This window comes from Paraburkholderia sp. BR10937 (genome assembly GCF_040965695.1).
Lineage (GTDB): Bacteria > Pseudomonadota > Gammaproteobacteria > Burkholderiales > Burkholderiaceae > Paraburkholderia.
On sequence record NZ_JBFRCL010000014.1, the window covers coordinates 1 to 57,671 of the forward strand.

At 61.0% G+C, this 57,671-nt stretch carries 51 protein-coding genes and 2 pseudogenes; 31 read left to right on the plus strand and 22 right to left on the minus strand.

Annotated features, from left to right (window positions below):
- Positions 1–176: 176 nt before the first annotated feature.
- Positions 177–1,277, minus strand: a complete 1,101-nt coding sequence (locus tag AB4Y44_RS13645) for a polyamine ABC transporter substrate-binding protein (protein WP_368699877.1) — start codon at positions 1,275–1,277, stop codon at positions 177–179.
- A gap of 46 nt (positions 1,278–1,323) precedes the next feature.
- On the minus strand, positions 1,324–2,442 hold the full coding sequence (speB, locus tag AB4Y44_RS13650) for an agmatinase (protein WP_368699878.1): 1,119 nt from the start codon (positions 2,440–2,442) through the stop codon (positions 1,324–1,326).
- 6 nt (positions 2,443–2,448) lie between these two features.
- Here speB and AB4Y44_RS13655 point away from each other — a divergent pair, with 6 nt between their 5' ends.
- Positions 2,449–3,360, plus strand: coding sequence for a LysR substrate-binding domain-containing protein (locus tag AB4Y44_RS13655; RefSeq protein ID WP_368699879.1), 912 nt, complete (start codon positions 2,449–2,451; stop codon positions 3,358–3,360).
- Positions 3,361–3,401: 41 nt separating this feature from the next.
- A complete protein-coding gene (locus AB4Y44_RS13660) occupies positions 3,402–4,055 on the plus strand; it encodes a hypothetical protein (protein WP_368699880.1) in 654 nt (217 codons plus the stop codon).
- Positions 4,056–4,072: 17 nt separating this feature from the next.
- Here the strand turns inward: AB4Y44_RS13660 and AB4Y44_RS13665 are convergent, their stop codons facing one another.
- The 9 genes and pseudogenes from AB4Y44_RS13665 to AB4Y44_RS13705 all read right to left on the minus strand — a co-directional run.
- Complete coding sequence (locus AB4Y44_RS13665; RefSeq protein WP_342923737.1) at positions 4,073–4,468, minus strand: mechanosensitive ion channel domain-containing protein; 396 nt, start codon at positions 4,466–4,468, stop codon at positions 4,073–4,075.
- Positions 4,469–4,562: 94 nt separating this feature from the next.
- Positions 4,563–6,023 (minus strand): xylulokinase, encoded by a 1,461-nt coding sequence (gene xylB, locus AB4Y44_RS13670; RefSeq protein ID WP_368699881.1) that lies wholly within the window; start codon positions 6,021–6,023, stop codon positions 4,563–4,565.
- Positions 6,024–6,070: 47 nt separating this feature from the next.
- A complete protein-coding gene (locus tag AB4Y44_RS13675; RefSeq protein WP_342923739.1) occupies positions 6,071–6,964 on the minus strand; it encodes an AraC family transcriptional regulator in 894 nt (297 codons plus the stop codon).
- 54 nt (positions 6,965–7,018) lie between these two features.
- Entirely contained in the window at positions 7,019–8,191 is a 1,173-nt protein-coding gene (locus AB4Y44_RS13680) for an ABC transporter ATP-binding protein (protein WP_368699882.1), read from the minus strand.
- A 3-nt stretch (positions 8,192–8,194) separates the two neighbouring features.
- Complete coding sequence (locus tag AB4Y44_RS13685) at positions 8,195–9,229, minus strand: NAD(P)-dependent alcohol dehydrogenase (protein ID WP_342923741.1); 1,035 nt, start codon at positions 9,227–9,229, stop codon at positions 8,195–8,197.
- A 10-nt stretch (positions 9,230–9,239) separates the two neighbouring features.
- Entirely contained in the window at positions 9,240–10,052 is an 813-nt protein-coding gene (locus AB4Y44_RS13690; protein ID WP_342923742.1) for a carbohydrate ABC transporter permease, read from the minus strand.
- A complete protein-coding gene (locus AB4Y44_RS13695; protein WP_368699883.1) occupies positions 10,040–10,918 on the minus strand; it encodes a carbohydrate ABC transporter permease in 879 nt (292 codons plus the stop codon). Before AB4Y44_RS13695 ends, AB4Y44_RS13690 begins: the two co-directional genes overlap by 13 nt.
- A 94-nt stretch (positions 10,919–11,012) precedes the next feature.
- A complete protein-coding gene (locus AB4Y44_RS13700) occupies positions 11,013–12,284 on the minus strand; it encodes a sugar ABC transporter substrate-binding protein (RefSeq protein WP_342923744.1) in 1,272 nt (423 codons plus the stop codon).
- A gap of 420 nt (positions 12,285–12,704) precedes the next feature.
- Positions 12,705–13,085: pseudogene (locus tag AB4Y44_RS13705) on the minus strand (PLP-dependent aminotransferase family protein); the annotation flags it as partial.
- Between the two features lie 474 nt (positions 13,086–13,559).
- Between AB4Y44_RS13705 and AB4Y44_RS13710 the strand changes: the two are divergent.
- The 6 genes from AB4Y44_RS13710 to AB4Y44_RS13735 all read left to right on the plus strand — a co-directional run bounded on the left by AB4Y44_RS13710 (position 13,560) and on the right by AB4Y44_RS13735 (position 20,964).
- Positions 13,560–14,528, plus strand: coding sequence for an ABC transporter substrate-binding protein (locus AB4Y44_RS13710; RefSeq protein WP_342923745.1), 969 nt, complete (start codon positions 13,560–13,562; stop codon positions 14,526–14,528).
- Positions 14,529–14,639: 111 nt separating this feature from the next.
- Positions 14,640–16,154, plus strand: a complete 1,515-nt coding sequence (locus tag AB4Y44_RS13715) for a sugar ABC transporter ATP-binding protein (RefSeq protein ID WP_368699884.1) — start codon at positions 14,640–14,642, stop codon at positions 16,152–16,154.
- Positions 16,151–17,191 carry an ABC transporter permease gene (locus AB4Y44_RS13720; protein WP_368699885.1) on the plus strand — a complete coding sequence of 347 codons (1,041 nt, stop codon included), beginning with the start codon at positions 16,151–16,153 and terminating at the stop codon, positions 17,189–17,191. Before AB4Y44_RS13715 ends, AB4Y44_RS13720 begins: the two co-directional genes overlap by 4 nt.
- On the plus strand, positions 17,188–18,267 hold the full coding sequence (gene yjfF, locus AB4Y44_RS13725) for a galactofuranose ABC transporter, permease protein YjfF (RefSeq protein WP_342923748.1): 1,080 nt from the start codon (positions 17,188–17,190) through the stop codon (positions 18,265–18,267). The genes AB4Y44_RS13720 and yjfF overlap by 4 nt, the downstream gene beginning before the upstream one ends.
- 45 nt (positions 18,268–18,312) lie before the next feature.
- Positions 18,313–19,314: a hypothetical protein gene (locus AB4Y44_RS13730; protein WP_368699886.1), complete on the plus strand. Its 1,002-nt coding sequence runs from the start codon at positions 18,313–18,315 to the stop codon at positions 19,312–19,314.
- Positions 19,315–19,407: 93 nt separating this feature from the next.
- Positions 19,408–20,964 (plus strand): methyl-accepting chemotaxis protein, encoded by a 1,557-nt coding sequence (locus AB4Y44_RS13735; protein ID WP_368699887.1) that lies wholly within the window; start codon positions 19,408–19,410, stop codon positions 20,962–20,964.
- A 100-nt stretch (positions 20,965–21,064) separates the two neighbouring features.
- Here the strand turns inward: AB4Y44_RS13735 and AB4Y44_RS13740 are convergent, their stop codons facing one another.
- The 5 genes from AB4Y44_RS13740 to AB4Y44_RS13760 form a co-directional block, all read right to left on the minus strand.
- Entirely contained in the window at positions 21,065–21,469 is a 405-nt protein-coding gene (locus tag AB4Y44_RS13740; protein WP_368699888.1) for a RidA family protein, read from the minus strand.
- Positions 21,459–22,595: a DSD1 family PLP-dependent enzyme gene (locus AB4Y44_RS13745; RefSeq protein WP_368699889.1), complete on the minus strand. Its 1,137-nt coding sequence runs from the start codon at positions 22,593–22,595 to the stop codon at positions 21,459–21,461. The genes AB4Y44_RS13740 and AB4Y44_RS13745 overlap by 11 nt, the downstream gene beginning before the upstream one ends.
- Before the next feature lie 4 nt (positions 22,596–22,599).
- Positions 22,600–23,277 (minus strand): HAD-IA family hydrolase, encoded by a 678-nt coding sequence (locus AB4Y44_RS13750; RefSeq protein WP_368699890.1) that lies wholly within the window; start codon positions 23,275–23,277, stop codon positions 22,600–22,602.
- Positions 23,278–23,413: 136 nt separating this feature from the next.
- Entirely contained in the window at positions 23,414–24,301 is an 888-nt protein-coding gene (locus tag AB4Y44_RS13755) for a LysR family transcriptional regulator (protein ID WP_368699891.1), read from the minus strand.
- A gap of 85 nt (positions 24,302–24,386) precedes the next feature.
- Positions 24,387–25,064: a TetR/AcrR family transcriptional regulator gene (locus AB4Y44_RS13760; protein WP_368699892.1), complete on the minus strand. Its 678-nt coding sequence runs from the start codon at positions 25,062–25,064 to the stop codon at positions 24,387–24,389.
- A gap of 198 nt (positions 25,065–25,262) precedes the next feature.
- Here AB4Y44_RS13760 and AB4Y44_RS13765 point away from each other — a divergent pair, with 198 nt between their 5' ends.
- The 11 genes from AB4Y44_RS13765 (at position 25,263) to AB4Y44_RS13815 (ending at position 38,246) form a co-directional block, all read left to right on the plus strand.
- Positions 25,263–25,673, plus strand: a complete 411-nt coding sequence (locus tag AB4Y44_RS13765) for a Zn-ribbon domain-containing OB-fold protein (RefSeq protein ID WP_368692236.1) — start codon at positions 25,263–25,265, stop codon at positions 25,671–25,673.
- The gene (locus AB4Y44_RS13770) at positions 25,670–26,842 is read left to right on the plus strand and encodes a thiolase family protein (RefSeq protein WP_342923757.1); all 1,173 of its coding nucleotides are present in this window, start codon (positions 25,670–25,672) and stop codon (positions 26,840–26,842) included. The genes AB4Y44_RS13765 and AB4Y44_RS13770 overlap by 4 nt, the downstream gene beginning before the upstream one ends.
- 3 nt (positions 26,843–26,845) lie before the next feature.
- Entirely contained in the window at positions 26,846–27,712 is an 867-nt protein-coding gene (locus AB4Y44_RS13775; protein WP_342923758.1) for an FAD binding domain-containing protein, read from the plus strand.
- Between the two features lie 7 nt (positions 27,713–27,719).
- Entirely contained in the window at positions 27,720–30,665 is a 2,946-nt protein-coding gene (locus AB4Y44_RS13780) for a molybdopterin cofactor-binding domain-containing protein (RefSeq protein ID WP_368699893.1), read from the plus strand.
- A complete protein-coding gene (locus AB4Y44_RS13785) occupies positions 30,655–31,917 on the plus strand; it encodes a CaiB/BaiF CoA transferase family protein (protein WP_368699894.1) in 1,263 nt (420 codons plus the stop codon). The genes AB4Y44_RS13780 and AB4Y44_RS13785 overlap by 11 nt, the downstream gene beginning before the upstream one ends.
- Positions 31,918–31,931: 14 nt before the next feature.
- Positions 31,932–33,497: an alpha/beta fold hydrolase gene (locus tag AB4Y44_RS13790; protein ID WP_368699895.1), complete on the plus strand. Its 1,566-nt coding sequence runs from the start codon at positions 31,932–31,934 to the stop codon at positions 33,495–33,497.
- The gene (locus AB4Y44_RS13795) at positions 33,485–34,138 is read left to right on the plus strand and encodes an SRPBCC family protein (RefSeq protein WP_368699896.1); all 654 of its coding nucleotides are present in this window, start codon (positions 33,485–33,487) and stop codon (positions 34,136–34,138) included. Before AB4Y44_RS13790 ends, AB4Y44_RS13795 begins: the two co-directional genes overlap by 13 nt.
- Before the next feature lie 149 nt (positions 34,139–34,287).
- On the plus strand, positions 34,288–35,574 hold the full coding sequence (locus AB4Y44_RS13800) for an MFS transporter (RefSeq protein ID WP_342923763.1): 1,287 nt from the start codon (positions 34,288–34,290) through the stop codon (positions 35,572–35,574).
- Positions 35,575–35,638: 64 nt separating this feature from the next.
- On the plus strand, positions 35,639–36,784 hold the full coding sequence (locus AB4Y44_RS13805) for a porin (RefSeq protein ID WP_342923764.1): 1,146 nt from the start codon (positions 35,639–35,641) through the stop codon (positions 36,782–36,784).
- A 26-nt stretch (positions 36,785–36,810) separates the two neighbouring features.
- Positions 36,811–37,194: a BON domain-containing protein gene (locus tag AB4Y44_RS13810; protein WP_368699897.1), complete on the plus strand. Its 384-nt coding sequence runs from the start codon at positions 36,811–36,813 to the stop codon at positions 37,192–37,194.
- Between the two features lie 47 nt (positions 37,195–37,241).
- Complete coding sequence (locus AB4Y44_RS13815) at positions 37,242–38,246, plus strand: XdhC family protein (RefSeq protein ID WP_368699898.1); 1,005 nt, start codon at positions 37,242–37,244, stop codon at positions 38,244–38,246.
- 166 nt (positions 38,247–38,412) lie between these two features.
- Here the strand turns inward: AB4Y44_RS13815 and AB4Y44_RS13820 are convergent, their stop codons facing one another.
- On the minus strand, positions 38,413–39,048 hold the full coding sequence (locus AB4Y44_RS13820) for a TetR/AcrR family transcriptional regulator (protein WP_342923767.1): 636 nt from the start codon (positions 39,046–39,048) through the stop codon (positions 38,413–38,415).
- 93 nt (positions 39,049–39,141) lie between these two features.
- Between AB4Y44_RS13820 and AB4Y44_RS13825 the strand changes: the two genes are divergently transcribed.
- The 6 genes and pseudogenes from AB4Y44_RS13825 to AB4Y44_RS13850 all read left to right on the plus strand — a co-directional run bounded on the left by AB4Y44_RS13825 (position 39,142) and on the right by AB4Y44_RS13850 (position 44,576).
- Positions 39,142–39,915, plus strand: coding sequence for an SDR family oxidoreductase (locus tag AB4Y44_RS13825; protein ID WP_368699899.1), 774 nt, complete (start codon positions 39,142–39,144; stop codon positions 39,913–39,915).
- A 644-nt stretch (positions 39,916–40,559) separates the two neighbouring features.
- Complete coding sequence (locus tag AB4Y44_RS13830; protein ID WP_342923769.1) at positions 40,560–41,051, plus strand: hypothetical protein; 492 nt, start codon at positions 40,560–40,562, stop codon at positions 41,049–41,051.
- Between the two features lie 11 nt (positions 41,052–41,062).
- Positions 41,063–41,338 (plus strand): hypothetical protein, encoded by a 276-nt coding sequence (locus AB4Y44_RS13835; RefSeq protein ID WP_342923770.1) that lies wholly within the window; start codon positions 41,063–41,065, stop codon positions 41,336–41,338.
- A 94-nt stretch (positions 41,339–41,432) separates the two neighbouring features.
- The gene (locus tag AB4Y44_RS13840) at positions 41,433–41,924 is read left to right on the plus strand and encodes a plasmid pRiA4b ORF-3 family protein (protein ID WP_342923771.1); all 492 of its coding nucleotides are present in this window, start codon (positions 41,433–41,435) and stop codon (positions 41,922–41,924) included.
- Positions 41,925–42,273: 349 nt separating this feature from the next.
- Positions 42,274–43,393: pseudogene (locus AB4Y44_RS13845) on the plus strand (2-isopropylmalate synthase).
- Positions 43,394–43,481: 88 nt separating this feature from the next.
- Positions 43,482–44,576, plus strand: coding sequence for a branched-chain amino acid aminotransferase (locus AB4Y44_RS13850; RefSeq protein WP_368699900.1), 1,095 nt, complete (start codon positions 43,482–43,484; stop codon positions 44,574–44,576).
- Positions 44,577–44,873: 297 nt separating this feature from the next.
- On the opposite strand, the gene AB4Y44_RS13855 is transcribed toward AB4Y44_RS13850, so the two are convergent.
- On the minus strand, positions 44,874–45,977 hold the full coding sequence (locus AB4Y44_RS13855; protein ID WP_368699901.1) for an IS5 family transposase: 1,104 nt from the start codon (positions 45,975–45,977) through the stop codon (positions 44,874–44,876).
- 212 nt (positions 45,978–46,189) lie between these two features.
- Between AB4Y44_RS13855 and AB4Y44_RS13860 the strand changes: the two genes are divergently transcribed.
- On the plus strand, positions 46,190–46,507 hold the full coding sequence (locus tag AB4Y44_RS13860; RefSeq protein ID WP_368699902.1) for a hypothetical protein: 318 nt from the start codon (positions 46,190–46,192) through the stop codon (positions 46,505–46,507).
- 179 nt (positions 46,508–46,686) lie between these two features.
- Here the strand turns inward: AB4Y44_RS13860 and AB4Y44_RS13865 are convergent, their stop codons facing one another.
- The 4 genes from AB4Y44_RS13865 to AB4Y44_RS13880 form a co-directional block, all read right to left on the minus strand.
- Positions 46,687–47,124 carry a glycine zipper domain-containing protein gene (locus AB4Y44_RS13865; protein WP_342923775.1) on the minus strand — a complete coding sequence of 146 codons (438 nt, stop codon included), beginning with the start codon at positions 47,122–47,124 and terminating at the stop codon, positions 46,687–46,689.
- 231 nt (positions 47,125–47,355) lie between these two features.
- A complete protein-coding gene (locus AB4Y44_RS13870; RefSeq protein WP_368699903.1) occupies positions 47,356–50,691 on the minus strand; it encodes an ATP-binding protein in 3,336 nt (1,111 codons plus the stop codon).
- Positions 50,688–51,350 (minus strand): response regulator, encoded by a 663-nt coding sequence (locus AB4Y44_RS13875; protein ID WP_368699904.1) that lies wholly within the window; start codon positions 51,348–51,350, stop codon positions 50,688–50,690. The genes AB4Y44_RS13870 and AB4Y44_RS13875 overlap by 4 nt, the downstream gene beginning before the upstream one ends.
- A 151-nt stretch (positions 51,351–51,501) precedes the next feature.
- The gene (locus AB4Y44_RS13880) at positions 51,502–52,338 is read right to left on the minus strand and encodes an EAL domain-containing protein (protein ID WP_368699905.1); all 837 of its coding nucleotides are present in this window, start codon (positions 52,336–52,338) and stop codon (positions 51,502–51,504) included.
- A 231-nt stretch (positions 52,339–52,569) separates the two neighbouring features.
- On the opposite strand from AB4Y44_RS13880, the gene AB4Y44_RS13885 reads away from it, so the two are divergent.
- The 5 genes from AB4Y44_RS13885 to AB4Y44_RS13905 all read left to right on the plus strand — a co-directional run bounded on the left by AB4Y44_RS13885 (position 52,570) and on the right by AB4Y44_RS13905 (position 57,086).
- The gene (locus tag AB4Y44_RS13885; protein ID WP_368699906.1) at positions 52,570–53,151 is read left to right on the plus strand and encodes a hypothetical protein; all 582 of its coding nucleotides are present in this window, start codon (positions 52,570–52,572) and stop codon (positions 53,149–53,151) included.
- Positions 53,152–53,187: 36 nt separating this feature from the next.
- A complete protein-coding gene (locus AB4Y44_RS13890; RefSeq protein WP_342923780.1) occupies positions 53,188–53,643 on the plus strand; it encodes a DUF3302 domain-containing protein in 456 nt (151 codons plus the stop codon).
- On the plus strand, positions 53,644–54,822 hold the full coding sequence (locus AB4Y44_RS13895) for a biotin/lipoyl-binding protein (protein WP_342923781.1): 1,179 nt from the start codon (positions 53,644–53,646) through the stop codon (positions 54,820–54,822).
- Between the two features lie 4 nt (positions 54,823–54,826).
- Positions 54,827–56,317: a TolC family protein gene (locus tag AB4Y44_RS13900; RefSeq protein ID WP_368699907.1), complete on the plus strand. Its 1,491-nt coding sequence runs from the start codon at positions 54,827–54,829 to the stop codon at positions 56,315–56,317.
- Positions 56,318–56,426: 109 nt separating this feature from the next.
- Positions 56,427–57,086, plus strand: coding sequence for a hypothetical protein (locus tag AB4Y44_RS13905; RefSeq protein ID WP_368699908.1), 660 nt, complete (start codon positions 56,427–56,429; stop codon positions 57,084–57,086).
- Positions 57,087–57,671: the final 585 nt, after the last annotated feature.

Consider the following 57,671-nt stretch of genomic DNA (forward strand, 5'->3'; position numbering starts at 1 on the left):
GATCACCAGCCACCCACCAGACCCGGTGACAACACCCCCCGGATCATGACTGCGACTGGGGGCGAGAATCATGCCGGGCCTGGCTGGCCAAAGCCTCGATTATCGAGGCGGGAAGATAGTAACGGGGCTGATGCGCTGTTATGGCGGCGTGCTGCCGCCGTGTGGCAGACGCGACCTTAGCGGCCGTCCTTCAACTGCGACCAAAGACGCGTTTCCAGACGCTTGATTGCAGCGGGCAGCGGCTGTTGCATGAACAGCGTTGCAAGGACCTCGGGCTTCGGGTAAACCATCGGGTCGTCGAGCAACTCGGATTTGACGAACTTCGAAGCAGCGCTGTCGGCGTTGGGGTAGAAAATCGTGTTGGTAATCGCTGCGTGAACTTCAGGCCGCTCGATGTAGTTGATCCACTTGAGCGCGGCCTCCGGATGAGGCGCGTCTTTCGGGATCGCCATCATCTGGAACGAGACCGGCGCACCGCTCTTCGGTATGAAGTACGCCAGCTGGATGTCTTTGTGTGCCTCGCGCACGCGGCTCGCAGCCATCTTGACGTCGCCCGACCAACTCACCCCGAAACAGATGTCCCCGCCGGCGAGGTCGTTGATCCATGAATAGAGGGCGAATTGCGTCACATAGGGGCGGATGCTCTTCAGCAATTCATAGGCCGCCTGATAGTCAGCCGGATTGTGACTGTTCGGATCCTTGCCGAGATAGTGCAGGGCGATGGAAAACATGTCGGTCGGCGAGTCGAGCAGCGAGACGCCGCAGCTCTTTATCTTGCTCAGGTATTCCGGCTTGAACAGGATGTCCCAGTTGTCGAGCGCTACGGTGGGCCCGAGTACCTTGCGAACCTGGTTGACGTTGTACGCGAGACCGGTCGTGCCCCATGCCCACGGCACGCCATATTGATGCCCCGGGTCAGCCGCGTCGGTCAGTTTCAGCAGTTGTGGATCCAGGTTGGCAAGGTTCGGCAGCCTGGATTTGTCCAGCTTCAAGTAGATCCCCGCGGCCGCTTGCGCGCCGAGGTAGCTCGAAGAGGGCACGACGATGTCGTAGCCAGACGAACCGGTAAGCAGCTTCGCCTGCAACGTATCGTCGCTATCGAACACGTCGTAGCGGACGTGGATGCCGGTCTCTTTTTCGAAGTTTGGTACGGTATCCTTAGCGATAAAATCGTCCCAGTTATAAACGTTGAGTGTGTTCTCATCTGCGAGCGCTGCCGTCGCGAATGCACAGTAGGTGAGCAAAGCGAGCGCTATCCGTAATTTCGTTGCTGTCATTGATGTCTCCGATAGGGTCGATCGTTGTTATAGTGCATTGGCGCGTTCAGGGGCGGTGTTGCTTGCGCATGAGAAACAGAATGTCGGCAGCGAGATGCGCGGCCGCGAGCGCGGTGATATCGCTCTGATCGTAGGACGGCGCCACTTCCACGACGTCGGCGCCGACAAGGTGGATCCCGTCCAGCTCGCGCACGATCTCCAGTGCCTGCGCCGAGGAGAGTCCGCCCGCGACGGGCGTGCCGGTGCCCGGGGCGAAGGCAGGATCGAGACAGTCGATATCGAAGGTCAGATACACCGGGGCATCGCCTGCTGCTTCGAAAATCTGGTCGACCACAGCTGCAGTGCCGTAACGATGCACCCAGGGGGCATCGAGTACGCGCACACCCATGAAGTCGCTGTTCCAGGTCCGGATGCCGACTTGAACCGACCGCGCCGGATCGATCAGGCCTTCGCGGATCGCCTTGTAGAACATCGTGCCGTGATTGAGCGAATCCGCGTGTTCATCGGGCCATGTGTCGCAATGCGCGTCGAAATGAATCAGTCCGAGGGGGCGGCCGTAACGTTCGACATGTGCGATCAGCAGGGGGTACGTGATGTAGTGGTCGCCGCCCAGCGTCAGCATCTTGGCCCCTGAGGCGAGGATAGTGCGGGCGTGGGCCGCAATGGCTTCGCGGATCGTCCACGTCCGGTGCGCATCGAACCAGCAGTCGCCGTAGTCGATCACGTTCAGTGCGTCGAGCGGCGCAAGGCCCCAAGGATAAATACCCAACTCCGCCAGTTGGACCGAGGCCGCACGCACGGCAGCGGGGCCGAGGCGCGCGCCGGGACGGTAGGTGGTTGCGAGGTCGAACGGCACACCGGAAATGGCAACGTCGACGCCGGTGAGATCACGGCTATAGGGGCGACGCAAGAATGACAGCGGTCCGGCGTAGGTCGGCGAAGCGGGGTCTTGCTGCTGCGCTGAACTATTGGCTGCTTGCGCGGAGTCGATGGCGAATGGGTCTTTTTGAAAGGCGGAGGTCATGATCTCGGTATGTAAGGTACCAGTAAATCGATTCATACGACTTGTCGTCTGTTTCAGGCCGAATGCCATAAGCGCTATGATTCGCCGGACACAATTGATATAAAAGCGAAGGATTTTTCTGGAACTATCGATTTCGTTCATACCTCAATGCGCAGACTCCCACCTCTCCAGGCATTGCTGGCCTTCGATTCGGCTGCCCGACTGGGTTCGTTCACACGTGCGGCTCAGGAGTTGTCGCTGACCCAGTCGGCGATTAGCCATCAAATCCTTCAACTCGAGGAATGGACTGGGCAATCACTCTTTTTGCGTGTGGGACGGGGCGTCGTGTTGACCGCGGCCGGCAAGCTGTTTGCGCAGACAGTGGCCGACGCGCTCGCGCTGCTGAGCGACGGCCGCGAGAGGATCGAGCCTTATGGCAACCCCGATTCGGTGCTGCTCTATTGCCCGCCGGAATTTGCCTCGGGCTGGCTGATTCCGCGCATGGGAAAACTGACGGCCGCGATGCCGAACGTCGAGATCTGGCTGGTGACCGATATGGAGGTAACCGAGATCGACCGGGTCGACATCGATCTCGTGGTGTCGGCCAAGCCGATCAAGTCGCCAGATGTCGAATGCCTGTTGCTGATGGAACAAGAAAAGGTGGCAATCTGCGGACCCGGGACTGCGAACCGGCTGTATCACGCGCCGTTTCCCGAGGTGCTGGCGCGTGCACCGCTGCTCGTGCACGAACAGTCACAGGAATGGGCACCCTGGTTGCCCGAACTGCGGCGCGGCGGTCTGCAAACCCGGCGCGTAATGACGAGTGCCGATCCGCATCTGCTCGTGGCGGCTGCGGAACGGGAGGCCGGGATTGCCATGGTCTCGCAGCTGTTCGCGAGCGAAGCGCTGGCGCAGCAGCGCGTTTGCCGATTGCCACAGGTGCCGGCGCTCGCAATGCCGCCTCTGTGGCTCATGAAATCGAAGTTGCCCGCGCGCTCAACGGCGGTCGAGCCCGCCTTCCGATGGATTGCATCGGCTTGCGGCGCCTGCGTCGATGATGGTGCCACGCCGATGCAGTGATTTTCCACCGCGTCGAGCATCGCGGCGCGCGAAATCAAGAGATGGATAGCCCGGAGCACGCGGTGCGGGGCGCAGATATCGTCGCGACCTGCACGAACAGCCTGACGCCGGTGTTGCGCGCCGAGTGGCTTGCGCCCGGCATGCACCTGGTCGCGTTGACCCCGCGTGAATTCGACGCCGAAGTTGCGCGCCGCTTCGACGTGACCGTGGCGCAAGGGCAGGAGCGTCTGCCGCTCGAAGAGGGCGAACGCTTCAGTCAGCGCATTTCCGGAAGCCCGAACGCGTTCGTGGCGGGCAGCGAGGCCGAGCGCCGCCGCTTGCCCGTCTCGCGCGGCGAGCGCGTGGATACGAGTCGCTGGCCAATCTATACCGACGTGATCACGGGCCGCGCGCCGGGACGCACGAGCGCGGAGCAGATCACGTTCTACTACACGGTGGGCAACTGGGGCGTGCAATTCGCCGCCGTTGGCGGTCACGTTTACCGCGAGGCAGTCAGGCGGGGGCAGGCGTCGCGCTGTCGCGTGAATGGTTTCTACAGACGATTCGCAATTAGGGTCGTTCGCGATGAAGGTCGCCGCCCTGGTATCCGTGTCGCCGGGGCCGACGGGTGGTATTCGTTCGACGCCCGGAATCTCGAAGTCCGGTTGGTCGCAGCCCGTCTGGTTGAGGTGACACGATACCTTGCTGGAGAATAGCGACGGCCAGCGCGATATCAGGCCTCCCCGGCACTACAACGCTCTTCGGTCCTGCCAGCAACGCAGGCCGAATAGCGGCACGAGTGCGTAAGCATGGTCGAGTAGAGACGATACAGGCCGAGATTCGTGCGGCGTTGTGATTCCCCCTGGACATACGACGCAAGTGGCCGGTCGATATCGTTGCTCAACCGGGCGAGCAGGGGCTCGTCGGGAAGGCGAACCGTATCGGCATCGAAATGGATTGCATGCCTGACGCGCCTACCGCCCGATTCAGTCATGCCACGCCAGTTCCTCATGCTATTGGTTAGCAATACGTAGCTTGGCAGCATGATGATCGAATTGTCGAAGTTCCGCACCTTGATCGTATTCAGCGCGATGTCGATCACGGTGCCGTCGGCGACGAAGCCGGGCACTTCGATCCATCGCGGGCGCATGCTCGGGGCGAGCTGGAAACACGATTGCCGGTGTTGATGCGACAGGGTATCTGCGCGTTGGCACTGGAGCCGTTCAGACGCGAAACCCGGATTTCAACGCCTGATAGAGCCGCCTGTACCGTTCGAAGCGGTCTCCCAGCACGCTCCGAAGTGCTGCCTCAGGCTCGTATCGTTCAAGGACAGCGGGCGCTTTGACCACTGCAGCGAGTTCTTCCCGTGTGCACGAGAGACGAGCGAGGTGACTTGCTCCAAGCGCCGCTCCGAGTTCGCTCCCTTCGTTTCGATTGAGTTCGAAGCCGAGCGCGCAAGCGCAGAGTTTGCCCCAGAACGCGCTGCGCGACCCGCCGCCAACGAATGCGGCTGCGGTGAGCGTCGTTCCCGCTCCCCGCAGCGCCGCATATCCATCTGCCATCGCGAACGCGACGCCTTCCATCACGCTGTATGCGAGATGCGGGGCGCCATGCGCCGAAGTCATCCCGTAGAAGCCCCCTTTTGCCGCGGCATCGTTGTGCGGCGTCCGCTCTCCGTTCAAATAGGGAAGGAAAATCGGCGCGGCGGCGCTTTGTCCCGAGGGGGCCAGCTCGATCAGTTCGGCGACGCTGCTCTTCAGCAGGCCGGACAGCCAGTGCAGGCTCGCCGCTGCGCTGAGGATGACACTCATCTGATGCCACTGTCGCGGCACGCAATGACAGAACGCATGGACCGCCTGGGCGGGGTTCGGTGCATAGCTCGCGGTCGCGGCGAAGAGCACGCCCGACGTTCTCAGCGACAGGAACGCATCGCCCGGCCGGGCAACGCCGATGCCAACTGCGCTCGCGGCGTTGTCACCGGCGCCGCCGCAAACCGTCACGCTGCCATCGAGACCCCACTCGCGCTGAAGGTCTCCCCGCAACTGGGCCGCAGGCTCGCTGCCCTCAACCAGCCGGGGCATGTGCTCCCTCGACAAGCCGGTCGCGTCGAGCATGCGGTCGGACCAGTCGCGTTTTGCGACATCGAGCCATAGCGTCCCCGAGGCGTCGGACATGTCGGATGTAAACTCGCCAGTCAGACGCCATGCGATGTAATCCTTCGGAAGCAGCACTTTTTGCACTGCACGAAAAACGGCTGGCTCGTACTTCGAAAGCCAGAGCAGCTTGGGCGCCGTGAAGCCCGGCATGGCCTGATTCCCGGTGATATCGCGCGAATCGGGCACGAGCGCCTCGAGTTCGACGCACTCCGCGTAGGCGCGCGTGTCATTCCACAGAATCGCCGGACGCAGGACGTTGCCACTGCGATCGAGTAGCGTCGCGCCGTGCATCTGGCCGGAGAGGCCAATTCCGCGCAGCGCACTGAACGCGCGAGGCTGCTCACTGCGTAGGGCCGCTACGGCGTCGAGCGTAGCGTTCCACCAGTCCTGGGGACTTTGCTCCGACCACAGGGGGTGAGGATTCTCGACGCGCAGTCGGGCCCGGCTGCTGGCGATGACGTTCGATTCGGCATCGGTAAGCACAACCTTTACCTCGGACGTGCCGAGGTCGATTCCCAGATAACTCAAAGTGTATTCCCGACGGTGAGCAGGCGGCCGCGCCGCCTGGCATGGTCTCAGGCCGCTGCCTTGTGAGCGTGTGAGGGGGCGTCGTTGAGCCGGTGCAACGCGCGAAACTTCGAAGGCGGAATCCCTTTTTGCGCGAGAAACTGCCGGTTGAAGTTCGATACGTTATTGAACCCGACGCGGTAACAGATATCGGTCACGCCCAGATCCGAGCACATGAGCAGTTCGCAGGCTTCGTTAAGGCGCAGCCGGTTCTGATACTGCACAAACGTGCAACCGGTATGCCGCTTGAAGAAGCGCGTAAAGGTGCTGACGCTCATGCTCGACATTTCCGCAACGTCGATTTCACGCAGATTGCCGGCGAGATTCTGCTGGATATAGGACAGCACCTGGTTGATGGTCGACGACATGTAGCGCTGCGCACTGACGTTGTATGCCGGCCCGGCGAGCAGCTTCCTGCTGGTGCAGGCGATCAACTGGTCGAGGATCGACATCAGCAGCATGACGCGGCGCGCACCGTGCGCACCTGAAACCTCCTGCATCACAGGCGCAATGGCGAGGCCGAGTGCGTCCGGAAACTGGATGCCTCGCGACGCCTGATCGATCAGCGCCATCGCAGGGCTGAGTTCGGCGAACGCCGCGACCATCTTTTCGACGGCATCACGCGAGAACTGCAGCACGAGATCGCGAGACGGCACGCTCGCGCCGCCGTCGCTGTCCGTCACCCAGTTGTGAGGCAGATTCGGGCCCGTCAGCACGATGTTGCCAGGATGGAAGTCCCCGATGTAATCGCCCACGAAGAACTTACCCGATGAGGCACGGATGACGTGCACTTCGTACTCCGGGTGGAAGTGCCATTTCGCAACCGTATGCGGATAGTCGTGCACCCAGGCCCGAAAGGACTCGTCCTGACGGGTATGGACCAATTCGAGATCCGGATTCATTGCTCTCGTCTCCACGGGAATCCTGGCTTCGCTGCCAGCGCGCGTGCTTGCACGCTAATGTACTCCCACGCCGCGCGCCGCGTGCAGGCGCGTGGCGGGTACGGGAGCCGCCGCCGCCTCGTCTGCCAGCCCAAGCGACACATTATCCCCCGTCGCGACGTCGAAAACATGCAGATCGCGTTCGCGCAAGGCGAGCCTGACGTGATCTCCCGTGTGAGGCACGGTGCTCGCCGGAACAAGCGCGGTGATACGCTCGCCTGAGCAGTCAACGGTAATGAGCGCTTCTGCGCCCAACACTTCGACCAGCTCCACAATGCCGCTGAGCACGAGAGCATCGTGCGCTTTCACATCATCGGGAATCCATACGAAATTTGGACGGACCGCCAGCTTGATTGCCTGTCCGTCCTGCAAGTGCTGAAAGCGGTTCCCGCGTAATTGCCATTGACCGGCGGTTGACGACACGATAAGTCGTTCGCCAGTGCGTTGCACGGAGGCATCGAGAAAGTTCATCGCAGGCGTGCCGATAAAGCCCGCACCAAAAATCGTGCGCGGATACCGGTATAGCTCGGTGGGCGTGCCTTCCTGCTCGATGCGTCCGCCGCGCATCAAAATGACGCGATCGGCTAGCGTCATCGCCTCGAGCTGGTCGTGCGTCACGTAGACCGTGGTCGTTTTCAGACGCTGATGCAAGCGTTTGATGTCGGTGCGCAGCTGGGCGCGCAACTTGGCGTCGAGGTTCGACAACGGCTCGTCGAACAGGAAGACCGCGGGCGTCTTGATCATTGCCCGGGCGATGGCGGCGCGCTGCTGCTGGCCGCCCGACATGGCGCGCGGCTTGCGCTCGAGCAGCGCATCGAGATTGAGCATGGCGGCCACCTCGCGCACGCGGCGGTCGATCTCGGCCTTCGGCGTTTTGAGGCGCCGCAGGCCGAACGCGATATTCTCGTACACGCTCATGTGCGGATAAAGCGCGTAGTTCTGGAACACCATCGCGACATTGCGCTCGCGTGCGGGTACGTCGTTCACGACGGTGCCGCCGATCGAGAGATTGCCTCCCGATATTGCCTCCAGCCCGGCGATCATGCGCAGCATCGTCGACTTGCCGCATCCCGACGGCCCCAGCAGCACGACGAACTCGCCTTCGTCGATGTGCAGGTCGAGTGGATGCAGTACCGGTTGCCCGCCGTCGTACTGCTTCATGAGCCCTTCGCAGACAATAGTCGCCATGATTCAATCCATCTCGATCTGGATCTTCACGTCCTCGGGCCGGCCGGCAGCGGCTTCCTCGAACGCCCTTATGCCGTCTGAAAACGCGAATTTGCGGGAGATGAACGGATTCACGTCGATCATTCCCGAACTGATGAGGGCCAGTGCCCGCGGAAAAATGTTCGCGTAGCGGAACACGGATTCGAGCCGGATTTCCTTTGCCTGCATCGCTACCACGTCGAGCGCGACGGGGCCCGGCGGCATGCCCACCAGCACCGCGCAGCCGCCCGGACACACGAGGTCCAGCAGCGTCTCGAAGACCTTCGCGTTGCCCGACGCTTCGAACACGACATCGGCGCCCCAGTCTTCGGTCACCTGGCGCACCACGTCTTCGAGCGATTCCTCTGCGGCATTCACGGTAGTCACTGCCGGATTGCCTGCGAAATGGCGCAATTTCTCTTTCACGACGTCGGCGAGGATCACGCGCGACGCGCCGCCCGCGAGCGCCGCGAGCGCCGTCATCGCGCCGATGGTGCCAGCGCCAATCACGACGGCCACGTCGCCGGGCTTCATGGCGGCCTTGGTGGCCGCTTGCAGGCCGATCGACAAGGGCTCGACGATGGCGCCTTGCGCGAACGAGACGTTGTCCGGAAGCCGGTAGGTGAACGCGGCCGGGTGCACCACGTAGGGGGTCAGGCAGCCATGCACGGGGGGAGTGGCCCAGAACCGCACGGCGGGGTCCAGGTTGTAGAGTCCGCGCATGGTGGCGCGTGAATCGAACTGCGGCACGCCGGGTTCCATGCAAACCCGATCGCCGACTTTCAGGTGGCCGACTTCGGCTCCCACCTCGACGATCGTGCCCGACGCCTCATGACCGAGCACCATCGGCTGCTCGACCTTGAACGGCCCAATGCGGCCGTGGGTGAAGTAGTGGACGTCACTTCCGCACACGCCAACCGTATGAATGCGAACCTTGACATCGCGCGGCCCGATCGCCAGCGGCAAATCGATGTCCCGCAGGCTCAGGCGTCGAGCTTCTTCCAGTACGAGTGCCTTCACAACATTCTCCTTATTTTCCTTTGACCATTGAGTTCAGGAGGCGAATCAGCACGCCCACGAAGATGATTGGCGGCAGGGCGAGCAGAACCGTCGACGCGTTGATCACGCCCCACGGCACTTCCTGACCGAGCGACGTAAACGCGGATGCGACGACCGGCAGGGTGGCGCTGCGCGAGGACGTCAGCGCAAGTCCCATCATCAGTTCGTTCCAGACCAGCACGAAGCTGAAAATGATGCCGCCCAACAGCGTGTTGCCACAGGTCGGCAACGCAATGCGCCAGAACACCGCGTAGGGTCCATAGCCGTCGAGCGTGGCGGCCTCCTCGATTTCGCGCGGCATGCGCTGGAACACGGGTATCGACAGCCATGTGATGGTGGACAAGGTCGTCAGCAGATAGGTGACGATCATCGAAAAGCGCGTGTCGTACAGACCCAGGTCCACCCAGATCGCGATGAGCGGAATCGCTACTGCGACCGGCGGCAGGAAACGCAGCGACAGCAGAAAAAACTGGATGTCGCGTTTTGCCGGAACGTGAAAACGTGCGATCACATAGGCTGCCGGCACGCCAAGCACCGTGCCCAGGATGACTGCGGTGCCCACGATGACCGAACTGTTCTCCAGCGCGATCAGCACCTCCGGGCTCGAGATCACCTGCCGGTAATTGTCCAGCGTCGGCGTGAACATGAAACGCGGTGTGGGTGTGACGATATCGAGCAGGTTCTTCAGTGAATTGAGCACCGCCCAAAGGATCGGGAACACCGCCACCACGGCGAGCGCAACGCCGAGCAGCAGGATCGTACTGCGGGAGATCAGTCTTCCCATTTGTTCACCCGCTTCCAGATAAGCGTGAAGATCAAGGTCGTGGCGACCATCATCAGGACCGCCATGCTCGACGCGTACGACACCTTTCCTGCGAGGCCGATTCCCTGGGAGTACGCGTACATGTCCAGCGTTTCCGTGGAGACGCCCGGGCCGCCTTTGGTCATTACGTAAATCAGGTCGAACGAGCGCAGCGATTCCACCATCTTGATGAACACAAGACTCATGATCGGCGCCTTGAGCATTGGCAGCGCGATGTATGCATAAACCTGCCAGGTACTGGCATAGTCGAGCCGCGCGGCTTCGAGCGGCTCGGGCGGCAGCGTCTCGAGCAGCTTTAGCACCACCACCGAGAAGAACAGGCCCCATTGCCAGATATCGACCAGCGCGATCGCATAGAGCGCAAGCGCCGGGTCCGAGAGAAAGGCCGTGTTCGTGATGCCAACGAGGCCGATCAGCCAGCTGAGAATGCCGTTGAGGGGCGAGTACATGAACTTCCAGATAAACGCCGCGGAAACTCGTGGCAACAGCACGGGGATGATCAACAGCACACTGATGACGTCGCGCAGCCGGCCGTGCACATGCTCGAACAGATAAATGGCGACGACGATTCCGAGCGCGACCGCGCCGAGCACCGTCACGACCTCCCAGATGGCCGAGACCTCGATGGAGTTGATGAAACGCCGGTCGGCAGCAAGGCGCACGAAATTGCGCATCCATACGAACTCGCTGTCCGGGTAGCGCAGCACGCGATTGCGGAGTGCGAGGTTGATGGCCGCGATGGTCGGCACGAATCCCAGCACCACCATCGCAACGAGAGGCGGCACCAGAAACACGAACGGAAGGCTAGTCTTTCCGCGATTGAACATTCAGCTCTCCAGCTTCGAACACTCGGGAGCGCATCCCGCCGCTCCCGTGCACAGGGGGGACTCGCGCGCCTCGCGCGCGTCCCCGCGCTGCCGCTCACTTGCGCGCATGCTCCATGGCATCTTGCGCGTACTGGGTCGAATCGTTGAGCGCGCCCTGAATGTCCTTCTGGGTGCCCGTGAAGATTTCCTCGAGCGCCACGCCAAGGTTGTCACCGATATCCGGCCATTGGGGGCTCGGCCAGAACGTGACCTTCGACACCGGCGTCGTATCCTTCAACCCCGCGAGAATCTGCGGTTTGACGTGCTTCTGGAAATAGTCGCTTTCGATCGTGCTCGTGCGGTTGTAGTCGCTGAACACGTTGTCGCGCAGGCGTGCCTGCTCCTGTTCCTTGCTCGTTGCCCACGCAATGAACTTGCCGGCTGCCTGGCGGGTGCATTCGTCCTTCGCGCCCACGGCGGAAATGGCCAGACCATGCCCGTATGCAGCGGAGGGCAGCGGTGCGGGCGGCCTCACGTAGCCGACCTTGTCGGCGACACTCGACTTGGTGGGGTCTTCCATCCAGTCGGCGAACGGCGTCGACTCGATCATGAACGCCACCTTGCCGGAGCGGAATGCCTCGAGCGCGTTGCTCCAGTCATAGGTAGTGGAGCCCGGCGGCGCATACTTGAAGAGGTCCGTGTAGAGCTGCGTGGCCTTGACGGCAGACGGCGAATTGAATGCGGGCTGCTGCTGCTTGTCGGTCCATGCGCCGCCTTCGGCGAGCATGAACGGCGCCCAGCGCCAGACGTTCATGCCGGAGCCGCGCTGGCCTCGGGCAACCCAGCCGTACAGGTTCGGCGGCGCGTTGAGCTTCTTGATGTCGGCAACCAGCTCGTCGAGCGTGCGCGGCACCGGCATATGCGCTTTTTCGAGAATATCCCGGCGATAAAACAGGAAGTCGGAACCACCGATCAGCGGCGCGAAATACGCGACGCCCTGATAGCTCGCGACGGCGCGGCGTCCGGGCAGGAAGTCGTTGTAGTCGGCTTCCCTGGGGTAGTACTTCAGAAGGGGCACGATCCAGCCCGCCGTCGCGAACTCGGAGACATTCGCCTCATCCACGTAGTAGACCTGGTATGAACCGGCGCCGGTCGACGCGTCGAGCCGCGACTTTGCGCGGCGGTCGTTCTCTCCGAAGTAGCTGATCTCGATCTTCGTTCCGGTCTTTTTCTCGTAGTCCGGCAAGGACTTTTCCATCACGGTGAGGCCGAGACTTTTCTGCGCGAGCACCTTGATGACAGGAACATTGCACGACTGCGCGACCGACACGACAGGCAGGGTCGCGCCCAGCAACGCACACAGTGCGGAATAGTGGAACCTTTTCACTGCCGTCTCCTGAAAGGTTTTAGTTCGAGTGGTTGTTATCGGCCGGGGGAGTTTGCGTGCCGGTAGATAGCGAGCGTAAGTTAGCACCGGCCTGGCGAGCCAGCCACGCCAAAACGGGGCAGCGGTTCTGTACTTTTTGCTCAGTCTTTGTGTGCAGCGCAAAATTTTGTGTCGAACCAGGTTTGGAAACCATGGCTGTACGCGTTCTGCGAGATCGCGACATCAGTTCGATGGGTAGTTCAGGAATGGTCGTGCGCACAACTTTCCGCTTTGTCACGTGGCAGATCATTCAAGCTTCAATGATAAGTAGCCCTATGTTATCTTCATGTTCGCGGGGATCGAATCTGTCGATGTCCTGGTTCTCGAGGGGAAGCGCAAAAACGCGGCCGATGCTCCGATGCGGCGAGACCGGCGTCTGCCTCACCCCTCGAGACACCCGCGCAACGTTCGCGCAAGCCGGGCGGCCTCGCCCGCATCGGCGACGTTCGCGAACCCCATCACAAGACCGCGCGGCGTATGCTGCGTACGGCCGTTCACGTACCAGATCGAAAGCGGCAGCACGGCGAGCCCCGCTTCGCGGGCGCGCGCGGCAACGGCGACGTCGTCGACCGGACCCTCAGGGCCTTCGGCAAACCGCACCGCGAACTGGATTCCCCCCGGCGGCAATTCGACAGTCAGCCGATCGCCGAAGGCCTGCTCCAGTGCGTGCACGATCAGCACGCGCCGCTGCGCGTACAACGCACGCATGCGCTTCAGATGCCGCGCAAAATGCCTCCGCTCGATGAAATCCGCCAACGCGGCGATTGTTCCTCGACGCGGCCGGCTTGTCCCGCTTGGCGACGCACGGATCGGCCGCATCAGTCTCGACCAGTGGCTGGCGCAGGCAAAGAAGGGCTGAGTGCGCCTCGCTTGACTGGAGCCGTCGGCCTGGCAGGCGTCTGGGCCGGGCAAGCCTTTCGCGGGTACCGGGAGCGCAGATAGGTATTTACACCAATGCCAAAACGTGTATCGGGGAAGGCGAATTTTTCATTAGAAGGTTATCGGGCTTCTCCATAGACTGTGCCGAACCCACTGATCGAGCGCTGTCCCGAGGTCAGGGGTCGGGTCGACGGCGTTCTTGCCTTACCCCATTGCCAGGAAATTCAAATCTAACGACACAAAGGGGGAGCGGAATACTTGCGTTTTGCCTAATGCATCCATTCGATCGGTGATTCGAACAGCGTCAGGCTGTGGCGAAAAATAGCAATTAGAAACTCGTACATCGGAGACAGAATAATGAAGCTGGTCAGAAAGATCGCACTACGTACGATGGTGGGAGCGGCGTTCGCGCTTGCTGCCGGGACAAGCGCATTCGCGCAGGGCAAGCCGGTTACGCTTGGGTTCTCCCAGGTGGGCGCCGAGAGTGCATGGCGCACGGCGAACACCGTGTCGGTGAAAGCGGCAGCCAAGGATGCCGGCATCAACCTGAAGTTCTCGGACGCCCAGCAGAAGCAGGAAAACCAGATCAGGGCGATCCGCTCGTTCATCGCGCAGAAGGTCGACGTTATCGCGTTTTCGCCTGTCGTCGAGTCGGGCTGGGAGCCGGTGCTCGAAGAGGCGAAGCGGGCAAAGATCCCGGTCGTCCTCACCGATCGCGCGATCGACGTAAAGGATCCCTCGCTGTACGTGACGATGATCGGCTCCGACTTCATGGAAGAAGGGCGGCGCGCGGGTCACTGGCTCGAGGAGCGTTACAAGAACGAGCCGGGTCCCATCAACATCGCAGAACTGCAGGGGACGGTCGGTTCCGCGCCAGCCAACGACCGTCATGCGGGCCTGATGGAAGTGATCAAGAGCGATCCGAAGTTCAAGGTCATCGCGTCGCAAAGCGGTGACTTCACGCTCGCGGGCGGCAAGCAGGTGATGGAAGCCTTTGCGAAGACGTATGGCAAAAAGATCAACGTGGTCTATGCCCACAATGACGATATGGCGCTCGGCGCAATCCAGGCCATGGAAGAGGCCGGCATCAAACCGGGCAAGGATGTCACGGTGGTTTCCTTCGACGCGACGAAGGGCGGCTTCCAGGCCATGGTCGACGGGAAGATCAACGTGGACGTCGAATGCAGCCCGCTGCTCGGTCCTCAGCTGATGGCCGCGGTGAAGGACATCGTGGCCGGCAAGCCGGTTGCGCGGCGCATCGTGACCGACGAAGGCATCTTCCCGATGAATGTCGCAGCGCAAGTCATGCCGAGCCGCAAGTACTGATCTGCGCGTCATATCCCGCCGCTGACGGGCGCGCTCGGGAGCGTCACTCCTGAGCGCGCCGACTCGGCCCCGACACCATTGGCGAGGCCGTCCGCGGATCTCGCGAACACCATGAACTCTTTACCCGTCCTCGAAATGACCGGCATCGACAAGACGTTCCCGGGCGTCAAGGCGTTGCAGCAGGTCGATTTTCGGCTGTTTCCCGGTGAGATTCACACGTTGATGGGCCAGAACGGCGCGGGCAAATCGACGCTCATCAACGTGCTCACCGGTGTATTCGCACACGATAACGGCGAAATCTGCCTCGCCGGGAAGCCGGTGCGCTTCACCGCGCCGCTCGACGCCGAAGCCGCCGGGATCCAGACGCTGTATCAGGAAGTGAACCTCTGCCCGAATCTTTCCGTGGCGGAGAACATCTTCGCCGGCCGGCACCCGAAGAAGCGTGGAGCGATCGACTGGAAGGCGATCAACCTGCAGGCGCGGGACGCGCTGGCCGCGCTGGATCTCTTCATCGATGTCACGCACTCGCTGGACTCCTACCCGATTGCGGTCCAGCAAATGGTGGCCATCGCGCGCGCCGTCTCCGTCGACGCGAGCGTGCTCATTCTCGACGAACCGACTTCAAGTCTCGATGACGGCGAAGTCGCGCGGCTTTTCGCCGTGCTGCGCCGCTTGAAGGAATCGGGAATGGCGATTCTGTTCGTGACGCACTTTCTCGAGCAGACCTATGCCGTATCGGATCGCATCACCGTCATGCGTAATGGCGCACGAGAAGGCGAGTACCTGGCAAAGGACTTGCCCGTCGACGTGCTGGTCGCAAAGATGACTGGCCGGGAAGGCATGAACGAGGCGATGAAGGCAGGCACATCGGACGGTCCGCACCCGGATGCAGCGTCCACGCCTTTTCTTTCCATGCAGGGTGTGGGTCGGCGCGGGTTGATGAGTCCCGTCGATCTCGACGTGTGCCCTGGTCAGATCGTCGGCTTGGCCGGACTGCTCGGTTCTGGCCGCACCGAAACAGCGCGGCTGGTGTTCGGCGCCGAGCGTCCGGACACCGGGACGATGCTGATCGACGGACATCGTGCAAAGCTCACTTCGCCGCGCGACGCGGTGCGACATGGCATTGCCTATTGCCCGGAGGATCGAAAAAAAGAAGGCATCGTCGCGGCGTTGTCGATCCGGGAAAACATCGTTCTGGCGTTGCAGGCACGACGTGGATGGTGGCGCATGCTGAGTTACACCCGCCAAAGAAAAATGGCCGATCAATACATCGCGCAACTCGGCATCAAGGCACGCGACGCAGAGCAGCCCATCGGTTTGCTTTCGGGGGGAAACCAGCAAAAGGTGCTGCTCGCCCGCTGGCTCGCGACCGAGCCAAAACTGCTGATTATGGACGAGCCAACCCGCGGCATCGACGTTGCCGCAAAGTTCGAGATCATGGACCGTGTGCGTTCTCTTTGCGCGAAGGGCCTCGCAATTCTCTTTATCTCTTCTGAAATGAGCGAGGTGGTTCGCGTCAGTCACAGGATTGCGGTCCTGCGCGACCGTCGCAAGGTCGCCGAAATTGCGAGCGATCGCCTCTCGGAGGATCAGGTGTATCAACTCATCGCAGGAGGCGAGTCATGAAGCCGGTTCACGCGCTGATGCGGCATCAACTGGTGTGGCCCGCCATCACACTCATCTTGCTGATCCTGCTGGACGTTGCGCATCGCGCAAGCTTCCTCTCGGTGACAGTCCTGGACGGTCACCTCTTCGGCGCGCCGATTGATATTCTGAATCGTGCTGCGCCGCTTGTGCTGGTCTCCCTCGGAATGACGCTCGTTATCGCGACGCGCGGCATCGACATCTCGGTCGGAGCAACGGTGGCCATTGCCGGCGCGGCCGCCGCGATCATCCTCGAGGCGGATCCGTCGCACGTAGGCATGGCGCTTGTGGCGGCGCTTGCCGTCGGACTGCTGGCCGGGATGTGGAACGGTCTGCTTGTCGCGCTCGTCGGGATGCAACCGATCATCGCCACACTCATTTTGATGGTCGCAGGGCGGGGCGTTGCACAGCTGCTGACGGGTGGCCAGATTATTCCCATCGGTGCACCGGGCTACCTCAGGCTGGGTGATGGATATCTGGCGATGGTTCCCTGCTCGGTCTGGATCGCGGTCGTCGTGACGCTGGCGCTCGCGCTTCTGGTGAACCGCACCGCGCTGGGACTCTTCGTTCGCTCCATTGGCGTCAACCCTGTCGCAACGCGGCTGGTCGGGCTGCGTTCCGGTGCGATCGTCTTCAGCGTCTACGTCATCTGCGGCTTGATGGCTGCGCTCGCCGGGATCATCGCCAGTTCGAACGTACGGAGTGCTGATGGAAACAATGCGGGACTGTTGCTGGAACTCGACGCGATTCTGGCCGTGACGCTCGGCGGCACGTCGTTGCTCGGCGGCCGCTTCAGTCTTGGCGGCACGGTGCTCGGCGCATTGATCATCCAGACGTTGACCTACACGACTTATTCGATCGGAGTGCCACCGGAAGCAACGCTCGTCGTCAAGGCGGTGGTCGTGGTCGTGGTGAGTGTCATCCAGTCGGAAGTTGCGCGTGCGCTGGTCGTCAAGCAGGTGAAACATCTTTTTTCCCCGGCGCGCGAACGCGCATCCACCGGAACGAGTCCATCATGAGAAAGCTGACTGGCCGCCTGGCTGATCCGAGAACCTTGCCCATCGTCGCAACGATCGTGCTGTTCGCTGCGCTGTTCGGTTTTGGTTCCGTCATGTACACCGGCTTCTTTTCGATGCAGGTATTGACGGGCCTGTTCGTTGACAACGCGTTTCTGCTTGTCGTGGCGATTGGCATGACGTTCGTGATCCTGTCGGGGGGCATCGACCTGTCGGTCGGCGCTGTGGTTGCCCTGACCACGATACTGTGCGCTGTGGGTGCGCAGTGGCTGCATTGGCCCATCTGGGTCGTCGTGCCGATCGTGCTGGTTTTCGGCGCGCTTTACGGTGCGGCGATGGGAGCGCTGATTCACTTCTTCCGCCTGCAACCATTCATCATCACGCTCGCGGGCATGTTCCTGGCCCGCGGCGCATGCTTCCTGATCACGACGGAATCCATCACGATCGACGAGCCGACGTTCCATGCTGTCGCGTCTCTGAATATTCCGGTCAGCGGCGGCTCCCTCAATGCCGGAGCGCTGGTTGGCATTGCGACGCTCGTGGTCGCCATTTTCATCGCGCACTTTACGCGCTTCGGGCGCAACGTCTATGCGATTGGCGGCAATGAGCGCTCTGCGCTCCTCATGGGCTTGCCAGTCGCAAGAACGAAGATCGCCGTGTATGCGTTGAGCGGCTTCTGCTCGGCGCTGGGCGGGGTGATCTTTACGCTGTATGTGCTTTCCGGGTACGGACTGCAGGCACAGGGGATGGAACTCGATGCGATCGCTGCAACGGTGATTGGCGGAACGTTGTTGACCGGCGGGGTCGGCTATGTAATTGGCTCGCTGTTCGGCGTCGGCATCCTCGGCACCATCCAGACGCTGATCACTTTCGACGGCACGTTGAGTTCGTGGTGGACGCGCATCGTCATCGGCGCATTGCTCTGCGTGTTCTGTCTGTTGCAGCGGATCATCGAGCGGCACGCGGGCCGACGCCGCAAGGGCGGCGCGGATCTCGCACCGACCTCGGCCGGGCCATCGGACGGTGGGCAGCGGGGGCGGGACAAGCGTGGCAGCCGTGATCTCGTCACGACGACCTGATCGGTTCAGGTTGATATTCAGTCTGTCTGAACGAGAGGGGAAAACATGCTCGAGCTGCGGGAAACGGATTTACGAAAGCCGGCCTTTGGGGATGCGGTGCGACCTGGCGAGCCAGAGCAGGGCGCAGCCGGGAAGGCGTATCGGCAGACGATGCTTTCGAACGCCTATCTGAGGCTCGACGTAGAGGCGGGGCGCCACGGCGGGATTGCGCAACTGGAGTGGAACGACCGCGGAGTGTGGACGCCCGTCTTTCGACAGGCGGAGCGGCGAGGGCATGGAGCGGCTCCCCGCCGACTATCGTGTCAGCCGTCGATCTGGGTTCAGAACGCGGCGCAGGACATCGAGGCAGCGGCGGCGTCGTCAGGGTCACAGCCAGTCGGCGCAAGTCGGCGGGCTCCAGTGGCCGATGTTGCTCCTGATGTTGCACTCATGGGTGACTGGAAACTCGACTCCACCGGGGAAAAATGTCTCCGCCTGATAGCCGAAGTCGCAGAACGCTATAAGGCAGTCCAGACATACGAGCTTGACGGGCCGACACTGGGAATAGCCATTGAACTCGAGAATACGGGACACACGCCGCTACCGTGCGAAATCGAGGTCAGTCCGGTCCTGGTGCGGGATTCGGATACCCGCATCAGCGCACCGGCGGGCGGGATCTGGATTGCACTAGAGAACGGAAAGACTCCCAGGCTCGTCCCGGCTCCGTTCGCGTGGCAATTCGGGGTGACTTACCCTTTGCCGGCGAAGGCGGTTGACCACGCATTCACTGGCTGGGGAGGGAGGGCACTGGTCGAATGGCCGGCGCGACAGTTTTCTCTCGCGATTGTGGGAAACACGGACTGCTATCGCCGTCGTGCCTATCCGGAAGACGATTCGTTTTCGTTCCAGGTGATGAATGATCAATCGGAACACCGCTATATCCGCGAAGGCGATGGCGTGCGCGGGCTTTCGGTTCTTGCTGCGGGACAAACGCTCAGCCGTCGGGTGAGCTTCACAGTCGAACGTCTGGCGTCCCTGACGAGGACCGCGCGTTACTCGACGGAGTAGCGGCTTATTCCAGCTGGAATCTTTTCCTATTAATAGAAAGTCATCACGGCCCGCTTGAGAGGTCTATTTGACACATCATGAATCGGGGGGAACATGCTCAAGGGGCTCAGTATCAAACGCGGGCTGACCTGCGTAATTTCGGTGTTTGTCGTCATCCTCGCCTTGACGAGTTCTGCGGGGATTCTGGCACTGAAGCTGAACAACGACGCGCTGCGAGCCATGTATGAAGTCGATACCAGTTCGCTGGTCGCGCTGAAGACCAGTGACGCCTTGCTTCAGCGTGCACGCGTTTCGCTCGACAGCTACCTTTCGTTGTATGGTCTGGGCGACCCGGAACCGGACCTGCTTTTGGGCGCGCGACAGGATCTAAAGGATTCCGAACTGGAATTCTCAAAGTATCTTTCACTGCAGTCAGGCGCGGACTCCGAGGCGGCGAGGCAACTGGCAGGGCGCCGCCGGTCGGTCCTCGACAAGGCAATCCTGCCGGCGGCCGAAGCGCTCAGCCAAATGGATTTCGGCCGCTTCAAGGAGCTCCAGGGGAAGGCGACACAGGATGCGGTGGCGTCTTATCAGAGCGCGATGAAGGCGCGCGAGAACGCGGTCGTCGACTTGCAACGGGAACGTTTTGCGCAGGCGCAGTCGCGCTTTCATTCGATGGTCGCCATGCTTGCCGCAACGTCGATCGTCGCACTTGCGGTGGGGATAGGCGCGAGGCGGATCCTCGTCGGAATCGTTGTGCGCCCTGTCGCTGAAATCCAGGCGCATCTCGCGCGCATTGCCTCAGGCAACCTTCAGGGTGATGTGCTCGCAGAATCCCGGAACGAGATGGGAATGCTCATGGCGGACGTCAGGACAATGCAGGACGCCCTGGTGCGAACTGTCCGGAGCGTTCGCGGCGGAACGGAAACCATCAACGTCGGCGCACAGGAGATTGCCTCCGGCAGCGCAGATCTTTCCCGGCGAACCGAGCAACAGGCCGCTTCGCTTGAACTTGCGGCCGCGAACATGGCGCAGTTGACGCGGGCCGTCAAGAAAAACGCGGAGACCGCCAATAGCGTGAGTCGACAGGCATTGGTAGCGTCACAAACCGCATCAGCCGGCGGCGAGGTGGTTCACGAAGTCGTCCGGACGATGCAAGGCATATCGGTGCATTCCAGCAAGGTTGCCGAAATCGTGGGCCTGATTGAAAGCATCGCCTTCCAGACCAACATTCTGGCGCTGAATGCCGCCGTCGAGGCGGCACGCGCTGGAGAACTCGGGCGCGGTTTTGCGGTCGTCGCGAGTGAGGTTCGAAGTCTCGCTCAGCGAAGTGCCCAGGCGGCAAAGGAGATCAAGCAGTTGATTGACGCGACGGTCGGAAAGATCGACGAAGGTTCGCTGCTCGCGCAAAGGGCGGGCACGATCATGACCGAGGTCGTGTCGTCAGTCACGGCGGTAAGCGGCTTGATGGCGGAGTTGCACCGGGCTACGCAGGAACAGAGCCACGACATCGAGCAGGTGAATGGCGCGGTCGCGCAAATGGACACAACCACTCAGCAAAATGCAGCGCTTGTTGAGCAGGCTGCAGCCGCAGCCCAGTCGCTCAAGGAACAGGCCGCGCTGCTCGACGATGTCGTTTCGGAATTCAAGCTTGCATCGGGTACGTCGTGACTCTCCGCGCGGTCAGACGGTATCGTTCACGAGCCCCGTCGTGTTGCCGCTCGCCACATCCCGGCCGGTCCTCGCCATTCATGCCACGAGCGCAAGCAAGCTACAGCACTGCCGTCGCCTCGATCTCGATCTTGAAGCCGAAGTGGAGCGGCCCCGTCGGCACGATTGTGCGTGCCGGCCGCGCCTCGCCCGCCCAGCCCGCGTAGATCTGGTTGAAACGCGGCCAATGTTCGATATCGTCGAGATAGACGCGAACCTGGACCAGCTGTGCGATGCTGCTGCCTGCGCCTTCCAGCGCAACCTTGAGATTCGCCAGCACCTGCTCTGCCTGCACCTCGAACGACGCGTCGGTCAGCTTTTGGCCCTGCGGGTCGATCGGCAACTGACCCGACACGAATACCAGTCCGTTTGCGATCGCCACGTGACTATAGTGTCCCCCTGGGGGACGCAGGTTCAGCGGGTTTTCCGTGCGCGGCAATCGCGTGCCCGATTCGTTACCAGCCATGAAAGCGGCTCCATACGGTTGTTTCGCCATCTGCGGATAGCGCGTGATACTCCGGGAACTGCGTACCCGTCGCGCAGGCGTGATTGGGCAGGATACGCAGCTTCGTTCCGATCGGAAAGCGCGTCGCGAGGCTCGTGGTTTGCTGAGTCTCATGAGCGGGCGACAGAATGCCGTGCTCCTGGTTTGCGCCGCTCAAAACCCAGTCGGTCAAGAGCGTGCCATCGAGGCTGCAGGGCAGACCATAGCCGAAATCTTCCGCCTGCCGCGACGTCCCGCGGTCGCGGCTCATCGCCATCCAGCCTGCGTCCACAATCACCCAGTCTTTTTCCAGCTGATGGCCGATGACCGTCGTGAGCACGCTCAAAGCGATGTCATCGCTCGAGCATACGCCGATGTTGCGCATCACGAGATCAAAAAAGACGTAAACCCCCGCGCGCACTTCGGCTGCGCCATCGAGTTTCCCGGCGGACAACGCGGTAGGTGTCGAACCGACGCTCACCGCGTCACAAGGGAGGCCCGCGTCACGCAACCGTTGCGCCGCGCGAACACAGCCCGAGCGTTCCTGCTCGGCGAGCGCAGACAGCGCGTCGGGCGTGTGAAGCTCGTAGCTGGATCCGGCGTGCGTCATCACGCCGCCGAGCTTGACGCCGCTGTCGTGCAGGATGCGCCCGACCTCCAGCAACGCATCCTGCTCCGGTGCGATCCCCGAGCGATGCCCATCTGTATCGACTTCGATCCAGACTTCGAAGGCTTCCTGCTGCGCGGCGCAAAACTTCGCGACCTCTACCGCGGCGCGCGTGTTATCCACCACCAGCTTCAGATCGCAGCCCCGTTGTCTGAGCGCCATTGCTCTTGGCAGCTTCGACGGCGCGATACTGACCGCGTAGAGAATGTCGGTCACGCCAGCCGCAAAGAACGCTTCCGCTTCCTTCAACGTCGATACCGTGATGCCGTTTGCGCCGGCCGCCAGTTGCGCCCGCACGACTTCCAGACATTTGGTCGTTTTCGCGTGCGGGCGGAACCTGACGCCGAGCGCGTTCATGCGCGACTGCATGCGCGCAATATTCCTGTCCATCCGCGGGATATCGATCACGGCCGCGGGGGTATCGAGTTCATCGAGTTTCATGATTTCAGGCGGTCAGGTTGTTGTGCGCCGAAACGTCAAACCGGCTGCACCAGGGCACAAGGGCTTCCAGTGTCGGCGCCTCGATTTCAGGAGGCGGCGCACCTTCTACCAGGGGCAGGGCAACCCGGTTGTGCCAATAGGTCCGCAAGCCGACCGCGGCGGTGCCGAACATGTCGTAGCTCGATCCGGCGACGAAGACGGCTTCCGAAGCCGTCACGCCGAGCGCGTCGAGCGCCAGACGATAGGGCGTCGGGTCGGGTTTGTAGGTGCCGGCTTCTTCGGCGGTGATCACCGCATCCCATTTGACGGGAATGATTGCTGCTGCCTGGCGGCCAAGTCGTATCGAGCAGTTGGTTACGACGGCGATCTTGCAATGCGATCGAAGCTGTTGCAATGCCTCGATAGCACCGCTCCACGGGGTCAGCTGAAGCCAGTCCGCCTCAAGTGCGAGTGCGGCGGATTCGGGCAAGCCCACATGCGCCGCGGCCTCCTTTACCAGCTGTTCGTAAGCGACATAGCGCCCGCATCCGTAGGTTAGACGCAAATACTCGGCGCGCCACGCACGCCCCGCCTGTTCCGAGCCTGCGGAACGGTTCCAGAGTGTCCACGAGTCGAGCAGTGCAGTCAGGAGATCGAAGAGGACCGCCTTCGGATAGCCGGTCGTTGAAGATGGATTGCTCATGAGCGAGGCCTCCGCGTGGTTCGTTCATGGCATCAAGTATAGAGTTCGATCAGGCGCCGGGAATTCAGTCCCACGAAATCAATCATTCGGAAAGATTGAATGTCTTTCGATGTGAAGGCTAGCTTCGCCACGGCGGCTATGGCCGAAACTGCGCCTGCAGATATTGCATGAATTGCCGGGTGCGCGCGGGCAAGCCGGCGCGATTGTTGGTGAGTGCGATCACATCGGCGTCGTGCGCCTTCCATGCAGGGAGCAGCCGCACGAGGTTTCCCTTCGCGATATCGCCGGCAACGTCCCATTCCGAGCGGAGAATGATACCGCGGCCCTCGCACGCCCATTGGCGTATCACCTCGCCATCATTGCAGCTCAACTTCGACGACACGCGGATGCTGCGCGCCGTACGGCCCTTGCGGAACTGCCAGAGCGATGCATCTTCGTTGTTCTCTCGCAGCACGATACATGGCAGTTGGGCCAGATCGTCAGGGGTTTCCGGGCTCGGAAAGCGCTTCAGAAACGCGGGGGATGCACACACGAAGCGTGCATTCGGCGCAATCGCATAGCCGATCATGTTGGACGCAGGCAACTCGCCGATGTGAACCACGATGTCAAAGCGGTCGGCGGACTCGGTCAATGGTTGATCGGTGAGCGTCAACTCGATGTCGACGTCGGGGTTGTCTTGCTGGAAACGGGACACGACGGAGGCGAGATAGCGCCGCCCGAAACCTAACGGCGCGCGAACCCTCACGGTGCCGACGAGCCCACCGCGGCGTGCGCGCAAATCCTCGAACAGCGTGTCGAACTGTGTCACCAGGTGCGCGCCGCGTTGACACAGCAGCATTCCCTCTTCCGTGAACCGTAGGCGGCGAGCGCTGCGGTCGACGAGGCGGATATCGAGTTTTCTTTCGATCTGCTGCAACCGCTGCGTGACCGCTGGCGGCGAAAGCCCAAGCTTTCTCGCTGCCGCAACGAGGCTGCCCGCTTCCTGGATGGTCAGCAGGAAGCGAATGTCATTGGAATCGCTCATGTCGGTCTCGTCGCAGTCGCGGCTGCAATCGTTGTCTGGTAGACCCCGCAGCGCGAGGGACGCAGCGGGATCGCTGCGATGCGATTCATTGCACTCGATATCGTGCCAGGAAAGTGCAAACGGCGCTCTCGACGATGCGTTCTACCTGAGCGCCGGACAGGGCGTAATCTGTTTGCATCAGGCGAGGATAAAAAACGGTCTCGCCCAGCATGCCAATGAACTCCGCGCGTGCAAGCTGCACGTCGGCAACTCGCAGCTCGCCTTCGTCAACGCGCCTTTGCAACCAGGCGTCCGTAATATCGCTGAATAAATGCTTTGCAAGTTGAAAGCGGGCACCCACGGCGGGAAAGTTTCGCACTTGCCCAATGATCAGCCGCATCGCGGAAATCAAACGCGCGTCCGAAACGAGCTCACAGAATGCGCGTCCAATTTCGCGCAGGCCCGGTTCGACGTCGTCGGGCACGACATGATCTTTCCAGTTCGAGAATAGCTGATGGATCAAATGGTCCACCGCTTCGACGAACAGCGTTTCCTTGCTGGGAAAATGTTTGTACAGGGTCGCGTATGACACCGTCGCGCGATCGCCAATGGAATCCATCGTGGCCGCGTCGTATCCGCTTTCCAGGAACGTTGCGATTGCAACTTCCAGGATCAGCGCACGCTTTTCCCTGCTAACGCGCTGCTGATATCCCTGTACGCCGTCCGTCGAGGAAGCCTCTCCCCGCGAGATGGGCTTCTTCCTTCCTGTCTTCGCTATTTCCACTCACAAGCTCCAAAACTATCGATCTGGAAGGCATTCTGCCCCCCGTTGGCGAAAACCGCCAGCAAGCGAGACAGCGGGCGGTCTTTCGGCATCGGCCGCAGCGGCCGTGCCGGGTTTTCCCTACCTTTCTCGTTGCCGTTTACTACTATAGTGTAATACACACTACACCACGAAACTCGAACAGAAATGGGAGCCAGCGTGAACGGTTTCAGACGATTAGGCACCGCCTCGGTGGTGAGAGGCGGGAAGGGCTGGTCATTACTCGGAGCGAAGTGCTCCGCTTGTGAAGCGCCGATCTATCCGGTACTCACCGTGTGCCCCCACTGCGGCGGTCGTGACTTCGTTGCGTTGCCGTTGCCGGCGATCGGCACCCTCTACTGCCATAGCGTGGTGCATATGGGACCCAGGGGCGTCGACACGCCCTATATCGTCGGCTATGTGGACTTTAGTGACGGCCTGAGGGTCTTCGGGCGCATCGAAATGGAAGTTGGCGCCGTCCAGACGGGGCAGCCACTCGAATTGCGAGTGAAACCAGCAAACAAACGAGCGAGCCAGTTCATCTATTTCTTTGCCGCACCCGGCGAAGGTTCCCGGCAGGCAGGTTCATGAGCGCGACGAACGGTTTGAGGAGCGTGAGCGTCGTCGGCACAGGCATGGTTCGCTTTGGGCGCTTCCCGGAAGTCAGTCTTCCACAGCTCGCCGCGCCAGCGGTCATCGAGGCACTTGACGAAGCCGGAATCGATCGGCCGCGCATCGGCGCTATTTATTGCGGAACGGTATCCGGTGGTCCATTGGCTGCCCAACGTATCGCACGGGAGACGGGGCTGACCGGCATCGAAGCGGCGAATTTCGAAAATGCCTGCTCGTCGTCGGCGAGCGCATTCCGGCACGCCTGGCTCGCAATTGCCGCGGGGGCGGTGGATTGTGCCGTCGTGGTCGGCGCGGAGCAATTGACCCGTCTCGGCGGCGGACCACTTGACCTGGGCGATGAGGATGTCGAGGCGGCGAACGGATTGACGATGCCGGCGCTGTACGCAATGCGCGCACAGCGATACATGCACGAATTCGATTTGTCGCCTCGCGATCTCGCGCAGATCGCGGTCAAGGCCAGGGCGAATGGCGCGCTCAACGCCTATGCACAGATCCGCAGCACCATCTCGGTGGATGAAGTGCTCGCTAGTCGGCAGGTGGCCTCGCCGCTGACGTTGCCTCAGTGCTGCCCGCTGGGCGATGGCGCATCGGCGGTAGTGCTTGCCGCCTCCGACTTTCCCATTGCGAATCGGCAAGGCACCGTGAAGATTCTAGCGTCGCATCTGACGTCGGGCCGTTACCTGCAGGGAGGCAGGGATATGACGACTCCCGAGGTCACGATGCGTTGTGCGAACGAGACCTACGAATCCTGCGGCATCGGACCTTCCGACATCGATCTCGTCGAGTGTCACGACGCCTTCACCATCGCCGAATTGCTGTACTACGAAGCACTGGGTTTTGCCCGCCACGGAGAAGGGGCGGGTTTGATCAGGGAAGGTCAAACGTCGCTGAACGGGCGGATTCCGTTCAACCCTTCCGGCGGTCTGCTCTGCAGGGGCCATCCGCTTGGCGCGTCGGGCATCGCGCAGATCGTAGAAGTAACCCGGCAGTTGCAGGGCCGCTGCGGCGCACGCCAGGTCGCGAAAGACAAGCCGCGCGGTCCGCGGATCGGGCTGGCGCACATCACCGGCGGAGGCGCCTATGGCTTCGATCACGGTGCCTGCGCGATACACATTCTTGGAAGGTGAGAAGTGAAATCAGCACCCTTTACCTGGCACCGCCCGGAAAGCGTGGCGCGCGCCGTCGAACTGCTTGCCACGCTGGACAACGCACGCATCGTCGCTGGCGGGCAGACGCTGATGCCGATGCTGGCCATGCGTTACGCGTATGTGGACCATCTGATCGACGTGAACGCGATACCCGGCCTCGACGGGATAGCGTTGGAAGGCGGCGAGGTCTGTATCGGCGCACTGGTTCGCCAGCGGGATATCGAGCAATCGCCCTTGATTCACCGATACGCGCCGCTGATGGTCGAGGCGTATCGATTGGTCGGTCACATTCAGACGCGAAATCGCGGCACATTTGTCGGAAGCGTTTGCAACCTCGACCCGGCCTCGGAGCAGCCCGCACTCGCCGAAATCTTCAATGCGACCATCGTCGCCGTGGGACCCTGCGGAGAGCGGCGCATCCCGTTTCATGAGTTCGCGTGCGGCTTCATGACGACTTCGATCGAAGCGGACGAAATGGTGACGCAAATTCGCCTGCGCATCTGGAACGAGCCGCACGGCTATGCATTCGAGGAATTCTCGCGCAGGCATGGGGACTTCGCGATCGTCGGCGCCGCGGCCATGGTGTCCGTCGACGCCAATCGCGCTATCGGCCGTGCCGATGTGGTTCTGTGCGGCATGGGCAGCAAACCTTGCCGTCTGCAGCTCGACGACGTCCTCCAGGGACAGCAGCCCAGCGACGGTCTCGCAAAGGTAGCCGCTGGCAGAGCAAGCCGGATCGATGCCCTTGGCGACACGAGTGCCAGTGCGGTCTATCGACAACGCCTCGCGTGCACCGTGACCGAGCGTGCGCTTGGGCGCGCGTTCGCTCGCGCATTGAACGCAAGCTGAGGAAATAATGGATCAGAGAATCGAATTCGTAGAACAGGCAAGGATTGCCTTCGAACTGAACGGACAGGCGGTGACCTGCGACATCGACCCCAGAGTGACGCTCGGCGATTTTCTTCGTCACCAGCTTGGCAAGACCGGCACGCATTATGGCTGCGAGCATGGTGTTTGCGGGGCATGCACGGTACTGGTGGATGGACGTTCCATGCGCTCGTGCCTTCAGCTCTGTGGTCAGGTCGACGGGCGGAAGGTCACAACCGTCGAGGGGCTGGCGAATGCCGACGGCTCGCTCGGCATCCTGCAGCAGGCGTTTCAGGATCGCCATGCGTTGCAGTGCGGATACTGCACTCCGGGCATGTTGACCACGCTCACGGAGTTTTTGCGGGCCAACCCCGACCCGTCCGAGGCGCAAGTGCGTGATGCGATCAGCGGGAATATCTGCCGCTGCACGGGCTACCAGGCCATAGTCGAAGCGGCGCTGCTCGCCGCAGCGCGAATGCGCGGCGAGCCCGATCCCGCTTTCGGACCGGTTACCGCACACTCGAAGCGCGGCGATGCCCCATCGGAGTCGGCCGTGGGCGCGCGATATGTCGGCAAGCCCGTCAAGCGCACGGAAGACCCCGCGCTGCTCAAAGGCGAGGGGCAATTCGTCGACGATATCCACCTTGCTGGAACGTTGCATTGCTGTTTCGTGCGATCGTCGCACGCGCACGCCCGCATCAGGCACATCGATACGCAAGCAGCAAAGGCCGTACCGGGCGTACAGCATGTCTGGACATTCGCCGACCTGGATGAAGCGCTGCGGCGGCCATTGCCTGTCCTGGCGCCCACGCACATGCTCGATGAGCCGCGCATGTGGTCGCCGCTGGCTGCGGACGAGGTGTGCTACGTCGGCGAGGCGGTTGCTGTTGTCCTTGCCGAAAGCCGGTACATCGCGGAAGACGCCGCTAACCTGGTGCAGATCGACTACGAGGTACTGCCTGTTGCCGGCGACATCAGGAAGATATTCGACCCGGATGCGCCACGGGCTCACAGCGACGTTCCGACGAACCTCCTGCTCGACATGCCGTTTGCTTTCGGCGAAGTCGACTCGGCCTTTGCGAGCGCAGCACACGTGGTCAAGCGCGAGATATTCCATCATCGCGGAACTGCGCACCCGATGGAATGCCGCGCGACGCTCGCGCGGCTCGATGGCGGCACCGGCGATCTGACCGTCTGGAATTCAGGCCAGGCGCCGCACCTCGAAAGACGTCTTCTCGCGCAAGCGCTCCGCTACGACGAAGCGAAGATCCGGGTCATCATGCCGGACGTCGGAGGGGCGTTCGGTCCCAAGGGTATCGCCTATCCGGAAGAGTTCGTCGTGGTCTCCGCGGCACTCCGCCTGGGTGTGCCGGTCAAGTGGACCGAAGATCGGCGCGAGCACTTCCTGTGCATTACCCAGGAGCGCGATCAATTGTGGGATCTCGAGATGGCGCTCGACCAGGACGGAAAGATCCTCGGCGTGCGCGGTTCCGTGGTCCACGATAACGGTGCGTACGTGCCCTGGGGCATTGTCGTGCCGATCATCGCGGTGACCTCGTCGCTGGGTCCGTATGTCGTCCCCGCATTCGACGTGAAGCTGAAAGTCGCGTGCACGAACATGGTGCCGACCACGCCGGTGCGCGGCGCGGGACGGCCTAAAGCGGTATTCGCGATGGAGCGGATGCTCGATGCGGCAGCCGACCAGCTCGGTCTCACCCGTCTGGAAATTCGACGCCGCAATTTTGTGCAGCCGGAACAGCTGCCGTACAAAACCGGCCTGATATTCCGTGACGGTTCGCAGATGGTGTATGACTCCGGAGACTATCCGGAGACCCAGGAAAAGGCGGTCGAGCTTGCCGGTCTGGACGCGTTTCGCGCCCGCCAGGAGCACGCGCGTGCGCAGCAACGGTATCTCGGGATCGGCTTTGCCAACTACGTCGAAGGTTGCGGTCTCGGTCCTTATGAAGGGGCGGAAGTCACGTTGCAAAACGACGGACGCATCCACCTGGACGTCGGGGGCGCCGGCGCGCAGGGACAAGGAATGAAAACCATCTTTGCCCAGATAGCGGCCGATCAGCTCGGTGTCGAGATGGATGCCATCACGGTAGTCGTCGGCGATACGGGCAAGCTTGCAATGGGCGTCGGGACATTCGCGAGCCGGATCACCGTCAACGCCGGAAATGCCGTTCACATCGCGTGCGGCAAGCTCGCCGGAAAAATCAGGGCGCTGGCCGCGAACGCCCTTCGTGTTCCACTGGATCAGATCGAGATCGCGCGTGGCGTCGTATGCGCACGAGGTCAGCCGGAAAGGGCGCTGCCGCTCGGGAAAATCGCTCAGATATCCTATGGGATACCTGGGTTCACGCTTCCTGACGGGCTGGATGCAGGCATGACCGTCACGCATTATTTCTCCCCGAAAGCCAGTGTCTACGCCAACGGAACGGCGTTCGCGGAAGTCGAGGTGGATATCGGGACTGGCTACGTGAAGGTCTTGCGTTATGGCGTTGCGCACGATTGCGGGAATGTGATCAATCCGATGCTCGTCGAGGGGCAAGTGATTGGCGCGATTTCCCATGGGATCGGCAACACGCTGCTCGAGCGCCATGCGTACGACGAGAATGCCCAGCCGCTCGCGACGAATTTCGCCGAGTTTCTGCTGCCGACCGCTCTCGACATGCCATCCCACATCGCGATGGCGCATCTCGTTTCGCCCTCGCCGAACAACCCGCTTGGCGTCAAAGGCGCCGGGGAGGGCGGGACGATTCCTGCATCCGCGGCGATCGTCAGTGCCATCGAGGATGCGCTGAGCCGATGGTCTATCCGATTTGACGAAACTCCCGTGCTGCCTGAAATGATCTTTGAATGTCTGCATGCCGCCGGCGCCTACAGCGACGTCGCCCTTTCACACACCTCGAACGAAGAACTTGCAGGATAACGATATGGAATCTGGAAAAACGGGTCCGTTGAGCGGCGTGAGGGTTCTGGACCTCACGCAGTTCCTGTCGGGCCCTTTCGGAACGCAGATCCTCGGTGACCTCGGCGCCGAGATCATCAAGATCGAGCCGCCGGCGGGTGAACTTTCACGCGGCGTGCCTCCCCATTTCGTAGAGGGAGACAGCGCCTACTATCTCGCGGTCAATCGCAACAAGAAGAGTGTCGTCATCGACCTCAAGACCGCGAGGGGAGCGGAACTCGTTCGGGAGTTGGCAGCGCAATCCGATGTCCTCGTAGAAAACAATCGCCCCGGTGTGATGGAGCGGCTCGGGCTCGGTCAAGCGGCGCTTCGCGCGCACAATCCGCGGCTCGTCTATTGCAGTATCAGCGGCTTCGGACAGACCGGCCCGGACAGGGATCTTCCCGCTTACGACATGATCGTGCAGGCGATGTCGGGGGGCATGAGTCTGACCGGAGAGCCCGGGCAGGCACCCGTTCGCGCTGGCATTCCGATCGGCGACCTGGCGGCCGGCATGTATGGCGTGATGGGCATACTCGCTGCGCTGGTCGAGCGCCAGACTACCGGCGAAGGACGGTTCGTCGATGTGTCGATGCTCGATGCGCAAATCGCCATGCTCTGTTATCAAGGTGCCTATTACCTGCTGTCGGGCGAAGTGCCGGAACCACAGGGGCGAGGCCACGATTCGATACCGACTTACCGCTCGTTCGAATGTGGCGACGGCGTTTCACTGGTCGTGACCGCCAACACCGAACGTATGTGGGCCGACCTGTGCAAGGCAGTCGGTTTGCCACACCTCGTCCACGACCCGAGATTCAAGGATCCGGCCGAACGCCTCGCAAACAAGGTCGCGCTATGGGAAACGCTGGAGGCGCGCTTCCGGTCCGAACCCGCGCAGACTTGGCTCGATCTGCTGAATTCGGCCTCGATTCCGGCCGCTCTGGTCAAGACAGTGGATAAGGCACTGAATGCCTCGCAGGTTGCGCACAGAGACATGCTCGTCGAGCTTCGCAGTCGAGCGGGATCTCATGTGCGCGTGCCCGGCAATCCAATCAAGCTCGATACCTCGGGTCCCGCCGGTGCGAGTTACCCGCCCCATCTGGGGGAGCATACGAACGCCGTGCTTGGCGAGTACATCGGCCTCGATATCGACGAACTGAGGATACTTCAGAACCAGGGGGTTGTTCGGCAATTCGTACCGGGCATGCCATCACCCGGCGTGAAATCGCGATGAACGTGGAGACCGGAATGCATGAAAATCTGCTGCTGAAGATGAAGGGGCATGTTCTGCATATCGCCCTGAACAGCGCTGATGGCAGGAACGAGCTGGATGACGCCATGTTGCGAGCGCTCACAGAAGTGATCAGCGACCCTCCCGAGAGCACCGTGGCAATCGTGTTGTCCGGGGAGGGCGAGAACTTCTGCGCAGGCCGGGCCGCATCGCCACCGCCGGCACTTGCCCCAATGGAAGATCCACGCGCCGCAATCAAGGAACGGGGGGCGGCGCCCATTCTCGCGCTCTACGAGGCCATCCGTTCGAGTGCGGTGCCGGTCGCTTGTTTCGTCAAAGGGCTTGCTTCGGGTATGGGTTGCGCAATCGTTGCAGCGAGCGACTATGCAGTCGCCGACGTGCGTAGCCAGTTCGAAGCCAACGAACTGGAGAAGCAGTTTGCTCCTGCACTGCTGATGTCCGTGCTCATCGCGCGCGTTCATGTCAAAGCAATTTCGCGCCTGGTGTTGGCGGGCCGGCCCATCGACGCGACGACCGCTCTGGAGTATGGGCTGATCGGTGAAGTCGTCGCTCCCTGGGAGCTGGACAACGCGCTGGACGATTTCATCGTGTTCATGAACAGCCGGGCGCCGCAGGCGTTACGCGGAGTCAAGACCTTCTTGCGGGAATCGACCGGTCCGCATACGCCAACGCTCGCCGCGCTTGCCGCCGATGTTCTGGCGGAATCGATCGCAGCTCGCCTCGACGCGACAGCGCCGTTCGCGCCGTCCCACGACAAGCGGTTTCTGAGCGTCGACGGCGAGCGCATTGCCTATATCGACATCGGCAACGGGCCCGCGGTCGTTTTGCTCCATAGTCTCGGCACTTCGAGCGCGCTGTGGGACGACGTTCTGCCCGCACTCACCGCGAAATATAGAGTCGTGGCGATAGATGCCCGAGGTCACGGCGACTCGACGAAGCGAAGCGCGTGGAATGCAGACGCGGTTGCCAGCGACGTCGTCGCGGTGACGGCGGCCATTGGTCTCGACCGTTTTGGCCTGGTGGGCATCTCGATGGGGGGACTCACTGCAGTCCGCGTTGCCGCGAAGCTGGGTCGACGCGTTGCGGTCATGGTCTTGTCGAGCGCTTACGCAAGCGTTTCAGGACCGGCTGTAGCCAGGCGGCTCGCAGCAACCGAAGGGATGTTGAAAAAGCTGCCAATGCATCTCTTTGCGCGCATGTACGTGGAGCAGACGCTCCACAGAAACACGGCGTATCCGAAGCGGGAGCGACTTGCCCAGCAGATTGCGGCCATCGCTTCAACGGATTACCTGGAAATATTGCACGCCATTGCCACGGACGATGTGTCCAGTCTGCTGTGCGACATCGAGGCCCCGACGCTCGTGCTCAACGCCGAACTCGACGGGAGTGTACCCAGAGCCGTATCGGCGCGGTTGACGCAAGGAATCCGGGGCGCGGAGGAACGAACGCTGCGCGCTGCCGCGCACCTTGCATGCGTCGACGCGCCCGATGCGTACGCGGAAGTGTTATTGGGCCAGTTCGAGCAATACACGGATGAAGGTGGAGAAGTATGGAAATCGTAAATCGCTTTTCGGTCGACTCGACTATCGACGGTGCCTGGAACGCACTACTCGACGTACCGCTGGTGGTGTCCTGCCTTCCCGGTGCGACGCTCACGGACACACTCGGCCAGGACTCGTACAAGGGGCTGATTCGCGTCAAGCTGGGGCCAATCGCGATGGAATTCTCCGGCTTGGTCACCCTGAGCGCCCCGTTGGGCGACGCGTATACGGCGACCGTTGAGGCCACATGGCAGGAGACCAGGAACCGCGGATCGGCCAATACGGTGACCACGTTTTCTCTATCTCGTCTCGGTGACGCTGCCGGCACCCAGGTTGACGTTCGCACCAGTGTGCAGATGGCGGGGCAGGTGGCGCAATACGGCCGCGGGGTTGGGATCATCAACGCCGTATCGGAACAGATGGTCCGTCAATTCGCGGCTAATTTGCTGGAGAAGCTTGCGGACCGGCAGACTGAAGCAGTGGTGCCACGGGTCGACACAGACGCGTTCGCTTCGACATCCACTGGAGAAAGAGAACCTGTGGCGGCAACACGCCGTGACAACGCTGCGGGCCCAACGAACGAGATTTCCCTGCTCGGCTTGCTGTGGAAAACGCTGGTTTCGAAGTGCAGGCAGTGGTTTGCCAGACCGCGTTCGTCATAGTTTTCTTCGTTGAGGTTTCTGTTCAGTCTGGTCAGGTCGGCAAACGGTAGCCGCATCTACTGAATCTTTTCATGCCCGACACGCGATGACATCGACGTCTCGAGAAGTGCTTTTCCAATCATAAGTAGTGCAAAGCAGGAGATGGGAAGATGGAAACGAAATCGACTCCTTTTGAGTCGACAGAACGTGGGAGCAACGTCGGCGCTTCTGTCGTGGGCAAGGCCGCGTGGATCGTGCTTGCGTCCGCATTTGTGGGGTGGATGTTCGATGCGATGGATCTGTACCTGTTCACCATGATCATGGTTCCGGCCCTCCACGACCTGCTTGGGGCTTCGCAAGGCAGCGTCATGCGGATTGGCGGGCTCATTGTCGGCGCGAAGCTGCTTTGCTGGGGCATAGGCGGAATTCTGTTCGGTATCGTGGCAGACCGGTTTGGGCGAGCTCGAGTGATGCTCGGCACGATGCTGATTTACTCGGTATTCACGGCAGCCGGTGCCTTCGCGCGAGACTGGTATCAGCTCCTCCTGTTTCAGATGCTGGCGGGCTTCGGAATCGGAGGGGAGTGGGCTGCCGGGGCCGCGCTCGTCGTGGAGACCTGGCCGGAAAAACACAGAGCGAAGGCCGTTCAGGTGATGCAGGTTGCCAATGTGGCAGGACTGGTTGCCGCCTCCGCGCTTGCGATCCTGCTTTCCGGCGCTGGATGGCGTTGGGTGCTTGGCGTGGGGGCGGCACCGGCACTCGCGAGCCTTGGCCTGCGGTTCATCACACCGGAATCGGCGCGTTGGGAGCAGTCACGTGCGGCCGCAATGCGTCACGCAGGTCCCAAAATGGGCTCGATATCGGAGATATTTGGCAGCCCGTTGCGCCGTCGAACCCTGGTCGGAACGCTCATTGCCTCGGCAATGATGATCGGTGGCTGGGGGGCATCCATCCTCTTTCCCACCTTGCTGAGAGAGTTCTTCCCATTCGCCGGCAACGCGGAATTCACGCGACAGACGGGCATCGCTTTCATGGCGACCAATGCCGGCGCGGTGCTTGGATACGCCTCGATTCTGCTCCTCGTCAGTCTCATGCCGCGTGTTTCCAGACGGATCGTCTACGCGGTGTTTTGTGCCGGCGCCTGGATTGCAGTCGTTGCCCTTTTTGGAGGGGCGAAAACACTGGGGACGTTTTACTTCGCGATGCTTGGATTCGGGTTTTTCGCAATGGGCGGATTTGGCATCGTCGCTCTGTACCTGACTGAGCTTTTTCCACTCCATGTTCGCGCCACAGGACAAGGCTTCGCCTGGAATATGGCACGTCTCTTTACCGCGCTTGGACCGTTGCTCGTGTCGCTTGCATCGGCGCATCTGGGATTCCGTGTGGTGGGAATCACTCTCGCAACCGTATTCGGAATGGGATTGGCCGCGGTATTTTTCGGGCCGGAAACTGGCTGAAAAGACGACGCGGAAGTTCGCAGCGTGGCACGCATCCGTCAAAAAATATGACATTGGAGACAGCATGAAAATGAAAGTGATCGTCGCCTCGACGCTCTTTGCGTGGACGGTCGCGGCACCCGCGCAATCGTCGGTGACGCTGTATGGCGCCGTCGATACGGGATTGCTGTATCAAAGTGCGAATGCGCCGAATTTCCAGTCGAAAGTGAATCTTGGGCACGAGTATGCACTCAAGGACGCGGGTATTTTCACCAGTTTCTGGGGGCTCAAGGGCGTTGAAGACATTGGCGGTGGTTACAAGGTCAACTTCAGGCTCCAGGGAGCATTCACGAGTACCAATGGGAAGTTCGGACTGTCCGACACACCGGGCATCAGCGCAATCTTCAACCAGCAAGCGACGATAGGCATCTCCGGTCCTTTTGGCTCGATCGATGCGGGCCGTCAGTTCGTGCCGATGATATTTGCGATGGCCGACACCGACGTACGGGGCGCGCAATTCTTCGGCAGTATCCTCACCGCATGGCTTGGCATGAATCAGGCTGCAGGCTGGCAAGGCACCAGTACAAACGGAGCGATCGGTGCGCTGTACGACTCTAACGCGATTGTCTACCAGTCGCCGAAATTTCACGGTCTATCGCTGGGACTCGAATATGCGCCGGGTGGCGTCGCGGGTCAATTCCAGGGGGGCACGCGCGAATCGGCAGTACTCAGGTATTCGAACTACGGTCTGAATCTCTCGGCTGCCTACTACAACGGCCACGACAGCAATCCGTTCACGACGACAGCGGCCGGCACAATCGTCGCGGCGCCGCCCACGGGGCTCGATAACAACCGCTTTTACTATGTCGGCGCGATGTATACGTTCCACGACCTGTCGGTGTCGGCGTCATACAGCATCGGCAGGAATCCAGCGAAAAGTGGTCAAGACGACTTCGAGATGATTTCCGGGGGACTCGGCTACAAATTCACTCCTTTTCTCAAGGTGACCTCGGGTTTCTATTACCTGAAGGATCGCAACGTTTCAGCCAATCAATCGGATTTGTACGCGGTGGGTGCCGAATACAGCTTGTCCAGGACAACCATCACCTACATACAGATTGGCCATGTCAATAACCGCGGCAGGATGAGCCAGACGATCGCCTATGCCGCGCCGGTTCCCGAGGGTACCTCGAGCACCGCGGCGATGATCGGCATTCGCCACGTCTTCTGATCTCACCCCGCGCACTGGAGCATTCGATGAAGACAGGCAGGGCACTCAAGATCGCTGTCGGAATACTGGTCGGATCAACATCCATTCACGTCCGGGCGCAGGCCAGCGAGAGCGAAGCGCGCAGCGCGTCAAAGGGTACAGTGGCCGAAGCGTCTGGGGACACGGGCGCGAAGAGCAACCGAAAGGATAATTTTGCGCTGCGCCGCAAGGTCTACGCGGCGATCGCGAAGCACAAGGAGATCAACGCCGGCAACATCAGCGTGGTCGTGAAGGGTGGCTCGGTGACGCTCGACGGGACCGTGGCGGACGCCTCCCAGATTGGCGAGGCGACGGAGATCACGAAAAGCGTTCCGGGCGTGACGTCCGTGACCAACCGGCTGACGGTCAAAAAGCCGTTCGGCAGTCAGTAGGCGCGCGTGCGTGACGGTGCTTGAGCAGGTTCTGAAGGAACATGAGCATGAATAGTGTTGATTTCGAGGTGCTGGAAACAACGATGCGCTGGCTCGATGCAGGTCATCGGATGCTGCTCGTGACGGTTGTGAAAACGTGGGGTTCGTCACCTCGCCCGGAGGGGGCGATGCTTGTCCTGCGCGATGACGGTCACGTGGTGGGCTCGATTTTGGGCGGCTGCATCGAAGATGACCTCATCGACCAGGTGCGTCGGCACGGCGTCGCGCAAAGGACACCGGAAGTGGTCGAATATGGCATCAGCGCCGAGGAGGCACGCCGTTTCGGGCTGCCTTGCGGAGGTACGATGCAACTCGTGCTTGAGCCGATTACGCGGCAAAGCGGCATTCAGCCGTTGCTCGAGGCTCTCGGTCGCGGCGAACTGGTGGCGCGCACGCTAGACATGACAACGGGTGCAGTCACACTCGGGCCAGCGAGGACGACTGACGGTGTGTACTTCAACGAGACGCGTTTGACGACGATTCACGGGCCACGCTTCCGTATGCTCGTGATTGGCGCGGGACAGCTATCGCACTACTTGTGCCAGGTCGCGACAGGGCTCGATTATCAGGTGGTGGTGTGCGACCCGCGCGAGGAGTACGTGTACACATGGGATGTACCCGGCACGAAACTCGTGCGCACCATGCCCGACGATACGGTCCTGGATATGAGACTCGACGAACGCAGTGCAATCATTACACTCACGCACGATCCTAAACTGGATGATCTTGCGCTGATGGAAGCGCTGAAGACACCCGCGTTCTATGTCGGCGCGCTAGGCTCGCGGCGCAATAATGCTGCTCGGCGGGAGCGGCTTAAAGAGTTCGATCTGAGCGACGCAGAACTCGCCCGGTTGCGCGGTCCGGCCGGGGTCTATATCGGCAGCCGCACGCCGCCCGAAATTGCGATATCGATTCTCGCAGAAGTGACGGCCGCGAAGAATAATGTGTTGCTACCGGCAATCCTCCGGGTCGAGCGTGGGAAAACGGCAAGGAGCTCACGATTGGCAAACTAATAAGTGCGCTGGATCTCGCTGACGAGCGCCTGTCGATTTGGTAGTCTGTGGGACGACCTGGTTTCGCCGGAGCAACAGAGCGCCACCAGTGTCGCGATGTCGCCCGCCTCCGAGTGGCCGAATCCTGTCGATACGGCCGTGTCCTGTTCGGTGATAACCGGTTCGCTCACGAAACCGGCTTCTGGCGATGAACTGAGGGCGATGGCCATGCCGACAACGCAATATCAGCCAGCCGCTGCAAAGTTTCCCTGCATGCCCCGTCACACGCTTGCGCCGACATGCCTTGCACCACTGCGCCATAAAAGCGTGCGAGCGCATCGGTGTCGGTATCGGCGGCAAGCTCGCCCTCAGCGACGGCACGGTCGAAGCGCGCCTTGATGGTCTGCAGCCCAAGCTCGCGCCGTGCGGCGACCGTCTGGGCGACAGACTCGCATTTTTCGGCGTGTTGGAGAACAGCAGTCGAAACCATGCAGCCGCGCGGCCTTCCCGCGGCGGTAAAGCGTGTCGCCGCGTCGTGCAGGTAGAACGCTATTGCATCGTGAGCCGGCATCTTTCCGCCTAGCGCTTCCAGCGCCGCTTTGTTTTCACGCTCGCTGATATGGTCGAGCGCCTGTCTGTAAAGGTCTTCCTTGGAGCCGTACGTTGCGTAGAGGGACGGCGGCGGGATACCCATGGCCTCGGTCAGATCGGCGATCGAGGTACCCTCGTATCCGTGCTCCCAGAACAGGCGAGCGGCGACATCGAGTCCCACGTCGCGGTCCAGCAACCTCGGCCTGCCGCGTTTCCGGGCGGGTTCGCTCATTTTTATATCGAGTCCTATAAAAATCGTTGACAAGCATGTTTCAACGTTAATATTATAGCGACCACTACTAATTCAGTCAGGAAGGAGTGGTCGATGTCTGCAAAACTTTCAAACAAGGTGGCCCTTATTACGGGAGGCTCGCGTGGCATCGGGCGTGCTGTCGCCCTGGCATTTGCGAGAGAAGGGGCTGCGCTCATCGGTGTGCACTACGGCGCCAATCGGGATGCGGCGAACGCCACCATCCGTGAAATCGAAGCGCTCGGATCGAAAGCGGTCGCTATCAAAGCGGACCTGAATCGCGGGAAGGAAGCAACGGACAGTATCTGGGATCAGTTCAAGGCAGCCGCGATCGGTGCCATAGGCGAACCCCGGCTCGACATTCTCGTCAACAACGCTGGCGTGGCACCGGCCATCCCCCTGTCTCAGACGAGTGAATCAGTATTCGACGAGGTCCTGACGATCAACTTCAAGGCACCGTTCTTCCTGATTCAGGCTATTGCAGATCACATTCGCGACAATGGACGAATTATCAACGTTTCGACGGGTTTTACGCGTGTCGCGGCCCCAACGCATCCCGCTTATGCCGCGTCGAAGGGTGCCATTGAAACGCTGACGCTGGCGCTTGCCCCCGAATTCGGTCCTCGTGGTATCACGGTGAATGCGGTCATGCCGGGCGTGACGGAGACCGACATGAATGCGGCGTGGATCAAGGTACCGGAGGCACGTGCCGGCGCAGAGGCCATGTCGGTGTTTTCGCGAGTGGGCCAACCTGTCGATGTGGCTGACGTCGTCACCTTCCTCGCGTCGAATGAGGCACGCTGGACGACGGGGCAGGTGATCGACGCGACGGGCGGTGCGCGGCTCTAAGCATGCCGCTCCCCTGATATAAAGGCCGCACCAGGATAAACCGGATAAGAAGGGGCGGGCGTATCCGTTAGGTGTGCTTTTAATGGGAAGAGTGGTACGCCTCGCATGCATCCGCATGCTGCTACCGAAAACAAAGCATTTTGGTGGTCCGCATGCGGATACGAGTTCTCCTACCGCCATTCAGGCGTTAGGCGCAGTTACGTGCCCCTCGGCCCCGTTCGCCAACGGGCCGAAGCGGATCTCCGATTTCCACGGCGAAAACGGCGCAGGACTTTGCGCAACTCGCCGGTCGGGTTGGACGATTGGTCGTAGCTCCTCGCGTAAGAAAACTTATCCCCCCAACGGGAATTGGCGGGCCACGCCCTGCGAATCGTCACGCGCCACCCAATCGAGCAAGCCGTGACGGCGCATCTGCCTGAACGTACACATACATCTTTTCTGTCGATTGGGTCATGCCGACCGGGTTGCCGGCGGTCGAACCTGATATGCCCCCGGCATTGAAAACGCACATCCTCGCTGAATCGCGCGTAACGCGGGATGCGCAACGACTTGATGTGACCGGGTTCGATGTCTACGACACCGTACGAAGCGCAGCGCGAGGATCGCGAGTACTCTTTCATCAAGCTTGACGGCAATGCTGCGGAATGGCCGAAAGCCGATTCAAGTTCATAGCTGGTAGTTCGCTCAGCCCGATCACGCCGGAGCCGTTCATCGGCGGCCGGCCGGGGAACATGACTTCCATGGAGCATGTGATGGCAATCAGACCACGTTGGAAAACGCTGTTGTCTCTAACATTCCTGTCGCTGGCAATGATGGGGAGCGTCGCGCGAGCGCAAGGCATTCCCATCGTCACCGGACAGCAATGGATGGCGTCAACGGATGCGGAGAAGAAAGCCTATCTCGTTGGCATTGCGAATCTGCTGGATATTGAGCGTGCCTATGCCTATGCCGGCAATACGGTAAACAGCAACGATATCGCGCAACGCTTCGGCAAAGGCATGCAGGGCCAGACGCTCGACAGCGTACGCCAGGGTCTGGACAGCTACTACACGGCGAACCCCACAATGATCCAGCATCCGGTGATCGAGACCCTTTGGTTCCAGATGGTCGTACCGGGCCAGAACAAGAGTCAATGAGGGCGAAGATCATGAAACGACTGGGATGGATCGCAAGCATCGTCGGGCTCATTGCCATGACAGGTTGCACGAATATGACCCCGCGCGAGCAGGGCGCCGTGAGCGGTGCGGCGCTTGGGGCCGGTGCTGGCGCGGGCATCGCGGCGATCGCCGGTGGCAACGCGTGGACAGGTGCGCTCATCGGCGGCGCTGCGGGCGCGGTGGCAGGCGACATACACGGTGCCCGTCAGCCAACCTGGCAGCAGCCACCATGGCAGCAACCAGGCTGGCAGCAGCCACGCTGGTAGCGGGCCGCGCGCACGGCGTTCTATGAGACCGCGCCAAAGCGGGGGGAAGCCTGGTCGCAGCGCATATGGACGATGGGAAGTTTATAGCGGGGCGATGGACCACGACCGTTCCGATCCGCCTTCCGTCCTCCCGTTACGCATCAGCCTGCGCGGCGTCAGCCCGCCGGTCTGGCGGCGAGTGTTGCTTCCCGAGCAGATCACGATTGCGCGACTGCATCAGGTGATGCAACTCGCCATGGGCTGGAGCGACGAACACCCGCACCGGTTGATCATCCGCGCATGGCGTTACGGTGGACATCGCGACGGTGCGTTCCAATTCTTCGACGGCCCAGACACCCTGTCGCTAGTGGCGTTTGGCCTGCACGAGCATGAGTGCTTTGGCTACCTGTACGACGTCACCTCGTGGTGGTTACATGACGTGCGCGTCGAGCGGTGCGCGTACAACCAGCGGTCAAGGCCGCTACCGTGCCGCGTCGCGGCCTGCGGGCGTTGTCCGCCAGAAGACAGTGGCGGCCCCGAGAGATACATGAACGCTCTGGAAGGCCTTCTGAACACGGGAAAGAGGGAAATGCGCGGTAGATGTTAGTCGAGTACTGTTTTGGCTGAACGTGTGACATCGCCACGCGAGTGGTTTCTCGAGATGATCCGCAATCGGGCAAGCGCTGCGCGGGACCGATGAGCGTTGTGTTGCCTTGCACGTTGGCCGTGCGACTGGATCCTCAAAGTCGCGGGTTGACCCCAGGTTCACCTGAAATATCGTTGGCTATAATCGCGAACGGTCGGGCGCTGTGATCCAGCGTTCCGGCAAGCGGGAAAGGTTACCCCCAATCCCTGATCAATGCAGTTGCCGATCCCTACAGGAGACTGGCATGGCAGAACAACTCATCATTTTCGATACCACCTTGCGGGATGGAGAGCAGTCGCCGGGTGCGTCGATGACAAAAGAAGAAAAACTCCGCATTGCGAGGCAACTCGAGCGTATGCGGGTCGACGTGATCGAAGCGGGCTTCGCAGCGAGCTCCGAGGGCGATTTCCAGGCAGTGCGCGTAATCGCAAGCGAAGTGAAAGATAGCATTATCTGTTCTCTCGCACGCGCGAACGAGCGTGATATTTCACGTGCGGCCGAAGCGATGCGGCCAGCCAGTCGTTTTCGCATCCATACCTTTCTCGCGACATCGCCGCTGCATATGGGAGAAAAAACTCCGTATGTCGCCCGACCAGGTGTACGAGCAGGCGCGTCGCGCCGTGCGTCAGGCGCGCAGTTTCACCGATGACGTCGAGTTCTCGCCAGAAGACGCTAGTCGCTCCGACATGGACTTTCTCTGCCGGGTGCTGGAGGGTGTGATTGCCGAAGGCGCGACTACGATCAACGTACCCGATACCGTTGGCTATGCCATGCCAGAAGGTTATGCAGCACTGATCCGCGAACTACGCGAGCGCATTCCAAATTCGGACCGGGCGGTTTTTTCGGTGCACTGTCACGATGATCTTGGCCTCGCCGTGGCGAACTCACTAGCCGCGGTCAAATCGGGCGGCGCAAGGCAGATCGAGTGCACGATCAACGGACTGGGCGAACGGGCAGGGAATACGGCGCTCGAGGAAGTCGTCATGGCGGTCAAGACCCGGGGAGATCATTTCGGCCTCGACGTGCGCGTCGATACGAGCCAGATTGTCGCCGCTTCACAGTTGGTCTCGGAGATTACCGGATTTGCCGTGCAGCCCAACAAGGCGGTCGTTGGCGCTAACGCATTCGCTCATGCGTCCGGCATCCACCAGGACGGTGTGCTCAAAGCGCGCGATACGTACGAAATCATGCGGGCGGAAGACGTAGGCTGGAGCGCAAACAGGATCGTGCTCGGGAAGCTTTCTGGTCGAACCGCGTTCAAACAGCGCCTGCGTGAGCTTGGCGTCATGATGGACAGCGATGCAGAATTGAATGCAGCGTTCGCGCGCTTCAAGGCTCTCGCCGATCGTGAGGCCATCGTTTCCGATGTCGCGCTGCTTGCCTTGGCACGTCCGGGCGAGGGGGTGAATTCCGGCAGCGCGCATCCATAACGGTCAGCGACCAAGGCTTTCACGTCACAGACCGCCGGATTGCAGAAACCCTGCGACCGCGTTATTTTCGTCATTGCTCGAAGAAACCATGAATACTGAAACAACTGTCCAGTTTGCTATTTCGCCCAGCACGACACCTACCCCACGCGATGAGATCACCGCGAGCATTGCCAACCCGGTATTCGGTCGCGTGTTCACCGATCACATGGCGACGGTCCGGTGGACCAATACCCTTGGCTGGCACGATGCGAAAGTTGAGCCGCGCCGGCCGTTTCAGATTGACCCCGCCTGCGCTGTGCTGCACTACGCGCAGGAGATTTTTGAGGGCATGAAAGCCTATCGCGGCGACGACGGCTCGATCTCGCTTTTCAGGCCTTACGAGAATGCCAGGCGGTTTCGCGCGTCGGCAGCGCGCATGTCCATGGCGGAACTCCCCGAAACACTCTTTGTCGGCGCAGTGGATGCGCTCGTGAAGATCGATCGGGACTGGATTCCTGGCGGCGATGGCAGTTTGTACCTTCGGCCTTTCACGTTTGCAACGGAGAGTTTTCTCGGGGTGCGCGCCGCCAACGAGTATCTGTTCTGTGTCATCGCTTCGCCCGTTGGGCCGTATTTCAAGGCGGGTAAGACAGCGGTCACTGTTTGGGTGTCCGACCAATACACCCGAGCGGCACCAGGTGGAACAGGCGCGGCCAAGTGCGGCGGAAATTATGCCGCCAGCCTGATTGCGCAAACCGAGGCGGCAGCGAAAGGCTGCGACCAGGTCGTGTTCCTCGACGCTGCGGAACACAAATGGATCGAAGAACTGGGCGGCATGAACGTGTTCTTCGTGATGGACGACGGCTCCCTGCGTACCCCTCCGCTGTCGGGCACCATCTTGCCCGGTATTACGCGTGCTTCCATTATTGAGCTGGCCAGACGGGAGGGCATCACAGTCTCCGAAGAGCCTTATGCATTCGCATCGTGGCAAGCCGATGCGATCGGCGGTCGCGTCAAGGAGGCCTTCGCCTGTGGTACGGCAGCGGTTGTGACGGCCATCGGAGAAGTTCGTCACGCGGCGGGCGAATTCAAGATCGGCGATGGTGGCGAAGGACCTGTCACACAACGAATTCGCACTACGCTCACCGGTATTCAGCGCGGCAAATTTGCTGATCCATTCGGCTGGATCCACAAGGTGTCTTAAGCGATTTTTCCGGGATACGTGTGTAGGTATGCGAACCATCTCTCGCGGTTTGACGCCTGTGCCGACGACAGAACCAATCCAACCCACTCAACACTGACGATCGATCGCGCGCACGGCCTGCGCGCTTCGATGCGCTGTTCCTGGCAGGCTGCGGAAATACTTCTCTGCGAAAACAGCGTTCTTGGCTTTGCGCGGGTCTCGTCGTCAATTTTTTGCATTGCGAGATCTCAAGGCAAATCCAAGTTTTTTTCGACGGGTTGAGGCGTATTTTTCGCCTCATTCCCGCGATTGCCGTCACTACGAGCGGACCTGTCCTAGCGAACGCATGCGCACGAGGTTGTAGGCCGCCATGTTCAACACGAACATCTGGTCGACTTTCTTCAACCCGCGCACCATCACCTGGCGCATGCTGCCCACGGTCTTCGCCCATCCAAAACCTTGTTCGATCAGCTTGCGCTTTTGCTGTGACATCGCGTAGCCGACGCTGCGCGCAATCGCATCGGGCACCGCCGAACGGCGGCCGGAGGTGTTCTGTGCCACGTGCGGCGTGACCTTCATCTGCTGGCAAGCTTCGATGAATTCCTGTGGGTCGTAACCCTTGTCCGCGCCCAGCGTGATTTGTGCAGCCGCGTCCTTCGCTGCTTGCCGCGCATCGTTGATCATGACCTTGGCCGCTTCACGTTCCGCGTGTCCGTCAGCGCGACTCACGCGGGCGTTGACCACCAGCCCATGTCGATTGTCTGTCAGTGTGTGACCCATGTAACGAAGTTCGCTGGCCGTCTTGCCCTTGCGGTAAAGCCGTGCATCGGGATCGGTCTTCGACTCGTGCGTTTCGTTGCTTCGCTTGCTACCCTTGAAGCCTCCCTCGCCGCTGCCGCTGTCGTCATCCCTGTCGTCTTCACCGTCCTTGCGCGCAAAGCTCTTGTGTCCTGCCCATGCCTGTATCAGTGTGCCATCTACGCTAAAGTGCTCGCCCGACAGCCAGTTCTTCTTCTGCGCGATCGACAGGACTTCGTTGAAAAATTCGACCACCGCATCGTGCCTGATCAATCGCTCGCGGTTCTTCGTGAACACCGTCGGCACCCAGACCGAATCATCCATCGACAGATCGATAAACCACCGAAACAGCAGGTTGTATTGCGTTTGCTCCATGAGCTGACGCTCGGATCGGATGCTGTATAGCACCTGCAGCAGCATCGCACGCAACAGCTTCTCTGGCGCGATGCTCGGCCGGCCTCCCTTGATGTCGACCTCATACATCCCGGCAAAGATCCGATCCATCTTCGCCAGCGCTTCGTTCGCCATAACGCGAATCGAGCGCAGCGGATGCGAGGTCGGAACAAAATCGTCCAACTTGCGCACGGAAAACAGATTCTCGGTGAACGTGTCGGCGCCGCGCATAATTTCGTGGTGGGTGAGCTTCTTATATCAACGCTTTCGCTATTCGTCGCGATGACTTCAGTGCACGGTATTTCCGCAGCCTGCTAGACCATAAGGAATGCATGGCGATGTTTGAACTCGGCCCTTGTGTTTTGAGAGTTGCCACGAAGTACGCACACAGTTGCCGCTGCGGCGCCATTGCCCCTCACCGCAATCAGCCCGCTTGAAACCTAATGAATATCCGTATTCTCTCAGTCCTGTTCGTCCTTGCCGTTTCCGCCGGTTGTACGACATCATCCGGACTGCCGCAAAATGCGGAAGCCGTCAAACTGTCCAAAGGCCAAGAAGCCTGGAGCGTGCATTGCCACGGTTTGTTCCAGAGCAGCAAGACCTGTTTCAACGTAGCCGGCAAGGTATGCGCCGACAAGCCTGTGTATGTGGTCTACGCATTCGATCGGCTCGAAAGCGGGCTGGGGCCGAAGGTGGACGCGCGTGACATCGTTTTCAGTTGTGGTGTGCCGGCAAAGCCTGCGAGACGTTCACCTCAGTGACAGCCCCGTTCGGTTCGTCGTTGAGTACGAGATAGGGACTCAGGATGAGTTCAGTACGACGCACGCATTTTCACGACCGCGCTGAGGTGCGCTCGCGATATCTGCGTGATCACTAGCAGCAGCGGCCGGGTGGGCAACAAGGCCCTTTCGCGGTGCGTAAAGGCCGCTGCGGACGCTCTCTATTCGAGCGTATAGCCCCGTCCGCTCATGCAGGCGCGCCATGCGTGCCAATACGACGACATCGCGTACTCGTTGCTTGCCTGGGCCTGTGCGCCGTAAGCCGCAATCTCGCGCCGTTCCTGGCGTCGTTCTATTCCTCCAGCCATAGCGCCGATCGCGGCGCCCGCCGCAGCGCCCTTACCGGCGTCACCCGCAATCGCGCCGGCGACGCTGCCCACCGCGGCACCGCGTGCGGCGCCGACCACGCGCTGTCCGCCAGGAGCCACCACTACGGGCGCCGGCCCTGTCGCTACAAGTGCGGGGTCTACGCCGCTTTGCTGCCTGGCCCAGCTATAGCAGGCTGCATCATCATTGGACTGCTGGTAGGGCGACTGCCCCCTTGCGGGATAGATCACGGGTTTCGGATAAACGACCTGTGCCTGTGCGATTGTGGCCATGCCGGGCGCGATAACGGACGCCAGCGCGAATACAGCCTGCGCGGCAAAGATAAACCTTCGACGTTTGCTCATAGGTGATTTGCGGGGAAAAAGTCGCCCGCACGAAGGCGGGCGAGAAGGGAGAGTCCACATGAAGTGAAACGACAGATCTGCTATTGATCGCTGCAGCTGTCATGACCATATTGCTTCTTCGCCGCAATGGACACAATCATAGAAGTTGCAAAATGCGGATTACAGCGCCTCAGCCGCCTTGGCCTGCATATCATTTTGCTTGACGGATTCGCACATGCGCGCAAACGCTTGCAGGACAAACTGCGCCTGGTCTTCGATTTCGGCGTTCCAGCTTCCCGCTTCCGTGAGGTAGTGGTGCAAGTCTTCGCAGAGTGCGAGCAACCCAGAGCGCTCGAGCACGGCAAGCGAGCCCCCGATGCGGTGCAACGCACGTTCGAACTGCGCAATGCTGCGTTCGGCAATGACGCTTTCTAGTTCTTCACGATCGATTGCGGCTTGTTCCAGAAATGCGCTCACATAGGCTGCGGGCACGCGCGGAATCTCTGGAAGGTCGTCTTCGGGCCATGCGTGCGCGGCTCGAGGAGGCGCAACGTCCAGGCAGGCAGATTCATCTGAGGCGACTCCGCTGCGCACCGTAGCGAGAAGGGCAAGCGAGACCGGTTTCGTGAAATAGTCCGCAAAACCCATCGCACGTGCGTCAGCAACGTCTTCATGCCGCGTGCTCGCGCTCACAGCGTAGACCGGGATATCCAGAGCGAGCGCTCCAATCTCGCGAAGCAACTCGAACCCGTTCATATCAGGCATATCGATATCGGTCAGCACCGCGTCGACACGCGTTGTCGACAGTGTCGCCAGTGCCTCGTAGCCGTTGCCGGCCTGGAGCACGCCAGCCCCAAGGACGGAAAGCTGATCGCGCAGCAGGCTGCGGTTCAACCGGTTGTCTTCCGCGATCAGTATGCGCAGACTCCTCAGCGGTTTCTCCGGTGTCCGCCCGTTGTGGCGGCCGGTGGTCTGTCCAGGCAGAGGGCCGCCCGGAATTGCCGCGAGCAGCGCCGCGTGAATTCCTGCACGGCTATATATCGAGACGTCCTGGCCGCCGTCCGCACGCGTCGAGGCAACAAGCGGACCCTGCTGCTTCACCCAGATGATTGAGGCCGGCTCGGGCCACCATCGTGCAACCTCCTCAGCCGCGAATTCTTCAGTGACAAAGAGGCAATCGAACCCGTCGAGGTCCACCGCCTCACCCATATCCGGAATGACTACGGGCGGACTGTCCGACCAATCCAGATGGTTCAGCAGCGCTTCGTAATGCTCAGGTGCACGAAATAGCGCAGCCGCCCGGTTTGTCGGCGCACTCGCGAAAGGCGCGGGCGCCTTGCCGGGGCCGCAGACCCGCAACGGCAGATTGACGGTGACGCGCGTGCCCATGCCTGCAATGCTGTCGAGCCGGATCCTGCCGCCCATGAGTTCGCAGAGCTTCGCGCAGATCGAAAGTCCGAGCCCGGCACCTCGTGCGTTGCCGAGGCGATGCGAGGCTGCCTGTGAGAACGGCTGGAAGAGGCGATCGCGCTGGTCTTCGGGTATTCCAACGCCAGTGTCGGAGATCTCGATAACGAAGCCGTCATTCGCCCAATGTGCACGCAGCACAATCTTGCCGGAGTGCGTGAACTTCAGCGCATTGTTCAGGAGGTTGTTGACGATCTGGGACAGGCGCACAGGGTCGAATTGGACTTCAGCTGGAATGCGCCGGTCGAGAATGGCGTGCAACGTCAACCCGCGCTTGCTTGCCTCGCGTGCGTGCGCGGCCGCGATCCCATGCAACAGATCGACGAGTGAACCAGGCGCCTCTCCGAGGGTTAACGAGCCGACATCAATTTTCGAAAAATCGAGTACGTCATTGACCACCTGCAGCAGGCCGTCTGCCGAAACCTGCATTGCGCGAACGCGTTCTCTCTGCTCAGCGTCGAGTCGCCCCAAGGCGACGAGTTCTATGTTCCCGACGAGCGAAGAGAGCGGTGTTCGTATTTCGTGGCTCATCGATGCGAAGAATGCGAGCTTTGCCTTCGCGGCCGCATCGCTCGCGAGCTTGGCTTGGCGAAGCAGTTGCTTCGAGTGATGGTGCTCTGTCATATCCACGATTGCGCAAAACAGTACGGCCTCGTGCCTGACTTCGGCGCTCGCATAGGTAATCTCCAGATGCACCGGGCCGCTGGCAGTCCGGTTCAAGGTAAACGGGATCTGGAAAATGCCGGATTCGCTGGCACTCGCTTCCTGTGCATCGAGATGTGAGTCGAACACGGCGCGAAGGCCGTGCGGCAAGCGCATCTCCCCTGGCGAAATGCCCAAGACCTCGCATGCGATCTGGTTTGAAACCATGATCTCCAGCGTTTCGCGCCGCACGATGCACAGACCGACCGGGTTCGCGTGAACGAGAAGATGGTTGAGCATTTCGCTCTCCAGCGCACGCGAGGCCTCTTTGTACGTCACCGCGAGGAAACGGTAGTTCCAGTACCGGTACATGGCGAATAGCAGGACGAGGACCACCAGAGTTACGGCGCCGACCAGCAGCAACTCGCCAGCCATTTTCTGCACCTGCTGCCCCGGCGGGAGCACGAATATGAGGCGCCCGAAGTCTGCAGTGAGGGGCGCAAGGCGCAGCGCCCAGCCATAGCCCCCGATCCAGTGAAACACCCCGTCTTGTCTGCCTTGCAGCTTGTGGTCGAGCATTTCGGCATTGACTGCGTCTCCCGAATTCTCGAGAGGAACATCGAAGCTGTCGAAAAAGATGGCATCGGGTAGGGTCAGGCCTTCTCTCGCCGGCTGGAGCAAATCGTTAAGCGCGATGCGAGTGAGGGCAACCGCGTAGATCTGATTGCCTTTCGCAATCAGCGACGCGCCGATCATCTCCGGACCATTGCTCGTTTGCGCGGAAGGAATCGTCAACCAGACGACCCGCTTTTCTCTCGCGGCTTCCAGCGGCTCGAGCTTGGCGGCCCGGTATTGATTGAGCACCGCGTCAACGATCATCGAGGGCCGCATCGGCAGGCGCTTCCCGAATTCACGCGAGTGCGCGGAATACGGGGTGACGTATCGATAAGCCGCACCGTCGGCGACTGAAATCATTTCGATGGTCGGCATCTGACCTGCCGCGAGCAGGATGCGGACCGCCTCGTTACAACTTTGCTCAAGGACGGCGTCTTTGTGCGGCGATGGCGACACCCGCACGCATACGCCGCTGGCCCGCTCGCCGTAGTCGGGATGAAACGGGTCATTGACGCGCAGGCTCAGTATGAGATTGGACGCCGTGAGCGCGCTGCGGCGCTCGAGCACCGCGTCCACGACGCTTTGTTCGTAGAGTCGCGCGAGTTGCTCCTGTGCGCGCAGCGATGCATTCAGGCGTACCGTGATGGCCACTACCGCACAGGCGAGCGTGACTAGCGCCAGGAGGGCCACCACGATTGAGAAGACGCGTCTTTCCCGCTGCAGGTTATTCTCGATCGAATCGAAGGTGCGCAGCGGCGATTCATTGCGACGAGGCGTAGCGTTCTTCCTCATGCGAGACCGTGGTCGCGTGCATAGGTAATCAAGTCGGCATTGTTGGCAATGTTCAGCTTCTGCATGGCCGAGCGCTTCTGGGCTGCAATTGTCGCGAGCGATCGATGAAAGGAGGTCGCGATGCTAGTGAGTGAGTCGCCGTTCGCGAACATGCGGACGACCTCAATTTCCTTTGAGGACAATGAGACTGTATTGCCGCCGGGGCGTCCAGCCGCGCTCGCGATCCTGTCCCCAACGGCTGGGGAGAGGCGCGGCCCCGCGCTGCCAGACACGACGTCAAGGCAAATACACTTGAGGATCTCGGGGTCCTCCGATTTACCGACGATTCCGGCCACACCTTCCGCCTTGATGCAGGCCAGCAGACCGCTGTTGGTGAGCATGGTGAAGACGACAATGGGCGTATCGGGATGGCGCATGCGGATGCGCTGGATCAGGCGCAGCCCGTCTTCGCTGCCTTGCGCGCGCTCCATCGAAAAGTCGGTGACAACGAGATCGAAGCGTTGCCGGTCGAGCGCCTCAACGAGCGTTTTGCCGGACTGGCATAACGTAACGACCTGGAAGCCGATCGGGCGCAGCACCTCTTTGATCGCGAGACGGATCAGCGGGTGGTCGTCCGCGATCGCAACCGATAAGGTGCGAGGGTATAGCGGATAAGTCATCTACATTATAACATAAAACACATTGAGATTCGATTGGTAGGCCGAGAATCGCGGGAACGGTTCGTATCACACGAATAAATAAAGTGGATCTATCAACTAAAATAGGGCGCGATATCTCGAGAGGGCTGAGAATCTCGCGTCCATTTTTAGTTTACCTGACTGACGCTTTCCCCGCGCTTTCGTGGGCACCGCCATTCGGCGCCAACCCGGTGGGCCGCCGGAGTAGCCAGTAAAGGAGCGCCTCGGAGGAGAGAGACCGGGAGATCATGTTGCCCTGTACGTCCAGATCTGCGAACCGGCCGAGCCAGGCGAGCTGCCCAGCGTTCTCTACGCCGGCGATCGCTACGGAAATCCCGAGGTTGCTGGCAAGGCTGACAACGTTCGTCAAGATACCCACCGAAGTTACGTCGTCCGGAAGACTCGCGGTGAACTGCCTGCCGAACTTGAGGCCGCTGACCGGCAATGTGATCAGACTCGAAAGCGTGGAATGCTTTACGCCGAAGTCGTCAAGCACGATTGAAATGCCCATGCGCCTGAGGTCCGACAATCGCTGGACGACGATTCCGGTGACATCTCGCTCTTTGGGCTCGCGCAGGTCGAACCTGATGCCGGCGGGACGGATGTGATGTTTCTGGACGTAGTGTGCGACCAGTGGCCGGAACCGCTTGTCCAGAAGTTGATCAGTCGAGATTGGAATCGAGAGCGCCATGCGGCTCGGTGCGCGGCACTGCCATCGCGCCAGGTCAGCGCAGGCACAGTCAAAAAGGGACGCAAATTCCGGCGTAGTCTGCTTGGCCTGCCCGTTGCTCCTGCGCGTGATGAGCTCGGCGCCGGTCAATGCACCAGAGCGGGCGGAAACGATGGGTTGATATTCAACGGGCAGCTTGCCGGCCGAAGAGCTGGAATCCCACGTCGGCATGGCGATACCCTTCGACTGGATACCACACGCATTTGCGCCGGGCGGTTCGCGCCGCGTGCAACTGATCATTTCCCGTCTCCCCTGTGTGGAATGCGATCTCGCAACGAGACCTCGCGACGAGAATAGGGCGAGCGCGCGTTCCCGCCTATCACAGGAATCAGAAACGCCATGCCTGCATCTTTTCTGATTCCTGTGATAGCGACGACGTGCCGCGGCGCGTAATTTTCGGGACTTGATGGAACGATTGGCACGGCACCTATCGCGAATCGCGACGTGTGCCTCAACGGAAAGGGAACAGAGATGAACGGGAATGATCATTCAGCGGCCGCCCGAGGGCGACCTGACCTGCTCGCCGCGCTCCTGTCGAGCATCCGCCGCGCTCGCGACCAGCTACTTCGGCGGCATTTTAGTCGGCGCCGCGTCACGTTGCGCGCCGCGGCACATCAAATCACGGTTACCGTGGCGATGGCGGGCGCCGGGCAGGCGTACGCGCAAGCGATCCCGTCGGATGGATGGGCGCGGATGTCGCCGAACGCAGGCTTTGGTTTCGGCTTCTACATGGAGGTAGGCCGGTCTCGAGGGCACGAGGGAGCTTCGGCGGGCAAATATGACCTGCTCTATTCAGATCAGGCACAAAGCATGGACAGCCAGGTCTCACGCCGGGAAAGCCGAAGTCACTCCTCGACGGCACCAACAGAAGATCCGGAAATCGATCCGGTGCTGCGCAACCTCGCCAGCGCAGGGGTAATGACGGTCGCGTTGGGCCTGAACGAGGCGATACCCATGATGATATTCACGGGCGCCATCTCGAATCGGTGCGTAGCGCGTTACCTGGATTGCGGCGGGTATCGGCCCCGCCATGAACCTGTCTCGCAATCGTAGGCGCCATGCATACTCGAATCAAATCAAACGGAATATATGGTTGAGCATCCACGCATCGTCAATTCACTGGCCAGGTCCGCCCGGTATCTGGCGGCCGGCGCCGCGCTTCTGGCGCTGAGCACGCCGTCTTTTGCAGCAATTTCGCGAGGGACGCTCGAACACGCAGCGGATTTCATTTCGTGGGTGGTGCTGGCTGTGGTGCCGGTTGCCGGCATCTACGTCTTCTGGATCCTTCATATCTTGCCGGAAAGGGTAGCGAGAAATAGGCGGCATCCACAAAAGGAGGCGATCCACGCACTGTGTCTGCTGTCATTGTTCTTTGGTGGCCTGCTGTGGCCCTTGGCATGGCTATGGGCTCACACCAAGCCGGTTTTCTATATGGCGGCCTACGGCACCGACAAGGCGCCGCCCGAAGATGAGGATAGCCGGGAGGTGCCAGGCCATCCACACGGGCAAGCCGGCGCTATCGTCAATGAGAAGGACAAGGTTTAGATGGAAGTATTGATTCTGGGTGTCTATGCGTTCTGCGTGTGGCTGATCTTTTTCAAGTTCAAATGGCTGCCGTGGAACCCTGTTTCCATGGTTATCGCGTTCACGCTGCCGATCATTGCGCTTGCAACCATGATTCTTACCCTGAACGTCGTGGCGCCCTCGACACATGAGGTGCGAGTGGTCGGCAAAGTTCTTCAGGTGGTGCCGCAGGTCAAGGGGCGCATCGTTGACCTTCCGGTTGAAGGCAACCAGCACTACCGCAAGGGCGATGTTCTGCTGCGTATCGATCCCACTCCTTATCAATTGGCAGTCGACCAGCTTGAAGGCAGGTTGCGTGCCGACGATGCGGCCGTTTCCGAGGCCGATGCTTCGGCCCGGCAACTTTCCGAATCTGTGCGCCGCGAAGCAGGAAAGGTGAGCACCGTGCAGGCTTCCTTGTCGCTTGCCACGCAAAGACTGAAGGAGCAGGACGCGCTGCTCGCCGCCGGAGCGGGCTCGAAGTTCGACCGCGACGATGCCATGGCGCGAAAGCGCGAACTGGAAGGCCAACTGGTCAGTGCGCAGGCGCAAGAAGATGAGGCGAAGGCTAAGCTATCCGCACAAAGCCGCGGAGAGTTCGCCGCCATCGCCGCCGCGCGGGCACGCCGGTCGGAAACGGAAAGCATGCTGGAAAGCGCTAAATGGGAGCTTTCCCAGACGGTTTATCGTGCTCCGGCAGACGGCCGGGTTGTGAATCTCCAAGTTCGCGTTGGCACGATGCTGGTCCCGTTGCCGTTGACGCCTGCATTCAGCTTCGTCGAGGATGACCAGGAACTGATTGCCTTCTACGGCCAGAACGAGCTGTACAACGTGCGTCCAGGGGATGCCGCAGAGGTGTATCTGCCTACGATGCCCGGTGCGATCCTCGAAGCGAAGGTGGACTCGATTGTCTGGGCGCAGTCTCAGGGGCAATTGCCTCAAGGCGGCATGCTGCCCAATACCGGTCCGCTTGCCTCGACGCCGAACCGTTTTGCCGTCAAGCTCGCATTGGACGATCAATCGAAGTGGCCGCTGCTCCCGCTCGGCGCGTTGGGCGCAGGGGCGATCTATACGCAGCATGGAGAAGCGATTCAGATCATTCGCATGGTGTTCCTGCGCGTGAGCTCCAGATTGAACTATCTCGTCATCAAGCTGCATTGAAGGAATGATCGTGTTGTTGCCCAATCGTAAGAAAATCTATCTGGCTCTACTCGCAACTTGTTTAGGGTCACTAATCGGCTGCACGCTCGAAGCGCCTCCTAGGGTCAGGGATCTCGCTGCTCAGGCGGCTCCGGCGCTTTCTAGCCATCGCCAGTGGGCCAACGGCAGCACACCGGGTGATCCTTCCGACGGCTGGCTCGCCAGCTTCGACGACGCGCAATTGAACCAGCTCGCGCGCGAAGCGATCGCCCACAACGGGGATCTAGCGCTTGCCGCAATTCACGTGCAGCAAGCCGAGGCGCTTGTCACCATGCAGAGCAGCGGGCTTCTTCCGGCCGCAGGTGCCAGAGGGCGGCTGGGTGAATCCGAGTCGCAGGTCGTTTCCATTGGCGCGAGCTGGGAGCTCGACCTCTGGGGCCGTATTCGCGCGCAGTCCCGAGCGGCGAAATCCGAATATGCCGCAACGGAAGCCGATTACCTGTGGGCGCAGCGGGTCGTGGCAGCAACGACCGCCAAGGGTTGGTTTTCCCTCATCAAATGTGCGCAAATCGAGGTGGAGTTGAAGCAGATCGTCGAGCTTCAGGCGCAACTCGTGGACATAGAAAGCCATCGAGTGGCGACCGGCGCGGCCCCGCAAACGGAGCTCCAGGAAGCGCGAAACGCGCTGAGGGTGAATCAGGACGCCGTCATCAAGGCGACACAGGCCAAAGTCCGGGCCGCGCAAGCACTGGAATTGCTGCTGGGCCGCTATCCGGCCGGAGAGATCGAGGCCGGCCCGAATATGCCAGCGTTGCCCGCCGTGCCACCCGCAGGGTTGCCTGCGAATCTCGTCGAGCGTCGCCCCGATCTCATTGCGGCGTCACATCGCGTTGCCGAGGCGTTCGACCAGCGGCAATCGGCGCATGCCGCGCGCCTGCCCAGCGTCTCAATCGACGTTGCGATTACGGGAATTCGCAGCAACGTGCTGTCGCTCATGGACTCGAGCAGCCCCGTCAAGGGTGCGAGCGCTTCGTTCCTTGCGCCGATCTTCACCGGAGGAAAGCTCAAGGCCCAAGCGGACTACTATACGGAGGCGCAAAAGGCCGCCGTCGTCGCTTATGACAATAGCGCGCTCCAGGCGCTGACCGAAGTCGAAGCGGGGCTACAGGCAGAGACGACCTACAGGGGGCGTGTCGCGGAGTTGCAGGCGCGTGTCGAGGAATGCCGCAAGCTGCTGGTCCGGGAGGAAGCGCGAGTGGCGATCGGATCGACTGACGAGCGCGACGCGCTGAAGAGCCGGCAAACGCTGTTGCTCTCGGAAATGGATCTCATCCGCGCGCGCGGCGAGCAGCTCAACGAGCGTGTCGACCTGCTGCTCGCATTGGGCGGCGACTGGCGTGAGGCCAGCGAAGCGACTGCGAAGACCGGTGACTTCGTGTATCCACACTTTCCGGTCGCGAACATGAAGGCGCGACCGCAGAACAGTCCGAGCCTTGAAGCCGATGCCGTACAGTAAGCGGTCGGGCGTTCGAGGTAGTGCGACGCTTAGCTGGCAGCTCCGTCGTACGTTCGCAGTGTCACGCATCGGAAGCGCGGCAATCGGGACCGCACTGCTATGGCTGGCCATGAGCATGCCGGCGCACGCGCAGGAATTCTCGCTGCTCGGCGGCGGCTCGCGCGCCAGCAGCATCAACACCTATACCTGGGCTTTCAGCTACCAGGAGGGGCTCGGAAAGCACTTCGCGACGAGCTCTACGTGGCTCAACGAAGGACATATTCCGAATCATCACCGCGACGGCCAGATCATCCAGCTCTGGGCGAGGGTGCCGGTAGGTAGCCCGCAGTTCGTGCTGCAGGCCGGGCTCGGTCCGTATCGCTACTTCGATACGACCACCGCAGAGCAGGGTGGCAGCTACTCCGACGTGCACGGCTGGGGCGTCGTCTACGGCGTGCGCGCCTCCTGGTATGCGTCCAACCGCTGGGTCACGCAGTTGCAGGTGAACCGCGTTCATGTGCCGCGTGGCCCGGACTCCGCCGGCGTGATGCTCGGCGTGGGCTATCAGCTCGATGCCCCCAACACACCAGGGCCGCGAGACCGGGCGGCTCGCTCGCCGACGAAGCCGACGAACAACCAGGTTGCCTTCGCTAGCGACGTCCGCCACGGCACCAAACGTAGCGCCTCCACCTTTGCCAGCGACTCTCCATCGGTACAGCTGAATGGCTCGCCACCCGCGTTTCGCGGTCACGCCGTGCGCTCGTCTGCACCTGTTCACAAGGGTGACTGACTGGATCGCGACAATTTGAATTCTGTGTCAGCTCTACGATAGGAATTTATTGGTAATCCTATACGAGTGGCCGGTTACTCGAGCGGAGACGACGCCCGAATGTCCTTGTGACTATGCGCGTGAATGACTGCCCGGATGGTACATCAATGGGCAGCCGTGGCGGAGCTTGACCGAACCGCTTATGGCAATCATTCGATGCGCCGCAACCGTAGAACACAATAAATCTGTCAATCAAGATTCCTGCGGGAATCCCCGTCACGCAACGAATGTGGTGTGATGGATTGGCAGATTTATTGCCACTCGAAGCGCAATGAAAGTGTCAACTTACATGCAACCGTATTAATTGTGTCAATTTGCCTGCAGCACAGCGAACGCCTCATGACGGTCTTGCCCTTCATGAAAATCATGTTGGTTGCGTCAAGACGGTGGGTCTTGTCGACCTGCCAGTGGATGAGGGTTCGTCCGGAACCCTGTCTTCCTGAATTTACCAAAATGCGCCCGTCACGCGAAGGTTCGACGACCCAGAGACCACTGAAGCGATTGTCTTGTTCACGTGTCCAGGACGTGCGCAGAGTGGAAAATATA

Excerpts from the sequence above, each read along its gene's own strand:
- AB4Y44_RS13825 (WP_368699899.1), top strand. The coding sequence starts at position 39,142 with ATGTCTGCAAAACTTTCAAACAAGGTGGCCCTTATTACGGGAGGCTCG.
- AB4Y44_RS13645 (WP_368699877.1), bottom strand. The coding sequence starts at position 1,277 with ATGACAGCAACGAAATTACGGATAGCGCTCGCTTTGCTCACCTACTGT.
- AB4Y44_RS13675 (WP_342923739.1), bottom strand. The coding sequence starts at position 6,964 with ATGAATCCGGATCTCGAATTGGTCCATACCCGTCAGGACGAGTCCTTT.
- AB4Y44_RS13885 (WP_368699906.1), top strand. The coding sequence starts at position 52,570 with ATGAACGGGAATGATCATTCAGCGGCCGCCCGAGGGCGACCTGACCTG.
- AB4Y44_RS13860 (WP_368699902.1), top strand. The coding sequence starts at position 46,190 with ATGAATATCCGTATTCTCTCAGTCCTGTTCGTCCTTGCCGTTTCCGCC.
- AB4Y44_RS13850 (WP_368699900.1), top strand. The coding sequence starts at position 43,482 with ATGAATACTGAAACAACTGTCCAGTTTGCTATTTCGCCCAGCACGACA.
- speB (WP_368699878.1), bottom strand. The coding sequence starts at position 2,442 with ATGAACGAAATCGATAGTTCCAGAAAAATCCTTCGCTTTTATATCAAT.
- AB4Y44_RS13745 (WP_368699889.1), bottom strand. The coding sequence starts at position 22,595 with ATGAAACTCGATGAACTCGATACCCCCGCGGCCGTGATCGATATCCCG.
- AB4Y44_RS13815 (WP_368699898.1), top strand. The coding sequence starts at position 37,242 with ATGAATAGTGTTGATTTCGAGGTGCTGGAAACAACGATGCGCTGGCTC.
- AB4Y44_RS13875 (WP_368699904.1), bottom strand. The coding sequence starts at position 51,350 with ATGACTTATCCGCTATACCCTCGCACCTTATCGGTTGCGATCGCGGAC.
- AB4Y44_RS13790 (WP_368699895.1), top strand. The coding sequence starts at position 31,932 with ATGCATGAAAATCTGCTGCTGAAGATGAAGGGGCATGTTCTGCATATC.
- AB4Y44_RS13730 (WP_368699886.1), top strand. The coding sequence starts at position 18,313 with ATGCTCGAGCTGCGGGAAACGGATTTACGAAAGCCGGCCTTTGGGGAT.
- yjfF (WP_342923748.1), top strand. The coding sequence starts at position 17,188 with ATGAGAAAGCTGACTGGCCGCCTGGCTGATCCGAGAACCTTGCCCATC.
- AB4Y44_RS13810 (WP_368699897.1), top strand. The coding sequence starts at position 36,811 with ATGAAGACAGGCAGGGCACTCAAGATCGCTGTCGGAATACTGGTCGGA.
- AB4Y44_RS13830 (WP_342923769.1), top strand. The coding sequence starts at position 40,560 with ATGGCCGAAAGCCGATTCAAGTTCATAGCTGGTAGTTCGCTCAGCCCG.
- AB4Y44_RS13740 (WP_368699888.1), bottom strand. The coding sequence starts at position 21,469 with ATGGCTGGTAACGAATCGGGCACGCGATTGCCGCGCACGGAAAACCCG.
- AB4Y44_RS13905 (WP_368699908.1), top strand. The coding sequence starts at position 56,427 with ATGAGCATGCCGGCGCACGCGCAGGAATTCTCGCTGCTCGGCGGCGGC.
- AB4Y44_RS13865 (WP_342923775.1), bottom strand. The coding sequence starts at position 47,124 with ATGGCCACAATCGCACAGGCACAGGTCGTTTATCCGAAACCCGTGATC.
- AB4Y44_RS13780 (WP_368699893.1), top strand. The coding sequence starts at position 27,720 with ATGGATCAGAGAATCGAATTCGTAGAACAGGCAAGGATTGCCTTCGAA.
- AB4Y44_RS13820 (WP_342923767.1), bottom strand. The coding sequence starts at position 39,048 with ATGAGCGAACCCGCCCGGAAACGCGGCAGGCCGAGGTTGCTGGACCGC.
- AB4Y44_RS13890 (WP_342923780.1), top strand. The coding sequence starts at position 53,188 with ATGGTTGAGCATCCACGCATCGTCAATTCACTGGCCAGGTCCGCCCGG.
- AB4Y44_RS13795 (WP_368699896.1), top strand. The coding sequence starts at position 33,485 with ATGGAAATCGTAAATCGCTTTTCGGTCGACTCGACTATCGACGGTGCC.
- AB4Y44_RS13805 (WP_342923764.1), top strand. The coding sequence starts at position 35,639 with ATGAAAATGAAAGTGATCGTCGCCTCGACGCTCTTTGCGTGGACGGTC.
- AB4Y44_RS13720 (WP_368699885.1), top strand. The coding sequence starts at position 16,151 with ATGAAGCCGGTTCACGCGCTGATGCGGCATCAACTGGTGTGGCCCGCC.
- AB4Y44_RS13695 (WP_368699883.1), bottom strand. The coding sequence starts at position 10,918 with ATGTTCAATCGCGGAAAGACTAGCCTTCCGTTCGTGTTTCTGGTGCCG.
- AB4Y44_RS13835 (WP_342923770.1), top strand. The coding sequence starts at position 41,063 with ATGAAACGACTGGGATGGATCGCAAGCATCGTCGGGCTCATTGCCATG.
- AB4Y44_RS13735 (WP_368699887.1), top strand. The coding sequence starts at position 19,408 with ATGCTCAAGGGGCTCAGTATCAAACGCGGGCTGACCTGCGTAATTTCG.
- AB4Y44_RS13715 (WP_368699884.1), top strand. The coding sequence starts at position 14,640 with ATGAACTCTTTACCCGTCCTCGAAATGACCGGCATCGACAAGACGTTC.
- AB4Y44_RS13855 (WP_368699901.1), bottom strand. The coding sequence starts at position 45,977 with ATGCGCGGCGCCGACACGTTCACCGAGAATCTGTTTTCCGTGCGCAAG.
- AB4Y44_RS13880 (WP_368699905.1), bottom strand. The coding sequence starts at position 52,338 with ATGATCAGTTGCACGCGGCGCGAACCGCCCGGCGCAAATGCGTGTGGT.
- AB4Y44_RS13895 (WP_342923781.1), top strand. The coding sequence starts at position 53,644 with ATGGAAGTATTGATTCTGGGTGTCTATGCGTTCTGCGTGTGGCTGATC.
- AB4Y44_RS13800 (WP_342923763.1), top strand. The coding sequence starts at position 34,288 with ATGGAAACGAAATCGACTCCTTTTGAGTCGACAGAACGTGGGAGCAAC.
- AB4Y44_RS13710 (WP_342923745.1), top strand. The coding sequence starts at position 13,560 with ATGAAGCTGGTCAGAAAGATCGCACTACGTACGATGGTGGGAGCGGCG.
- AB4Y44_RS13755 (WP_368699891.1), bottom strand. The coding sequence starts at position 24,301 with ATGAGCGATTCCAATGACATTCGCTTCCTGCTGACCATCCAGGAAGCG.
- AB4Y44_RS13770 (WP_342923757.1), top strand. The coding sequence starts at position 25,670 with ATGAGCGCGACGAACGGTTTGAGGAGCGTGAGCGTCGTCGGCACAGGC.
- AB4Y44_RS13870 (WP_368699903.1), bottom strand. The coding sequence starts at position 50,691 with ATGAGGAAGAACGCTACGCCTCGTCGCAATGAATCGCCGCTGCGCACC.
- AB4Y44_RS13690 (WP_342923742.1), bottom strand. The coding sequence starts at position 10,052 with ATGGGAAGACTGATCTCCCGCAGTACGATCCTGCTGCTCGGCGTTGCG.
- AB4Y44_RS13900 (WP_368699907.1), top strand. The coding sequence starts at position 54,827 with ATGATCGTGTTGTTGCCCAATCGTAAGAAAATCTATCTGGCTCTACTC.
- AB4Y44_RS13750 (WP_368699890.1), bottom strand. The coding sequence starts at position 23,277 with ATGAGCAATCCATCTTCAACGACCGGCTATCCGAAGGCGGTCCTCTTC.
- AB4Y44_RS13840 (WP_342923771.1), top strand. The coding sequence starts at position 41,433 with ATGGACCACGACCGTTCCGATCCGCCTTCCGTCCTCCCGTTACGCATC.
- AB4Y44_RS13655 (WP_368699879.1), top strand. The coding sequence starts at position 2,449 with ATGCGCAGACTCCCACCTCTCCAGGCATTGCTGGCCTTCGATTCGGCT.
- AB4Y44_RS13660 (WP_368699880.1), top strand. The coding sequence starts at position 3,402 with ATGGATAGCCCGGAGCACGCGGTGCGGGGCGCAGATATCGTCGCGACC.
- AB4Y44_RS13680 (WP_368699882.1), bottom strand. The coding sequence starts at position 8,191 with ATGGCGACTATTGTCTGCGAAGGGCTCATGAAGCAGTACGACGGCGGG.